The organism is Methylocucumis oryzae, from assembly GCF_000963695.1.
Taxonomy (GTDB): Bacteria; Pseudomonadota; Gammaproteobacteria; order Methylococcales; family Methylomonadaceae; genus Methylovulum; species Methylovulum oryzae.
The window spans coordinates 1-44242 of record NZ_LAJX01000026.1 but is presented as its reverse complement, the minus strand read 5'-3'; the positions used below and the strand labels follow the sequence as shown (position 1 = coordinate 44242).

Genomic DNA, 44242 nt, shown 5'->3' with positions numbered 1-44242 from the left:
ATGAACGTATTTCGGATTATTGCTGTGCTTGCTGTGTTAATAAGCAGCGCTTGCGTGAATCAACCTGCGATGCAACAAGCGTCATTGCAACCGCGTAAGTCTGTTGCTCATCACGCTAACTATGATGCTTCGCCGGTTTATTCGTCTGGAATAGGTGATTTAGTGTTACGCAAGCAGGTCTTTGATTCCGAATTGGTGATTACTGGCGAGCAACGCTTTGCCGGTTCGATTAGCTCGATACGGTTTCGCGGCAAAGAATATATCGACGTTGCAGATAACGGACGCCAGTTACAAAGCGCTGTGTCTTATGATGATTTGGGCGAGTGTGATAATCCAACAGAAGCCGGTACACGCGAGGATAGAGGGCGTAAAACGTCTAGTGTGTTAAAGTCCGGGGTTGTGCGTGGTAGTACATTAAGCACGGTTACGCAAATGGCGTATTGGGCGCCACCTAATACGCGCTATAGCAAACCGAAAGCGACGCGAACGCAAGGTAAAGATTACTGCGGTGCTAGACCTGATGCGTTATACACACGCAACAAGACAGTTTTGAGCCGTGATGTGTTAACAAAACAAGTGACGATAGGTGTCGCGGGTATGCCTAATGTCATTGATTATAAAGTTCAATTTCAAGTACCTGAAGCCCATAAAACCGCTGCCTTTGAGGCGTTATCTGCGCATTTGCCGCGCGAATTTAGCCGGGTTGATTTAGTCGATTTAGCGCGAGGGCGTTTAATGCCAGCGGTCGAGGGTGCGCCTAGAGATAAACCGGTGATTATCTCTACCCCTAATGGTCAACATGCGTTAGGTGTATATTCGCCTATGCTGCCAAAGCCTGGTTACACTTATGGCTGGTTTTTGCTGCCACAAGTGAGTAAGTGGAATTGTACGTTTCGTGAACGTGATATTCGGCCGGGAAATTATAATTATGAAGCAATGGTTGTGATTGGCACGCGCGACGAAGTGTTTGAGGCGATAGTTGCTTTGCCGGGGCGTTTAGGAAGATAGCTGATGTTCTTTGATAGGGTGGTGTTTATTATTTGCTGTTTAGTATGGATTTAAAAAATGATGAAGCAATTTGATGTGGTTATTGAAAAAGACTCCGAAGGTTATTTTGTAGCTTCTGTTCCTGCGCTAAAAGGTTGCCATACGCAAGCTAAGTCGCTGGATGTTCTTATGGAGCGTATTCGTGAAGCGATTGAGCTTTGTTTAGAAGTTCAGGGTTCGGTCTATGAGCCACTAGATTTTATTGGTGTGCAACGAGTTTCCGTTGTCGCATGACATCTTTTCCAAGTGTAACGGGTAAAGACTTATTACTTGCTTTGAAAAAAGCCGGTTTTTCGCTGGTGCGAGTAAAAGGCAGTCATCATTTTGTGCAACATGCTGATGGTCGTTCAACGATTGTCCCTGTTCATGCGGGTGAAACTATTGGGTCTGGGCTAATGAGCAAAATCCTTCGGATTGTGAATTAAGCCGTGAACAGTTACAAAAACTTTTATGAATATCCTAACGCTCTAATTTTCTAGCGCTAATTCGACTTCAGTATACTGGTTTGCCTGTAGCTTAAAGCCCCGCATCTCCAAAATGCCTTTGGTATTCAGTGAGATAATTAGATAAAGCGCATTAGGATAAGCATTCATGGTGATGTCGTCGGTGGAGGGTATAGCGGGAGCGGTAGGGTGAGAGTGGTAAATCGCAAATAATTCTTCACCTTTTTCCCGCATCGTTTTCATCGCGCTGAGCTGCTCTGCGGGGTCGAGTAGAAATTGGCGATGAGCGTGTTCGGCGACATTGCTAATCGGATAACAATGTCTAGGGTTGCCGTTTTCAGCGCCGATTAAGCCGCATACTTCTTGTTCTGGCGAGAGCTGTGCTAAGTGCAGTAGTTGTATCGTGAGAAGGCGGGGGATGTGGTAGTGTGGTGTGCTCATAGTTTTGGATGCTAAATGTTAAACGATTTTTTGGCCTAGAGTGACGCGTGGCTGGCCTGCTAAATCTGTGTAGGTGTGTACGGATTGGTAGTTATGGTTTTTCAATAGGGTTTGTACTGCAGGTGCCTGGTCATAGCCGTGTTCGAGTATTAAATAACCGTTGGTGCTTAAATAAGGCCAGCTATCAGCAATAATCGTGCGAAGGCTATTTAAGCCATCTATGCCGGATGCGAGTGCATTAATAGGCTCAAAGCGCAAATCACCTTGCTGTAAATGTGGGTCAGTTTCAGCGATATAAGGTGGATTGCTGACGATAATGTCAAACGTTCGTATTGGTATATTGGCAAACCAGTTGCTTTGATAAAACTGTATGTGTTGTTGGTGATGCTCAGCGTTGTGTTGGGCAATAGCTAGCGCGGCGGGGCTTATGTCGCAAGCATAAACCTGAGCATAGGGACGCTCTATTGCGATAGTAATCGCGATGATGCCAGAGCCTGTGCCTAAATCTAATACGCTTAGGGGCAAGTCCTTAGCGATACGCGCTAAGCTTGTTTCGCACAATAATTCGGTATCTGGACGCGGAATTAAGACATCGGGCGTAACAATAAAATCATGTGACCAAAATTCTCGGCGGCCTAAAATATAGGCCATGGGTTGGCCTTGTTGGCGTTGTCTTAATAGGTTGGTGAAAGCTTGATAGTCGGCATCGGGTATATCAGCGTTAGGCCACGCACGTAAGAAAGAGCGTGGCTTGACTAAACTGTGAGCAAGTAATAATTCAGCTTCTAATCGGGGCGAGTCGGTGCATGGGGTTAATAATGTTATCGCCTCTGTGAGTGCTGTTTGGACGGTGAGCATGAGTTTAGTCATCACCCAGTTGGGTGAGCAACTCCGCTTGATGTTCACTGATTAATGGCTGTATGACTGGCTCTAAGTCGCCTTCCATGATGTCTTCTAGTTTGTAAAGCGTTAGGTTAATCCTATGGTCAGTGAGGCGGCCTTGTGGATAATTGTATGTGCGGATACGTTCTGAGCGGTCGCCGCTACCGACTTGTAATTTTCGTGCTGCCGATTGCTCTGCTTGGTGCTTTTCTTGTTCTGCGGCTAATAAGCGTGATGCTAATAGCGACATGGCGCGTGCTCTATTTTTATGTTGTGAGCGCTCGTCTTGGCATTCGACCACAACACCCGTGGGGATATGAGTAATGCGTATCGCGGATTCGGTTTTGTTAACATGCTGACCACCAGCGCCGGAAGACCTAAAGGTATCCACTTTAAGATCGGCTGGATTTATGTCAATGGCATCGACTTCATCAACTTCGGGCATAATCGCAACCGTACATGCTGACGTGTGAACACGGCCTTGTGACTCGGTTTCTGGCACACGCTGTACACGGTGCGTACCTGATTCAAATTTTAATTGTGAGTAAACGTCACGACCTGACACGCGCATAATGACTTCTTTGTATCCGCCGTGTTCGCCAGGGTTTTCACTAATGATTTCCGTCTGCCAGCCTTTACGTTCGGCAAAGCGCTGATACATGCGCGATAAATCACCGGAGAATATTGCGGCTTCGTCGCCACCCGTACCAGCTCGGACTTCTAAGAAAATATTACGGGTGTCGTTGGGGTCTTTAGGTAGTAACAGCAGTTGCAGCTCATCGTCTAATTCGGTTATTGCGCTATTGGCATCGTTGATTTCTTCTTTGGCTAATTCTCTTAATTCAGCATCGCTGTCGTTAGCCATTTCTTTGGCCGATGCTAGCGCCGATAATGCGGTTTGATAGCGTTTGTAACACTCGACCAGTGGGCTGATTTGTGCATATTCTTGGCTTAGTGAACGGAATTGGTTTTGATTGCTTTGTACTGAGGGTTCTGCGAGTAAGCCCTCAATTTCGTCAAAGCGCTCGCATAAGCTTTCTAATTTGGCTTGTATGGATGGTTTCATTGGGTATTGCTTAGTTTGAAAATCTCACGCGCTGCAGCGATTAAGTCATGACGGTTATTTTCTGCAGCGTATTTAAGTTGGGTCGTTGGGATATGAATAATTTTGTTGGTTAGCGTATAAGCTAGCCGGTTTAGGGTTTCCTCAGGGTTGGCGCCATTTTTTAGCTGGCTTAAAGCTTTTTGTAAGACTTCATCGCGTAAGAGTTCGGCGCTCATTCGGTAGTCGCGTATGGTTGATTGCGCACCTTGGGCACGTAACCAAGCAAGAAAATATTCGACTTGAGTATCTATGATTTCTTCGGCTTGTTCGGCGGCTTGTCGACGCGAATTCATGTTTTGGTCGATGGTATGGCGTAAATCATCGACCGTGTACAAATAAACATCACGTAGTTGCTCAACTTCAGCTTCTATATCACGCGGAACTGCTAAATCTACCATAAACATGGGCTTGTACTTACGCTTTTTCAGTGCGCTTTCGACTCGACCTTTGCCTAAGATAGGTAACGGGCTGGCTGTTGATGAGATAACAATGTCAGCTTCTGCCAAGTGCATCGGTAATTCGCTTAAGTCAATCGCGTAGCCGTTAAACTGGGTGGCTAGCGTATGTGCTTTGTCATAGGTTCGATTGGCAATAATAATGCGGCCTATGCCTTGTTGGGCTAAGTGTCTAGCCGTTAATTCTATGGTTTCGCCCGCGCCAATTAATAACGCCGTTTGCTCGCTAAGCTTAGCAAATATTTGCTGGGCTAGTTGTACGGCGGCAAAAGCAACCGATACCGGGCTTGAGCCAATCGCTGTATCGGTACGGACTTTTTTGGCGGCGTTGAACGTATGTTGAAACAGCTTGCCCAATTGTTTGCCTATGGTTCCTGCATCACACGCGACATGGTAGGCGGTTTTCATTTGGCCTAAAATTTGCGGTTCGCCAAGTATCATAGAGTCTAAACCACACGCAACTCGGAACATGTGTCGAATGAGCTGGTTATCGACATGGGTGTATAAAAAAAGGGCTAAATTCAGTTGCGCTAATATTTTTATTTTGCGCCATCCAATCGATGAGGATTTGTTGGTCATCGGTGTTGGTCGTGCAATAAAGCTCGGTGCGATTACAGGTTGATAAAATCGCTGCTTCACTAATTTGCTCAACTAATGTTAGGTCTTTAAGTGACCTGGCTAACTCGTCGGCAGGGTAAGATAAGCGTTCGCGTATCGCAACCGGAGCGGTATTGTGATTAATCCCTACGGCAATAAGAGTCATAATGTTTGGGTGGCTTTAAACGTATGGTCTAGCTTAGCTTTTCTTTAAAATACCAGTATATTATGTCGCTGGAATGCAATAAATAGAATAGCTTTTGTTGAAATCGCATTGTTACGCATCCGAATTTAGCGGATTTCTGCTAATCTATCATCATATTTTAGCTATTACCTGCCAGGATTGTGAGTGTTCATTTATAGAGTTATAAGCATTATTGGTATTTTGGGCTTGAGTGCTTGCGCAACAGCGCCAGAGCAACCAGCTGATTCAGCCGTGCCCGCTATTGTACCTGAAGTTAAGTCGGCTCCGGTGAAGGATGAGACAAAGCCTAGTATTAAACAAGACGTTAAAACCGCTATTGACCCTGATGTTTTGTTTATGTTGTTAACTGCGGAGCTCGCTGGACAAAGAGGGCAGTATGAAATTGCTCTGGAAGGCTATTTAGAAGCTGCTAAGCGGGTGAAAGATCCACGCTTTGCCGAGCGCGCAGCGATGATTGCTATGTACATGAAAGATAGCAAAAAAATAAATGAAGCAGTTGCTTTATGGTTACATAGAGAGCCAGATAATCTGACCGCTAGAAAGCTGGCGGCATTATCAGCTTTTAGAGCTAGTGATAAAGCTGCCGCTTTTGCGCACACTGAAGCGTTGTTATTGGCTGATCCGGCCGGATTTGAAAAGACTATGTTGGAATTAATAGGCGTTTTACAAAAAGATGCCAAGACAAAGTTGCTTTATCAAATTATGGCTGAGCTCGCGCAAAAGCATTCTAAGCAGGCGACAGTATTTTTTGTGCAAGCGCTATTGGCTATGCAAATGAATAATAAAGACCTAGCTGAGCAGAGTATTGACAAAGCATTAACGCTTCAACCGGGATGGGATAAAGCATTAATGCTGAAATCGCAGCTAGCTATGGTGTCGGGCGATATGACGCAAGCTAAGAAAGTATTGCAAGAGGCTATATTGAAATATCCTAAGGATACTAAGCTAAAGAAGATGTTGGCCCAGGTTTTAATTAAAGCAAAAGCCTATGGCGAGGCCATGCAGGTGTATCAGCAGCTAGTCGATGCTGATTCCAAAGACAAAGAAAGTTTGTTTGCCCTAGCTTTGGTGTACATGCAATTGAATCAGGACGCACAGGCTGAGCAAATTCTTGAGCGCCTTTTGCTTGATTCGGAATGGCAGTCTCAAGCAGGTTTTTATCTTGGTAAATTGGCTGAAAAACAAGGCGATACTGCTAAAGCGTTGGCTTTATACGATAAAAGTGAAAACGGTTTTTATGCGTTTGACAGTGCAGTGTCGGCTGTGACCTTATTGGCAAGGCAAAAGCAGTTTGATGAAGCGCAGCAGCGCTTAACTGAGATGGTTAAAAAATTTCCTAAGCATGGTGGGCGTATTACGTTATTGCAAGCGAGGTGTTTAATCAGCAAAAGCACTATCAAAAAGCATTTGAGCTGTTAACGCAGGCGCTGTTGGCTCAGCCTGATGATAAGGATTTGTTATATATGCGCGCTTTGATGGCTGAGCGGATTGGTAATCCGTCGATGATGGAGGCGGATTTAAAGAAAATCTTAGAAAAAAATCCCGATAGTGCAGAAGCTTTAAACGCATTAGGGTACAGTTTAGCTGATAAAACAACGCGCTATGCTGATGCTGAAAAATATTTAAGACGTGCGTTAGCGTTACAGCCTGATGAAGCAGTAATTTTAGATAGTTATGGCTGGTTGCAATATAAGTTAGGTCGTCATCAGCAAGCATTGGACTATTTACAACGAGCTTATTCTAAACAGCAAGAAAATGAGATTGCTGCTCATATTGCGGAAGTGTTATGGGTTTTAGGGAAAAAGGAGCAAGCGTTAAAGATATTTGACGCAGCGATTAACAAAGCGCCTGATGACGAATATTTATTAGACTTTAAGCGCAGAATTTTAGATAACGCTAAATAACGGATTATTGAAGTGCGTCATTCATTATTTTTAGTGCTGATATTTATGCAGTTATCAGGCTGTTCCATGTTTATGGCTACGCCTCAGACGACAGGCTATTCGCGGCAAGAATTAATCTCTCATTATGACTTGCAGCGTTGGATGTTTGCTGGACGAATTGCTGTGACGAGCAGTAAGGATTCGTGGACGGCTAATATTGCTTGGCAGCATGTGGCGGAGCAGGAGCATTTAAAATTGTCTGGGCCTTGGGGGCAGAGTGCAACTACGATTGACTTGAATCAACATGAAGTTGTCATTAATCGGGGAACAGAGGGGCAAAAATCTTCCGTTGAACCAGAAATATTTATTCAGCAGCAATTAGGTATTGCGGTGCCTTTATTAGCCTTACGGTATTGGGTGCTGGGTTTGCCTGAGCCAGGGCAAAATTATCAAGATGTGGTGTCTGGGTTTTATCAGAATGGTTGGTTGGTTGAGTATCCTCTAATGCAAGTAGGCGAGTATTTATTGCCTAAGAAAGTAATTATTACTCACCCGAAAGTTAAATTAAAGCTAGTAATAGATCAATGGAATTTTAATGAATCTTGAATCGGATTTAGGTTGGGGGAAAAAATGGCCTGCACCAGCTAAAATTAATTTGATGTTACGAATTATTGGTAGACGTGCTGATGGTTATCACCTGCTACAAACAGTGTTTCAGTTTATTGAGTTATCGGATTGGCTAAGTTTTTATCCTGTCAGTGATTCTTCAGTCAAATTGCGTAAGCCGTTGCTGGGAGTTGCTGAAAATGATGATTTGACTGTGAGAGCAGCAAAGCTATTGCAGCGTGAGACGGGCTGTCGTTTAGGTGTAGAAATTGCCGTCGAAAAAAACCTGCCTATGGGTGGTGGTTTGGGAGGGGGGAGTTCTGATGCGGCAACAGTATTGTTGGTATTGAATCGATTATGGGGTTTAAACTTAAGTATTGAACAATTGATGGCATTGGGATTATCTTTAGGTGCTGATGTGCCTGTATTTGTTTTTGGTTATGCGGCTTGGGGTGAAGGTGTTGGTGAAAGTCTCACTAAAATTGACCTTAAAGAACAATGGGTTGTTATCATTAAGCCAGATTGTCATGTTAATACTAAACAAATTTTTTCATCTGATAATTTGACAAGAGATAGTAAATCTATCACAATAGACGACTTTATAGCTGGACAGCACAACAATGATTGCTTGCAGGTAGTATGTGAGGCATATCCGCAAGTTCATCAGGCGCTAGCAGATTTGTCGGTGTATGCGGAAGCTAGATTGACAGGTACGGGTGCTTGTGTTTATGCGTTGTTTGGTTCTGAGGAGCAAGCTCAGTTTGCGTGTCAGGCATTATCTGCTAATTGGCATACTTATGTGTCAAGATGCGTCAATGAATCGCCGTTGCTTTCGTGTATGAAAGTAGGTGCAAATTTATAAATGGGTCGTCGCCAAGCGGTAAGGCACGGGGTTTTGATCCCCGCATACCAAGGTTCGAATCCTTGCGACCCAGCCATTTATCATCTGAGTTAACTCTGTTAGGAGTCCTTGAATGAATGACGCCTCCATGATGGTGTTTTCTGGTAATGCTAATTTGGCTTTATCTGAGGGAATAGTAAAAAAGCTTAACATGCGCTTAGGGATGGCGGCTGTTGGTAGGTTTAGTGATGGTGAGATAGCGGTTGAAATTGAGGAAAATGTTCGAGGTAAGGATGTTTTTGTTATTCAATCGACCTGTCCGCCAACCAATGAAAACTTAATGGAGTTGTTGGTCATAATTGATGCTCTGAAGCGGGCGTCAGCGTCGCGTATTACAGCGGTTATGCCATATTATGGCTATTCGCGCCAAGATAGGCGTTCGCGCTCGGCTAGGGTGCCTATTAGTGCTAAGCTTGTTGCTAAGATGATTGAGCAGGCGGGTGCGAGTCGATTGTTGACTGTTGATTTGCATGCTGATCAAATTCAAGGTTTTTTTGACATTCCGGTTGATAATGTTTATGCGTCGCCGATTTTGCTTGGTGATATATGGCGTCAGCAATATAAAGATTTAATTGTTGTTTCGCCTGATGTGGGCGGGGTTGTTAGGGCAAGAGCCTTGGCTAAACGGCTTGGTGATGCTGATTTGGCAATTATTGATAAGAGGCGTCTAAAAGCTAATGTGTCAGAAGTGATGCATATCATAGGTGATGTTGAAGGGCGTGTCTGTATTTTGATTGATGATATAGTTGATACGGCCGGTACGCTATGCAAAGCAGCTGAAGCGCTTAAAAAACATGGAGCTATAAAAGTAGTTGCTTATTGTACGCATCCTGTGTTGTCGGGTGAGGCAATGGTGAATCTGCAAGGTTCGGTGCTTGATGAATTGGTGGTTACTGATACGATACCTTTGAGTCAGCAGGCTGTGGCATCTGGAAAGATTAGGCAGTTGACAGTTGCTGAGATGTTGGCTGAAACGATTAGGCGTATTGCTGTTGGTGAATCAGTTAGCTCATTGTATGTCGATTAGTTGTAGATATTGAAATAAGGTTTGGCCTGGATGGGCGGAGAGTTTGAAGATGTCTAATGTGTTTGAGTTTGTTGCGCAAAAGTCGTGCTGAAGCAGGTAAAAGCGTTGCTAGAAGAGTGCGTCGCCAAGGCGATGTGCCGGCTGTGATTTATGGTGCTCACAAAGACCCGCAAATGATTGTATTAAATCATAATGAAGTGATAAAGCATTTGGAGCATGAGGCGGTGTATTCTCATATTTTGGATGTGACAATTGATGGTAATACTGAAAAAGCGATTCTTAAAGCTGTTCAGCGCAATCCTTCCAGGTTTCAGGTTATGCACTTGGATTTTTTGCGTGTAGACATGTCTGAGGCTGTGAAAGTGCATGTGCCACTGCATTTTATTAACGAATCATCTTCAATTGGTGCAAAGAAGGGTGGGATTGCTACGCACTCAATGGTAGATGTAGAGGTGTCCTGCTTGCCTTCCGCATTGCCTGAATTTATTGAGGTTGATATGGCGAATCTTGATATCGGTGAGTCGTTGCATTTATCAGATTTAGTATTGCCGAATGGGGTTGAGGTTGTTGCTTTGGCTCAAGGTGCAGAGCATGATTTGCCAGTAGTTTCTATCATGTCGGCAAAAAGGCGGCAAAGAAGACGCGGCATAAATGATTAAATTATTGGTTGGTCTGGGGAATCCGGGTCGTCAATACGAAAAAACTCGTCACAATGTTGGTTTTCTGTTTTTAGATAAAGTTTTTGCGTCTTATGGTTCGGCGTGGAATGTTGAATCTAAATTTCAGGGTATTATGGCTGAGTGTTCTGTGGCTGATAATAAATTGTTGTTATTAAAGCCTCAAACATTTATGAATCGTAGTGGTTTGTCTGTTGGTCAAGTGCTGCGATATTTTAAGCTCTCAATTGATCAGGTTTTAGTGATTCATGATGAGCTTGATTTAAGTGTTGGTGTATCTCGCCTGAAAAAAGGCGGTGGTCATGCGGGACATAATGGATTAAGAGATATTATCCAGCACTTAGGTAGTAATGATTTTTATAGAATGCGTATAGGGATTGGTCGGCCTGCTTCTGGTATTTCGGTAGCTGATTATGTGTTATCGGCGCCGATGAAAGAAGATATGGATATGTTAAATGGAGTTTTAGATGAGGTGTTGAGTTATTTGCCTCAGATAGTCGCTGGAGATATTTCAGTGGTTATGAATAAATTAAATTAAGCTTCACGTTTGTTTGACAATTTATAAAAAATAGTCGATAATATTTGACTAACCCGATATGGAGGGGTTCCCGAGCGGTCAAAGGGGGCAGACTGTAAATCTGTTGGCTCCGCCTTCGGAGGTTCGAATCCTCCCCCTCCACCATAACTTAGATATGCGGGTGTAGTTCAATGGTAGAACTCCAGCCTTCCAAGCTGATCACGTGGGTTCGATTCCCATCACCCGCTCCATTCTGTTTGTGCTCATATAGCTCAGTAGGTAGAGCACTTCCTTGGTAAGGAAGAGGTCACCGGTTCAAATCCGGTTATGAGCTCCAGGTTGCTGATAATCGGTTTTGTTAATAGTGTTGTCAGTAAGTTAATTTAATATGGTGTTTGTTGTCTTGGTTCGCTGGTTTATTATTGCTTGAATCAGTTTGGCTAATACTGTATGATAATTAGCTCTTTAAGGTTTGTCTGAATAGGTCAGTAGTTCAATTGGTAGAATGGCGGTCTCCAAAACCGTTGGTTGGGGGTTCGAGACCCTCCTGGCCTGCCACTCAGGGTGATTCAAATCTAAGTCCTTCATTTCATAAGAATAATCATAAGAATAAAGCATGAGTAATCAATCGGAAGCTACAACATCAGTGCTTGATGTTGTTAAGCAGGTCTTTTCAGCTATTTTTTTAGTCGCTGGTATTGTCGCTTTTTATTATTTTTCTGAAGTGCAGTTATTGTACCGGGTGCTAGGTCTGATTGTTATTGTTGGCTTAGTCGCGGCTATGATGTTCACTACCGATTTGGGGCGTTCAGTTTGGGCTTTCTTTTTGGAGTCAAGGCAAGAAGTAAGGAAAATCGTTTGGCCCGGTAAAGACGAAACCATGCGTACAACTTTATTGGTGTTTGCGATGGTGTTTGTTGTGGGTATTATTTTGTGGGTGCTAGATATGGCTCTGTTTCAAGCAGTTCGATTGTTAACCGGACAAGGCGGGTAGTATGTCTTTACGTTGGTATGTTGTTCACGCCTATTCAAATTTTGAAAATAAGGTTAAGCAAGCGCTAGAAGAAAGAATAAAGCGTGAAGGTTTAGAGCAATACTTCGGTAAGATTTTGGTTCCTACTGAAGAAGTTGTTGAAATGCGTATGGGTCAGCAGCGTAAAAGTGATAGAAAATTTTTTCCAGGTTATGTGTTAGTCCAAATGGAATTGACAGACGAGACCTGGCATCTTGTTAAAGATGTGCCTAGAGTGTTAGGTTTTATCGGTGGTACATCAGATAGGCCTTCACCTATCTCTGAAAAAGAAGCAATTGTCGATTTTAAATCGTGTGGAAGAAGGTGTTAATAAGCCTAGGCCTAAAGTGTTGTTTGAAGTAGGTGAGGTGGTTCGTATTATCGATGGTCCGTTTAAGGATTTTAATGGTGTTGTCGAAGAAGTTATATACGAAAAAAGTAAATTAAAAATATCAGTTTTGATTTTTGGTCGCTCTACATCTGTGGAATTAAATTTTTCTCAAGTAGAAAAAAGCTAAAGTCGATTCATCACTATAATCCCTGTCTCTTATAAAGACGGGGATTTTTGTATCTAAGGGGAGCTGAAAAGCGCTAGTACCCATTCGGAGTTATAAATGGCAAAAAAAATAACCGCATATATTAAGCTGCAAGTTAAAGCAGGCGAGGCAAATCCTAGTCCGCCGGTTGGTCCAGCGTTGGGTCAGCGTGGTGTCAATATTATGGAATTTTGTAAAGCATTTAATGCAAAGACTCAGGATGTCGAGAAAGGCATGCCTTTGCCCGTTGTTATTACTGTATACAGTGATCGTAGTTTTACATTTATTACTAAAACGCCGCCTGCATCAATTTTGCTGAAAAAACTTGCTGGTATTAAAAGCGGTAGTAGTAATCCGAATACTAAAAAAGTTGGGACTGTCACGAGAGCGCAATTGGAAGAGATTGCTAAAATGAAAATGGAAGATTTGACAGCCGCTGACATGGATGCTGCAGTTAGAACAATTGCTGGTAGTGCTCGCAGCATGGGCTTAAATGTGGAGGGTGTGTAATGGCAAAGTTATCGAAAAAATCGAAATTGATTCGTCAAAAAGTGACGAGAACTAAGCAATATACATTAACTGAAGCAGTTGAGTTGTTAAAAGAATTTAAAACCAATAAATTCGAAGAATCTATTGATGTCAGCGTAAATTTAGGTGTTGATCCTCGTAAATCGGATCAAAACGTCAGGGGTGCAACAGTATTGCCTAATGGAACGGGTAAAACGGTAAGGGTCGCTGTATTTACTCAAGGCCCAAACGCTGATGCTGCTCGCGCTGCAGGTGCCGATATTGTTGGTATGGATGATTTAGGTGATTTAGTCAAGAAAGGCGAGATGAACTTTGATGTGGTCATTGCGTCGCCTGATGCTATGCGAGTCGTGGGTCAGTTAGGTCAAATTTTAGGCCCTAGGGGCTTAATGCCTAACCCTAAAGTCGGTACAGTGACTGCCGATGTGGCTACTGCTGTTAAAAATGCAAAATCCGGCCAAGTTCGTTATCGTACTGATAAATCAGGTATTATACATTGCACGCTAGGTAAGATTACGTTTGATACGTCAGCGATACAGGGCAATTTAGAGGCTTTGCTGGCAGATTTGAAAAAGGCCAAGCCTACTGCTGCTAAAGGTGTTTATATTAAAAAGATTACATTGTCGTCAACTATGGGTCCAGGCTTATGGTTAGATCCTAGTAGTTTAGGCGGTCAATAACAAGCTTTGGGTTGCCGTGTAAACGGTAACCGTCAAAGACCGCAGGTGTTGCAAAACTTAATTTTCCTGCGTAGACGGAAACTGGAACCCAACATAAATCTGGGGAAAAGAGCCGTAAGGAGCATCATTAGATGCATGGTATTCATTCTGAATAATCAGAACAAAGACGGAGGTAAACTGTGGCACTCAATTTAGATAGCAAAAAAGCTGTCGTAGAAGAAGTCGCTGCAATAGCCGCTAAAGCTCATTCTGCTATAGCCGCCGAATATCGTGGTATGTCCGTAACCGAGTTAACAGAGTTACGGAAAAATGCCAGAGCCTCGGGGGTGTATTTGCGTGTTGTGAAAAACACCTTGACACGCCGTGCTGTTACAGGAACTCAATTTGAGTGTATGCAAGATGGGCTCGTTGGTCCATTAATCATGGCATTTTCATTAGATGATCCAGGTGCAGCGGCGCGTTTGATTGGTGAGTTTTCAAAAGGTCACGATAAGTTGATTCCAAAGGTGATTGCGTTTGGTGGTCAGTTATTTGGACCATCTGAATTAAGCCGATTGGCAAGTATGCCTACTCGCGATCAGGCATTGGCGACATTAATGTCAGTCATGAAAGCGCCAGTGGAAAAATTTGTTCGTACGTTGGCAGAACCACACGCAAAATTGGCCCGCACTATTATGGCTATTAAAGAACAGAAAGAAGCGGCTTAAGCTTATATTTAACCAGTTAGAATTTAGAGGAATCACAAATGGCATTATCTAAAGAAGAAATTTTAGATGCTATCGCGAATATGACGGTAATGGAAGTTGTTGAATTAATTTCAGCAATGGAAGAAAAATTTGGTGTCTCGGCCGCTGCGGCTGTTGCAGTTGCAGCGCCTGCAGCAGCCGCTGCAGCGCCTGTGGTAGAAGAGCAAACTGAATTTGACGTTATCTTAACTGGCTTCGGTGAGAACAAAGTTGGTGTAATTAAAGCAGTGAGAGCGATTACAGGCTTAGGTTTGAAAGAAGCGAAAGATGCTGTTGAAGGCGTTCCAACCACTTTGAAAGAGGGTGTGCCTAAAGCAGAAGCAGACGATATTAAAAAGCAGCTTCTTGAAGCTGGCGCTACTGTCGATATTAAGTAATATCGATAGCGTTAAAGACAATATCACTTATTGTCCATGTAAGGCTGGTGGCCATGTCACCGGCCTTTTACTGTTTGTCATAAGTTGACAATAGATCCCACCACAACAAAAGGTTTGGAAGCAATATGTCCTACTCTTTTACCGAAAAAAAGCGTATCCGAAATAACTTTGGCAAAAGCGACGAAGTACTAGAAGTGCCGTATCTTTTAGCAATGCAAATCAATTCCTATGCCAGCTTTCTACAACTGGGCACAGCACCTGAGAAGCGCGATAACATGGGGTTGCATGCAGCTTTTTCTAGTGTATTCCCGATTGAAAGTCATTCCGGCTACGCTGTACTGGAATATGTTAAATACCGGCTTGGTGAGCCAGTATTTGATGTGAGAGAGTGTCAGCAGCGAGGCGCTACATTTGCAGCACCTCTGAGAGTATTAGTGCGTTTAGTTATCTACGATAAAGATGCGCCGGCCAGTGCAAAAGTCGTTAAAGATATTCGTGAGCAAGAAGTCTACATGGGTGAGTTACCTTTAATGACGGAAAATGGTACTTTTGTTATTAATGGTACTGAGCGCGTTGTGGTTTCGCAGTTACATCGCTCACCCGGTGTGTTTTTCGATCATGACAAAGGTAAAACGCATTCATCAGGTAAGTTATTATTTAATGCTCGCATCATTCCTTATCGTGGTTCCTGGTTAGATTTTGAATTTGACCACAAAGATTGCGTATACGTGCGTATAGACAGACGCAGAAAAATACCTGCGACGATATTGCTCAGAGCATTAGGCTACGACAACGAAGAAATGATTAAAATTTTCTTCGAAACGAATAAGTTTACGATTAGCGCAGACAAAATATTATTTCACCTTGTCCCTGAGCGTATGCGTGGTGAAATTGCGGCTTTTGATATTAAATGCAACGGGCAAGTACTGGTCGAGGAAGGCCGTAGAATCACGGCTAAGCATATTCGAGAAATGAACAAGGCGGGTCTGACACAGGTTGAAGCACCAAGAGAATACTTGGTCGGTAAAATTCTCGGCCATAACCTTATTTCTGAGGTAACTGGAGAATTAGTCGCGCATGTCAACGACGAAGTCACGGAAACTTTAATCGATCGTGCTGTTGAGGCTGGAATTACTGATGTTAATACGTTGTTTGTAAATGATCTCGATAGAGGCCCATATATTAGCAATGCGATGAAGCTAGATGTGACGACTAATGCTTTGGAGGCGTTAGTTGAGATTTATCGTATGATGCGTCCAGGTGAGCCGCCTACAAAAGAGTCAGCAGAGAATTTATTTCAAAATTTATTTTTTACTGACGAGCGCTACGATTTGTCATCAGTAGGGCGCATGAAATTCAATCGCAGATTAGGGCGCGAGCAAGCGACAGGCACAGGTACGCTAACCAAAGAAGATATTATTGACGTGTTAAAGGAGTTGATAAATATCCGTAATGGTAATGGCAGTGTTGACGATATTGATCATTTAGGTAATCGTCGTGTCCGCTCTGTGGGCGAGATGATAGAAAATCAATTTAGAGTTGGCCTAGTAAGAGTCGAGCGTGCTGTTAAAGAGCGCTTATCAATGGCGGACTCTGAAGGCTTAATGCCACAAGAAATCATCAATGCGAAACCCGTATCGGCAGCCGTTAAAGAGTTTTTTGGTTCTAGCCAGTTGTCGCAGTTTATGGATCAAAACAACCCGTTATCACAGGTAACGCATAAGCGCCGGGTGTCAGCATTAGGACCGGGTGGTTTAGCCAGGGAGCGTGCGGGATTTGAGGTACGCGACGTACATGCCACGCACTATGGTCGAGTTTGTCCAATTGAAACCCCAGAAGGCCCCAATATCGGTCTGATTAACTCTTTATCAGTATATGCTCGTACTAACGCATATGGTTTCTTAGAAACACCTTATCGTAAAGTGGTTAATGGTCATGTGACTAATCAAGTTGATTATTTGTCAGCCATTGAAGAAGGTGAGTTCGTTATTGCTCAGGCGAGTGTAGCGGTTGATGAAAATGGCAAGTTAGTCGATGGCCTAGTGTCATGCCGTCATAAAGATGAGTTTACGTTGGCAATGTCCGATACCGTACAGTATATGGATGTTTCATCTAAACAAATCGTATCGGTAGCGGCATCAATTATTCCATTCTTAGAACACGACGATGCCAACAGAGCGTTAATGGGCTCAAATATGCAGCGGCAAGCAGTACCTACGTTGAGAGCTGAAAAGCCATTAGTCGGTACAGGCATGGAAAGAACAGTTGCAAAAGACTCCGGCGTGACAGTTGTCGCTGAGCGTGGCGGTAAAATCGAAGCGGTTGATGCGGCTAGAATTGTAGTGCGCGTAAACGAAAATGAAACAAGGTCCGGTAGTCCAGGCGTCGATATTTACAATTTAATCAAATATACCCGCTCCAACCAAAATACTTGTATTAACCAAAAACCTTTAGTTAAGCCGGGTGATGTTGTTAGCGCTGGAGACATTATTGCCGATGGTCCATCGACTGATATGGGTGAATTGGCGTTAGGTCAAAATATGTTAGTCGCCTTTATGCCGTGGAATGGCTATAACTTCGAAGACTCAATCTTAGTGTCTGAGCGTGTGGTCAGGGAAGATCGCTTTACGACGATACATATTGAAGAAAAAACCTGTGTTGCGCGGGATACCAAGCACAGTCCTGAAGAAATCACCGCTGATATTCCAAATGTCAGCGAAGAGGCGTTAGCTAAACTTGATGAATCAGGTATTGTGTATGTCGGTGCCGAAGTTAAAGGTGGCGATATATTAGTTGGCAAAGTAACGCCTAAAGGCGAAACACAGTTAACTCCGGAAGAAAAACTACTAAGAGCTATTTTTGGTGAAAAAGCGGCTGATGTTAAAGACACTTCGCTAAGAGTACCTAGCAGCATCGAGGGTACGGTAATCGATGTGCAAGTTTTTACCCGAGATGGTGTAAAAAAAGACAAACGTGCAGTCGATATTGAGCAGCAAGAGATAAAACGTTTTAGAAAAGATTTGGACGATCAGCTAAAAATCTTAGAAGAAGACATTTATTTACGAATAGGCAAGATGTTATTGGGTAAATTGGCTTTGTCAGGTGTAGGTCAGTTATCTGGTAATTCTGAAGTTACGCAAGACTATTTAGATTCAATAAAGCGCTCAGACTGGTTGAAGATAAAGATGAAGGATGAAGATTTGAATCTTCAACTAGAGGTTGCTGCCGCTAAAATAGAGCAATTGCGTAAAGAATTCGATGAAAAATTCGAGGATAAACGTAAAAAAATTACCATGGGAGATGATTTGGCTCCGGGTGTTTTGAAAATGGTTAAAGTTTATTTAGCTGTTAAAAGACGCATACAGCCGGGCGACAAAATGGCAGGACGTCATGGTAATAAAGGGGTTATCTCAATGATTAGGCCTATCGAAGATATGCCGTATATGGAAGATGGTACGCCAATCGATATAGTGTTAAATCCTTTAGGCGTACCTTCGCGGATGAATGTGGGTCAAGTATTAGAGACACATTTAGGCTGGGCTGCAAAAGGCCTGGGTATCAAAATAGGTAAAATGCTCGAAGCTAAAGCTAAGATTCAGGAAATTCGCGAGTTTTTTGGAAAAAATATATAACAGTAGCGGGCATCAAGAAGATTTGAACTCACTAACGGACCAAGAAGTTTTAGAGATGGCTGCCAACTTGATACCTGGCGTTCCTATGGCGACTCCTGTGTTTGATGGTGCTAGCGAGGAAGATATTCGTATGATGTTGAAGCTCGCTGACATGCCTGAGCATGGTCAAATAAAACTGTATGATGGTTTAACAGGTGATCAGTTTGAACGTGAAATTACAGTTGGCTATATGTACATGCTGAAATTAAACCATTTGGTTGACGATAAGATGCATGCGCGCTCCACAGGGCCTTATAGTTTGGTGACTCAGCAACCGTTGGGTGGAAAAGCTCAATTCGGTGGTCAACGTTTTGGAGAAATGGAAGTCTGGGCGCTAGAAGCTTATGGGGCAGCATATACGTTGCAAGAGATGTTAACGGTTAAGTCAGATGATGTAACTGGTAGAACACGCATGTATAAAAACATTGTTGATGGCGACCATAAAATGGAAGCGGGTATGCCTGAATCATTTAATGTGTTGATTAAAGAAATACGCTCGTTAGCAGTCAATATTGAATTAGAGCGTGATTAATCAATTAACATCCAGTTGCCAGTAAAAGAACCAAATTGAGAGGATAAGGTCTTGAAAGATTTAATGAACTTCTTAAAGCGTCAGGGTCGAACAGATGATTTTGATGGCATTAGTATAGGATTGGCATCACCAGATATGATTCGTTCCTGGTCTTACGGCGAAGTAAAAAAACCAGAGACAATTAATTACCGTACGTTTAAACCAGAGCGTGACGGTTTGTTTTGCGCGAAAATATTTGGACCAGTAAGTGACTATGAATGCTTATGTGGCAAATATAAACGGTTAAAACATCGTGGTGTTATTTGCGAAAAATGCGGTGTTGAGGTGACCTTGTCCAAGGTTAGACGCGAGCGTATGGGGCATATCGACTTAGCGAGTCCTGTAGCGCACATTTGGTTTTTAAAATCTTTGCCATCGAGAATCGCATTACTGCTTGATATGACATTGCGTGAAATCGAGCGCGTATTGTATTTTGAGTCTTTTGTTGTGCTTGACCCAGGTATGACGCCGTTAGAAAAAGGTCAATTATTAACGGATGATGAGTACCTAGATGCGGTAGAGATTCATGGTGATGATTTTGTCGCAAAAATGGGTGCTGAGGCTATTTACGAGCTGTTAAAAGACATCGATTTAAAGCAACAAGTCGAACAGTTGAGAGAAGAAATTAACTCTACCAACTCGGAAACTAAAATAAAAAAATATGCTAAGCGCTTAAAAGTAATGGATTCTTTGCTGGCATCTAAGAACCGTCCGGAATGGATGATTTTGCAAGTGCTACCCGTTTTGCCACCGGAATTGCGTCCTTTAGTGCCATTAGACGGAGGTCGTTTTGCGACGTCTGATTTAAACGATTTGTATCGCCGAGTGATAAATCGTAATAACCGCTTGAATCGATTATTAGATTTGAATGCACCTGACATCATCGTGCGCAATGAAAAGCGTATGTTGCAAGAATCGGTTGATGCGTTATTGGATAACGGTCGACGCGGACGTGCAATAACAGGCACTAACAGAAGGCCATTAAAATCCTTAGCCGATATGATTAAGGGTAAACAAGGTCGCTTTAGACAAAATTTGTTGGGTAAACGTGTCGATTATTCCGGTCGTTCAGTAATCGTGGTAGGACCTACTTTGCGGTTGCATCAATGTGGTTTACCGAAAAAAATGGCGCTTGAATTATTTAAGCCTTTTATTTTTAGCAAGCTGCAATTGAGAGGTCTTGCAACAACTATTAAAGCAGCGAAAAAAATGGTTGAGCGCGAAGGCACAGAGGTATGGGATATTCTCGAAGAAGTGATTAGAGAGCATCCGATTTTATTAAATCGCGCACCGACATTACATCGCTTAGGCATACAAGCGTTTGAGCCAACGTTGATTGAAGGTAAGGCGATTCAATTGCATCCTTTAGTATGTAGCGCATTTAACGCTGACTTTGACGGCGACCAAATGGCTGTCCATATTCCATTATCAATAGAAGCGCAATTAGAGGCGCGTACATTAATGATGGCGACTAATAATATTTTATCGCCTGCCAATGGCGAGCCGGTTATTAACCCATCACAAGATGTGGTATTAGGTTTGTATTACATTAGTCGTGAAAAAGTGAATGCTAAAGGCGAAGCGTCTATTTTTGGCTCAGTTGGCGAAGTTCAACAGGCATTAGCCGCGAAGACCGTTGAATTACAGACCAAGATACAATTGCGTATTACTGAAAAAGTAGAAACTGAACCCGGTGTTTATGTCAACAAAACCCATAGAGTTAAAACAACAGTGGGTAGGGCTTTAATTTGGGAAGTTGTACCCGACAGAATGCCTTTCGATTTGGTTAATTGCGATATGACAAAAAAGAACATTTCGCGCTTAATAAATTATAGCTACCGCTTCTTAGGTAATAAAGATACGGTGGTGCTAGCTGACCAAATCATGTATTTAGGGTTTAGGTATGCAACGATAGCAGGTGTGTCTTTCGGTATTGAAGATATGGCTATTCCGGCTAAAAAAGCAGAAATCATCAAATCAGCCGAAGCCGAAGTTAATGAAATTCAAGCGCAATATGCATCAGGTCTAGTTACAGACGGCGAGCGTTACAACAAGGTTGTTGATATTTGGTCTCATGCCAATGATCAAGTTGCAAAAGTTATGATGGATGGTTTAGGAGAAGAAGCCGTTCTCGATAAAGATGGCAATTCAGTTAAGCAAAAATCCTTTAACTCGATATTTATGATGGCGGAGTCTGGCGCTAGAGGTTCAGCGGCCCAGATTCGTCAGTTAGCCGGTATGCGAGGCTTAATGGCAAAACCAGATGGCTCGATTATTGAGACTCCGATTACTGCGAATTTCCGTGAAGGTTTGGACGTATTGCAGTACTTTATTTCTACGCACGGCGCTCGTAAAGGTTTGGCTGATACAGCGTTAAAAACTGCGAACTCAGGTTATTTGACGCGACGACTAGTTGATGTTGCGCAGGATTTAGTCGTCACTACTCAAGATTGTGGCACCGTGAATGGCTTAGTGATGATGCCTATTATTGAAGGCGGTGATGTCGTTGAGCCATTATCTGAGCGAGTTTTAGGGCGTGTTGTTGCGCAAGATGTGTTTGATCCTACGCGTGAAAAAAGTTGTAGTGCCTGCAGGGACGCTGTTAAGCGAAAATTGGGTCTCTGTATTAGATGAGCATAGCGTAGATCAAGTGGTGGTTAGGTCTGTTATTACCTGTGAAAATCGCCATGGTGTTTGTGCTTACTGTTATGGTCGTGATTTAGGTAGAGGACATCTTGTTAATATCGGTGAAGCAATTGGCGTTATAGCGGCTCAATCAATAGGTGAGCCAGGCACGCAATTGACTATGAGAACCTTCCATATCGGCGGTGCAGCGTCACGTTCCGCAGCGATTAGTAATGTTCAGGTAAAATCTGCGGGTACGGTAAGATTAAGTAATTTAAAATCAGTTACTAACCGAGAAGGTCATTTAGTCGCCGTGTCTCGTTCAGGCGAGGTCGGTGTTGTTGATGATTATGGGCGTGAAAGAGAGCGTTACAAAATTCCGTATGGTGCTGTCTTGTCGGTGCAAGAAGGTGCGAAGATTAATGCGGGCGATATTATCGTAACCTGGGATCCTTTTACCCATCCGGTTATTACTGAGGTAGATGGTGTTGTAGAATTGGTTCATTTCGTTGATGGTGTCACCGTACAAAAGCAGTCAGACGAAGTCACCGGCTTAAGCTCATTAGTGGTTATCGATCCTAAACAGCGCGGAAGTGCAGGTAAGGAGCTAAGACCAATGGTGAAATTACTTGATAAGGAAGGTAATCCAATTTTCTTACCGGGTACTGAGATTCCAGCTCAATATTTCTTACCGGCTGGGGCAATTGCCGGCATCAAAGATGGCGGGGAAGTTAAGGTTGGTGATGTATTAGCAAAAATACCACAAGAGTCTAGTAAAAACGCGCGACATTACCGGTGGTTTACCGCGTGTTGCTGATTTATTTGAAGCGCGTAAAACTAAAGATCCTGCGATTCTTGCCGAAATTAGCGGTACGATTTCTTTTGGCAAAGAGACGAAAGGTAAGCAGCGTGTCATTATCACTGATTCGCATGGCGAGCAAGTTGAGACATTGATTCCTAAATGGCGTCATATCACAGTGTTTGAAGGTGAATATGTCGAAAAAGGCGAAACAATTGCTGAAGGTGAATTAACGCCACATGATATTTTGAGACTGAGAGGCGTTGAAGAGCTGGCTAACTATTTAGTTAAAGAAATTCAAGATGTATATCGCTTGCAAGGTGTGAAAATCAACGATAAGCATATAGAGGCAATCATCCGGCAAATGTTGCGAAAAGTTGAAATTACCGCAGCGGGTGATACGGCCTTCCTAAAAGGCGATCAAGTTGAACGTGCTCAGTTGCGTGCTGAAAATGACAAAATGGAAACTGAAGGAAGAATTCCTGCGAGCTATGAGCCTGTTCTGTTGGGTATTACTAAAGCCTCATTGGCAACTGAATCCTTTATTTCTGCAGCGTCTTTCCAAGAAACAACTAGAGTATTAACTGATGCTGCCGTTCGTGGTTTAAGTGATGGTTTACAAGGGCTTAAAGAGAATGTCATTGTTGGGCGTTTGATACCAGCAGGCACAGGATTGGCTTATCATGAAAATAGAAAAAATCGTTCTTTAAGTCACAGCCAAGCCGCAGAAAGTGATGCCGCATCGGTTATGGATACTGAAGAGGCATTAAAACAGGCTTTAAATATTCAATAACTGAAAAAATGTTTGACGAAGAATGTAAAGCCAAGTAGAATTACCTGCTAACGTCAGCTAAGCCGATAGGTCTAGCCCATAAATAACCGCCGATATGTAGGCGGTTAGTTTTTTATTGTCGGCAGTTATAAAGTAATCGGAGTATACAAATTTATGGCCACGATTAACCAGTTGGTTCGTAAGCCGCGCGCTAAAAAAGTAGAAAAAAGCAATGTGCCTGCGTTGGAAGCTTGTCCTCAACGCAGAGGTGTTTGTACCAGAGTGTATACAACAACGCCTAAAAAACCAAATTCTGCATTAAGAAAAGTTGCAAGGGTTAGGCTTACGAATGGCTCAGAAGTGAGTAGTTACATCGGTGGAGAAGGGCATAATTTACAAGAGCACTCTGTTGTATTGATACGGGGTGGTAGGGTAAAAGATTTGCCGGGTGTTCGTTATCACGTGGTTCGCGGTAGCTTGGATGCCTCAGGTGTTAATAATCGTAAGTGTGGTCGTTCAAAATACGGCACTAAGCGTCCAAAAAAATAATTAGGAATTGATGACTTATGTCTAGAAGAAGAGTAGCTACTAAAAGGGAAATAATTCCAGATCCAAGATTCAATAGTGTCATGTTGACCAAATTTATGAATATGGTGATGGAGAGTGGCAAGAAATCGATAGCAGAAGGTATTGTTTATGGCGCTTTGGATGTGATTGAGCGGAAAGGTCATGCTGTGCCTTTAGATGTGTTGTCAAAAGCACTGGATAACGTTCAGCCTAAAGTTGAGGTTAAGTCAAGGCGGGTTGGTGGTGCGACTTACCAAGTGCCTGTTGAAGTGCGGCCGTCAAGACGTATGGCATTGGCGATGCGTTGGTTGATTGAAGCTGCTAGAAAGAGAAGTGAGCGCACTATGTCGGCGAAATTGGCCGGTGAGTTAATGGATGCTTTTGAGAATAAAGGTTCTGCGGCTAAGAAGCGTGAAGATACGCATAGAATGGCAGAGGCTAATAGAGCATTTTCTCATTATAGGTTTTAGTTTTTTATAGGCGCTTTTGTGGCAAGAAAGACACCTATAAGTCGGTATCGCAATATAGGAATTATGGCGCATATCGATGCAGGTAAGACGACAACAACTGAGCGCATACTATATTATACCGGTGTTTCGCATAAGATAGGTGAGGTACATGATGGTGCTGCAACCATGGATTGGATGGAGCAAGAGCAAGAGCGAGGGATTACCATAACTTCTGCGGCCACTACGTGTTTTTGGAGTGGGATGTCTGCTCAGTATGAGCAGCATAGAATTAATATCATCGATACTCCTGGGCATGTTGATTTTACGATAGAAGTAGAAAGGTCGTTAAGAGTATTAGATGGTGCTTGTGCTTTGTTCTGTGCGGTTGGTGGTGTAGAGCCTCAATCAGAAACAGTTTGGAGGCAAGCTGATAAATACCATGTTCCAAGATTGGTATTTGTTAATAAAATGGATAGGTCGGGAGCAGATTTTTTTCGCGTTATTCAGCAGATTAAAGCAAGGTTAAAAGCCGTCGCGGTACCAGTTCAGTTGCCTATTGGTTCAGAGGAAAGCTTTTGCGGTGTGGTTGATTTGATTTCAATGAAAGCTATTTATTGGGATGATTCCAATATGGGAAGGACTTTTGTTGAAAAAGAAATACCAGAAAACATGGTCGAAACCGCTAATAAATGGCGTGAAACGTTGTTAGAGGTAGCGGCAGAAGCTAGCGAAGAATTAATGGAATGTTACTTAGAAAGCGGCGAGCTGACTAATAGGCAAATTAAAGAAGGGGTGCGCAAGCAAGTAATAGCGAACCAGGTTATGCCGGTATTTTGTGGTTCTGCTTTTAAAAATAAAGGCGTGCAAGCGTTACTAGATGGTGTAATAGATTATTTGCCAGCGCCTACAGATATTCCGGCTATTACAGGTGTTTTAGAAGACGGTAAAGAGGCTGGTAGATCAGCGGATGATGGGCAGCCTTTTGCGGCATTGGCATTTAAAATAGCTTCAGACCCGTTTGTCGGTACATTAGCGTTTTTTCGTGTGTACTCAGGTGTGTTAAGGGCTGGTGATGTAGTCTATAACTCGATTAAAAAGAAACGCGAAAGGATTGGGCGTTTGGTGCAAATGCATGCGAATAGTCGAGAAGATATAGAAGATGTATATGCAGGAGATATAGCCGCTGCTATAGGTTTAAAAGAGGTTACGACTGGAGACACGTTGTCTGATCTTAAGTCGATTATAACCCTTGAGAAAATGGACTTTCCAGAACCCGTTATTTCGTTTGCAGTCGAGGCCAAAACTAAAGCTGATCAAGATAAGATGATAATGGCTTTAGCTAAACTTACACAAGAAGATCCATCATTTCGTGTGCACACCGATGATGAAACAGGGCAGATTGTCATATCGGGAATGGGAGAGCTGCATTTAGAAATCATTGTTGATCGCATGAAAAGGGAGTTTGGTGTAGATGCAAATGTAGGAAATCGTCAAGTTGCTTATAGAGAGACGGTTAGAAAAGTAGTTGAGCAGGAAGCAAAGTTTATCAGACAAACTGGTGGTCGCGGTCAATACGGTCATGTATGGTTAAGAGTCGAGCCAAAAGAAAGAGGTTCTGGTTACGAATTTATCAATGAGGTAGTAGGCGGTGTAGTGCCTAGGGAGTATATACCTGCAGTAGATAAAGGTGTGCAAGAGCAATTGAAAAGTGGTGTGCTGGCTGGTTTTCCCGTGATCGATGTAAAAGTTACTCTGTTTGACGGTTCTTATCATGATGTAGATTCGAATGAGCTAGCATTTAAAATTGCTGGGTCAATATGTTTTAGAGATGCTGAGAAAAATGCCGATCCAGTTTTGCTTGAACCCATAATGAAAGTAGAAGTTGTAACACCTGAAGAGTATATGGGTGATGTTATGGGGGATATTAATAGACGCCGAGGCTTAATCCAGGCAATGGATGAGACCGGGTCAGGAAAAACAATCAGCTGTGAAGTGCCGTTAGCTGAAATGTTTGGTTATGCAACCGATTTGCGTTCGGTAACGCAAGGCAGAGCTACATACTCTATGCAGTTCGAAAAATACAGTGAGACACCTGCGCATATTGCCGGGGCAATTATTAATAAATCTTCATAAACAATGGAATATTAAAGGTATTAACTCATGGCTAAAGAAAAATTTTCCCGTACCAAGCCACACGTCAACGTAGGCACAATAGGTCACGTTTGACCATGGTAAAACCACATTAACGGCAGCGCTTACTTCAGTTATGGCAAAACTGCAAGGTGGTGAAGCGAAAGCCTTTGATCAAATTGATAATGCACCGGAAGAAAGAGCGCGTGGTATTACTATTGCAACTTCGCACGTAGAGTATGAATCACCAAAACGCCATTATGCGCACGTTGATTGCCCTGGGCACGCAGATTATGTGAAAAACATGATTACGGGTGCGGCACAAATGGACGGTGCTATCTTAGTTTGTTCCGCTGCAGACGGTCCAATGCCGCAAACAAGAGAGCATATCTTGTTGGCAAGACAAGTGGGTGTGCCATATATCGTCGTATTCTTGAACAAAGTAGACATGATTGACGATGAAGAATTAATCGAATTGGTTGAAATGGAGTTAAGAGAGTTATTAGACTTGTATGAGTTCCCTGGCGACGATACACCAATTGTAAGAGGCTCCGCATTATTAGCCTTAAATGGCGATCAAAGCGAAATTGGTGAGGCTTCAGTAATCAAGTTGGTCGAAGCGTTAGATACTTATATCCCTGAGCCAGTAAGAGCTGTCGATGGTTCTTTCTTAATGCCAATAGAAGATGTATTCTCTATTTCTGGTCGCGGTACTGTTGTAACGGGTCGTGTTGAGCGTGGCATTATTAAAGTTGGTCAAGAAGTTGAAATTGTTGGAATTCGCCCAACTGTAACAACAACTGTTACTGGCGTTGAAATGTTCCGTAAATTATTAGATCAAGGTGAAGCAGGCGATAACGTTGGCTTGTTATTGCGCGGTACTAAAAGAGATGATGTTGAGCGTGGTCAAGTATTAGCTCATAAAAATACAATTAAACCACACGCTCACTTTAATGCAGAGATTTACGTATTATCGAAAGAGGAAGGTGGACGTCATACGCCATTTTTTGATGGTTACCGCCCACAATTTTATTTCAGAACAACTGATGTGACAGGTGCTGTTAAATTGCCTGAAGGCGTAGAAATGGTAATGCCAGGTGACAACATCTCAGTGACAGTAAAGTTAATTTCACCGATTGCGATGGAAGAAGGTTTGCGCTTCGCTATTCGTGAAGGTGGTCGTACCGTAGGTGCGGGTGTTGTAGCATCAATTATTGAGTAATTTATTATGTCCAATCAGACTATCAGAATCCGTTTGAAATCTTTCGATCATAAATTGATAGATCAATCGGCTGGTGAGATAGTAGAAACAGCGAGAAGAACCGGCGCACAAGTAAAAGGCCCGATTCCATTGCCTACTAAAAAAGAGCGGTTTACAGTTCTTATCTCTCCGCATGTTAATAAAGATGCGCGAGACCAATATGAGTTGAGAACCTATAAAAGATTGTTGGATATTGTCGAACCAACGGATAAAACCGTAGACGCATTGATGAAGTTAGATCTTGCTGCGGGTGTCGACGTTCAGATAAAGTTGAATTAAGTAAATAGAGGAATTGGCAGATGTCAATAGGTCTAATTGGTCGTAAATGTGGAATGACCAGAGTTTTTTGTCAGGATGGCTCTTCTGTGCCAGTAACGGTATTGCAGATTGATTCGAACAGAGTTGTTCAAGTAAAAACCATAGAAACTGATGGTTATCGGTCTATACAAGTTACCGCTGGTGATAAAAAGCCATCGAGAGTAAATAAAGCAATGGCGGGTCATTTCGCTGCGGCTAATGTAACCGCTGGTCGTGGTCTTTGGGAGTTTAGGCTTGAAGAAGGCGAAGGAGTTGACTTATCTGCCGGTTCTGAATTATCGGTAAGTATTTTTTCTGAAGGTCAAGTCATTGATGTTCAAGGAAGAAGTATTGGTAAAGGCTTTGCCGGTGCAATAAAAAGACACAACTTTCACATGCAAGATGCAACCCATGGTAACTCTCGCTCTCACAGGGTGTTAGGGTCTGTAGGTATGAACCAAACCCCCGGACGAGTATTTAAAGGCAAAAAAATGGAAGGTCATTTGGGGGATGAAAAAACCACCATACAAAACTTGACAATCCAAGCTATAGATGCTGAGAGAAACTTAATCTTAGTTAGAGGTAGCGTGCCAGGTGCTAAAGGTGGCGACGTGATTATTACTCCAGCAATGAAGAAAAGGAATAAAGGGTAAATTATGGGCGTGCAAATTCCTGCGCTAAATGAATCAGACTCTGCAGTTTCAGTAGAAGCCGCTGAATCTATATTTGGTGAATCTTATAATGAAACTTTAGTGCATCAATTAGTTGTTAAGTACATGGCAGCTGCAAGAGCGGGTACTAAAGGTCAGAAAACGCGATCAGAAGTTAGTGGTGGTGGTCAAAAACCTTGGCGTCAAAAAGGAACTGGTAGAGCGCGCTCAGGTACAACAAGAGGACCATTGTGGCGAACGGGTGGTGTAACTTTTGCTGCAAAACCAAGATCGTACGAGCAAAAATTAAATAAAAAAATGTATAGAAAAGGAATTCGTTCGATTCTGTCAGAATTGTTAAGACAAGGTCGTTTGGTTGTAAGCACGAGTATTTTGCCGTCTACACCGAAAACAAAAGAGTTAAATGAGAAAATCAAAACAATAGTCGCTAAGAGAATATTGATTGTTGTTGATGCAATAGAGAGCAATTTGGAATTAGCATCACGTAATATCCCTTATCTTCAAGTTGTAGAAGCGGCTCATTTAAGTCCTGTTTTATTAGTTAGCGCAGATAAAGTGATTGTGACGCCATCGGCACTTAAGATTATTGAAGAGCGTTTAGCATGAATTTAAAAAACTATTATTTAGCAGAGCTAATAGATGCTCCAATTATTTCAGAGAAAAGCACTAACTCAGCTGAAAATAACAAACAATTTGTATTCAAAGTAAAAAGAGAAGCAACAAAGCCTGAAATAAAAGCTGCAGTAGAGATGATGTTTGGCGTAGAAGTGGCATCTGTTAACACATTGAATGTAAAAGGCAAAGAAAAACGTTTTGGTCGTATGTTAGGTAGACGCTCTGATTGGAAAAAAGCTTATGTAAAGCTAAAGCCTGGCTCTGACATAGAATTTTCCGTTGCTTAATTAAAGTGAATATCTATTATAGGAAACGGTAATAATCATGGCTATTGTAAAGTCAAAGCCGACATCGGCAGGTTCTCGATTTGTTGTTAGAATCAAGAGCGAAGAATTACATAAAGGTAAACCTTACGCTCCGTTGCTAGAAAAAAATAGCAAAAGAGGCGGACGCAATAATATGGGGCGTATTACTACTCGTCACATTGGCGGTGGACATAAGCAACATTATAGAATTATTGATTTTAAAAGAAATAAATTCGATATTCCCGCTAAAGTTGAAAGAATCGAATACGACCCAAATAGAACAGCAAATATCGCATTGATTTTATTCAAAGATGGCGAAAGAAGATACATTATTGCGCCAAAAGGAATTGAAATTGGTCAAGAAATTTATTCATCAGTAGCGGCGCCTGTTAAGCCAGGCAATTGTATGCCGTTAAGAAACGTTCCATTAGGAACGACAGTTCACTGTGTAGAATTAAAGCCTGGCAAAGGCGCTCAAATCGCAAGAAGTGCAGGCACATCAGTGCAACTTATTGCAAGAGAAGGTGCTCATGCAACGATTCGGATGCGTTCAGGTGAAATAAGAAAAGTTCTAGCAGATTGCCGGGCAGTTATTGGTGAAGTATCTAATGCGGAACATAATCTGGCATCATTGGGCAAAGCCGGTGCTTCTAGGTGGCGCGGTGTTAGACCTACTGTAAGAGGTGTTGTTATGAATCCGGTTGACCATCCGCATGGTGGTGGTGAAGGCCGTACATCAGGTGGTAGACATCCTGTGTCACCTTGGGGTATGCCGACAAAAGGTTACAAGACCAGAAAAAATAAACGCACTGACAATATGATAGTCAGAAGACGCAAGCAGAAATAGTGAGGGGAAAACGTGCCGCGCTCAATTAAAAAAAGGTCCTTTTATTGATCATCATCTATTAAAAAAAATAAATGATGCCGCTAAAACAAATAATAGGAAACCAATTAAAACTTGGTCCAGAAGATCGATGATTATTCCCGATATGATCGGATTGACGATAGCCGTTCATAATGGGCGGTTGCACATTCCTGTGCTTGTTTCCGAAAATATGATTGGACACAAGTTGGGCGAATTTGCACCGACTCGTACCTATAAAGGCCATGTAGCCGATAAGAAATCGAAATAAAAGGCAACTTATGGAAATCTCAGCAAAATTAAGAAATGCTCCGCTTTCTGCGCAAAAAGCAAGATTGGTAGGTGATCAAATTAGAGGCTTACCAGTTGAAAATGCGTTAAATATCTTGAAGTTTAGTTCAAAAAAGGCTGCCAAAATTATTAAAAAGGTTTTAGAGTCTGCGATAGCCAATGCCGAGCATAATGAAGATGCCGATATAGATGAGTTAAAAGTTTCTACTGTTTTCGTCAATGAAGGCGCGACAATGAAAAGATTCAAGGCAAGAGCTAAAGGACGGGCGAATCATATTTTGAAAAGAACTTGCCATATAACGATTAAAGTCGCAGAGAGCGAGTAGAGGCTGAAATGGGTCAGAAAGTACATCCTATTGGGATACGTTTAGGAATTATTAAGGACTGGAACTCACGTTGGTATGCAAACAGTCAAGATTATCCTGTTTTTTTGCATCAAGACATAACAGTTAGAGAATATATTAAGAAAAAATTAGCCCATGCTTCGGTTAGTCGTATACAAATTAATCGCCCGGCTAATAATGCTCATATTACTATCCATACAGCGCGTCCAGGCATTGTTATTGGAAAAAAAGGTGAAGACATCGATGTATTGAGACAAGATATATCGAAGATGATTGGTGTTCCGGTTCAGTTAAACGTAGAAGAAATCAGAAAGCCAGAGTTAGATTCAAAATTAGTTGCCGAAGGAATTGCTCAGCAATTAGAAAAACGGATTATGTATCGTAGAGCGATGAAGCGAGCGGTAACTAATACGATGCGATTGGGTGCTGAGGGGATAAAAATAACCATCGGTGGGCGCTTAAATGGTGCTGAAATCGCAAGAACAGAATGGTATAGAGAAGGGCGGGTTCCATTACATACACTAAGAGCCGATATAGACTACGCAACTGCCGAAGCTAAAACAACTTATGGCATTATCGGCATAAAAGTATGGATATTTAAAGGTGAGGTGTTTGATATGGATAGCCATATCGCATCGGTTAATTCAGACTCAAAAAAATAGTTAAAAGAATATAGCTATGCTTCAGCCTAAAAGAACAAAATTTCGAAAACAGCACAAAGGAAGAAATACAGGTGTGGCTGTTCGTGGATCATCAGTCAGTTTTGGCGAGTATGGTCTTAAATCGGTAAGTCGTGGTCGTTTAACAGCGCGTCAAATTGAGGCGGCTAGAAGAACAATTACCCGACATGTAAAAAGAGGTGGGAAAATCTGGATAAGAATTTTCCCTGATAAACCTATAACGAAAAAGCCTTTAGAAGTTCGTATGGGTAAAGGTAAAGGTTCTGTCGAATATTGGGTAGCCCAAATTAGACCGGGTATGATGTTATATGAAATCCAAGGTGTTTCAGAAGAACTTGCTAGAGAGGCTTTTGCATTAGCCGCTGCTAAATTGCCTTTAAAAACATTATTTACTGTTCGGACGATAATGTAATGAAAATCACAGAATTAAGACAAAAAACAAAAGACGAGTTAGGCAATATTTTATTAGATTTAGCTCGTGAACGTTTTAACTTAAGAATGCAAAAAGGCACGGGGCAGCTAACTAAATCCGATCAAATAAAGAAAGTTAGACGCACTATAGCCCGTGTAAAAACAGTTCTTAAAGAAAAAGCGAGCGCATAAGATGACAGAAAATGTAGCTAAAGTACGGACTATTTCCGGTCGGGTTATCAGTAACAAAATGGATAAAACGATAACGGTGTTAGTTGAACGGTTTGTTAAGCACCCTGTTTACGGTAAATATGTAAAAAGGTCGACAAAGATGATGGCACATGATGAAAGCAATCAATGCCAAGAAGGGGATATTGTTTCTATAGCATCGTGCAGACCCTTATCGAAAAATAAAGCGTTTAAGCTTGTTGAAATTTTAGAAAGCGCTAATAAATAAACGCTTTTAATATGAATTAGGAATGAAATTATGATTCAGATGCAAACTAACCTTGAAGTTGCTGATAACAGCGGCGCAAAAAAGGTCATGTGTATCAAAGTATTAGGTGGTTCGCATAGACGTTATGCGGCTATAGGCGACATTATAAAAGTCAGTATTAAAGATGCAATTCCAAGAGGCCGCGTGAAAAAAGGCGAGGTCTATAACGCATTAGTAGTAAGGACTAAAAAAAGGTGTTCGTCGTGCAGATGGTTCAGTAATACGTTTTGATGGTAATGCTGCAGTTATACTAAATAATAATTTACAACCATTAGGTACGCGTATCTTCGGGCCGGTAACACGTGAATTAAGAGGAGATAAGTTTATGAAAATTATCTCACTAGCTCCTGAAGTATTATAGGGTTAATGCCATGCAGAAAATTAAAAAAGGCGATGACGTTGTTATCCGTACTGGTAAAGATAAAGGAAAAAGCGGCAGAGTTGTTAAGGTTTTAAAAGAAGACTCCAAAGTTATTGTCGAAGGCATTAACAGAGTGAAAAAAACTCAAAAACCTAACCCAAATTTAGGTATTGAAGGCGGTATTATTTCAAAAGATATGCCAATCGATATTTCGAATGTCGGTTTGTATAATCCAAAAACGAAAAAACCAGACAGAGTAGGATTTAGACTACTTGAAGATGGTAAAAAAGGTTCGTTATTTCAAATCTACAAATGAACTGGTTGATGGTTAAGGGTAAATCATGGCGAGATTAGAACAAGTTTATAAAGAGACCGTGTTACCGGCATTAATGCAGCAGTTCGGCTATAAATCAGTAATGCAAGCTCCTAAAATAACAAAAATAACTCTGAATATGGGAGTAGGTGAAGCGGTAGCTGACAAAAAGATTTTACAATCTGCTGTCGGCGATATGGAAAAAATTTCGGGCCAAAAACCCATTATTACGTTAGCTAGAAAGTCCATAGCCGGTTTTAAGATTCGTGACGATATGCCAATAGGCTGCAAAGTTACTTTGCGTAGTGCGAGAATGTATGAGTTTTTGGATCGTTTAATTAGCATTTCAATTCCTCGCATTAGAGATTTCAGAGGCTTAAGTCCAAAAAAGTTTCGATGGTCGTGGTAATTACTCGATGGGAGTGAAAGAGCAAATTATCTTCCCTGAGATAGATTATGACAAAATCGATGCCTTAAGAGGCATGGATATTACCATTACGACAACAGCTAAAACCGATGAAGAAGGTTTAGCGTTGTTAAAGCTTTTTAACTTTCCATTTAAAAACTAATAGGCGTTTTATATGGCTAAGAAATCAATGATCGCGCGTGAAGTAAAGCGTAAAAAACTAGTTAAAAAATATGAAGCAAAGCGTAAAGCGCTAAAAGAAGCTATAAGAAATCCTAATACGTCTTTGGATGATAAGGAATCCGCTATTATTAGCTTGCAGAAGATGCCAAGGAATTCAAGCAGTTCTAGGTTCGTAATCGGTGTAATTTAACGGGAAGGCCGCATGGTTTCTATCGGAAATTTGGTCTTAGCCGAAATAAATTAAGAGAAGCTACCATGAGAGGCGATGTGCCTGGATTGGTTAAGGCAAGCTGGTAAGAATCGGAGATTAGAATATGAGCATGACTGATCCTGTCGCAGATATGCTGACCCGTATTAGAAACGGGCAAGCCGCTGGAAAAAAAAGCATAAAACAACCTTCTTCAAAGCTTAAAGTAGCAATTGCCAACGTATTAAAAGCAGAAGGTTATATTTTAGATTACGGCCTTGAAACTAATGGAAGCCACACTGAGATGACGATAGAATTAAAATACTATCGTGGTGAGCCTGTTATTGAAAGTATAAAGCGCGTTAGTAGGCCTGGTTTAAGAATTTATAAATCAAAAGACGAATTGCCAAAAGTATTAGGAGGTTTAGGTATAGCAATTATATCAACTTCTAAAGGCGTGATGACCGATAGAGCTGCTAGAGAAATCGGTCATGGTGGTGAAGTCATTTGTACTGTTTGTTAAGTTAAGGCTAATTATGTCAAGAATAGCTAAGTCGCCAGTGACAATACCCGCTGGAGTAGATGTTAAAATAGAAGGCAACAGTTTATCAGTAAAGGGAAGTAAAGCGCTGTTGACTTATGATTTGAATCCACTGGTTAATGTGGAAATTACTGACAAAACCCTATGCATGCAATGGAATAAAGATGATAAAAATGCAACAGCGCAAGCGGGGACTGCGCGTGCATTAATTCAAAATATGATGATAGGTGCGTCGGCTGGTTTTGAGAAAAAAATGACTCTTATTGGTGTTGGCTACAGAGCACAGGCTAAAGATAAAGTTCTTAATTTAGCCTTAGGATTTTCTCATCCAGTTGATTTTGAAATCCCTGCAGGTATTACCATAGAAACACCTTCTCAAACTGAAGTCATTATTAAAGGTAGTGATAAGCAGTTAGTCGGTGAAGTTGCGGCAAAAATTAGAGCATATCGCCCACCTGAGCCTTATAAAGGTAAAGGTATTAGATATGCAGATGAATTTGTGCCGAAAAAAGAAGCTAAGAAGAAATAGGGTATCGTGATGGACAAAAAGCAAGCTAGATTGAAACGGGCGTTAAAGTTACGTTGTAAATTAAGAAGTTTGAATGCCACTCGGTTATCGGTACATAAAACTTCTCAGCATATTTACGCGCAAATTATATCAGGTGATGGTACTAAAACATTGGTCAGTGCTTCTACTAACCAGGCTGATTTAAAAGCAAATCTCAAGAATACTAGTAATATCGAAGCAGCCGTTGAAGTTGGTAAATTTGATAGCCCAAAAAGCATTAGCGGCTGGAATTAAGCAAGTGGCTTTTGATAGATCAGGTTTCAAATATCATGGCCGTGTTAAAGCTTTAGCCGATGCTGCGCGTGAAGCTGGATTACAATTTTAGGAGAGAGAAATGGCGACAGCACCTGCTGCAGGTAGTACTGACGGATTACAAGAAAAATTAGTAAATGTTCGACGTGTTGCAAAAGTTGTAAAAGGTGGTCGAGTATTTGGTTTTACAGCGTTAACAGTCGTTGGTGACGGCGAAGGTCGTGTTGGTTACGGCGTAAGTAAAGCTAGAGAAGTGCCAATAGCAATTCAAAAATCGCTAGAACAAGCTAGAAAAAATATGCGTAAGGTCGCTTTGAAAGGCGATACGTTACAATACCCTATCATGAGTGAAACTGGCGCTGCAAAAGTATATATGCAACCTGCTTCAGAAGGTACAGGGATTATTGCTGGTGGTGCGATGCGTGCGGTGTTTGAAGTTGTCGGCATTCACAATGTGTTAGCTAAATGTATTGGGACTAATAATCCTATTAATGTAGTGAGAGCTACCATTAACGGTCTTACAGGTATGCGTAACGCTAATCAAATAGCAGCTAAGCGCGGTTTAACAGTCGAACAAATTACTAACTAATTATGGCTACAAAATTACGTGTAACTATGACAAAGAGCAAATATGGTCGATTACCCAATCACCAAGCTTGTTTGCATGGATTAGGTCTGAGAAAAATAAATCAACAAGTTGAGTTGATTGATACTCCCGAAAACAGAGGTATGATTAATAAAGTATCGTACATGTTAAAAGTCGAGGTAGTGTAATGTATTTAAATACAATTAAGTCGGCAGATGGTGCTAAAAAAAGTGCAAAAAGAGTCGGTCGTGGTATTGGTTGCACTTTAGGTAAAACCTGTGGTCGAGGCCATAAAGGGCAAAAAGCAAGAGCAGGTGGCTTTCATAAAGTCGGTTTCGAGGGTGGTCAAATGCCTTTACAACGACGCTTGCCTAAGATTGGTTTTAAATCAAAATCAGCTAAGTTTAGTGCAGAAGTTAGATTGCATGAATTAAACCATATTGTTTCTGACGTGATTAATTTAAAATTGTTAATTGCTGAAAACATTGTGCCAATTTTTTACCAAATCAGTAAAAATTATTAAATCAGGCGAAGTTAATAAGCCTTTCACGATTCAAGGCATTAAAGTGACTCAAGGCGCTAAACAAGCTATAGAAGCCATAGGTGGCAAAGTAGAGGCATAAGTGAATATTGCAAAGGCTAGCTTAGCGAAAAAAAGTTGATCCCTACGCTGAATTAAAAGCCAGATTACTTTTTCTCTTAGGCGCTTTTGTCGTCTATAGAGTAGGTGCTCATATCCCAGTGCCAGGTATAGATCCTAAAGCACTCGCAATTATGTTTGAGCAATCAGGTTCTATACTGAATATGTTTAACATGTTCTCGGGTGGCGCGCTTATGCGGCTAAGCCTTTTTGCTCTAGGTATTATGCCCTATATTTCTGCTTCGATTATCATGCAGCTAATGACCGTGGTAATCCCATCTATGGAGCAATTAAAAAAAGAAGGCGAGTCAGGACGTAGAAAAATATCCCAATATACACGTTACGGGACTGTAGTATTAGCCACTTTCCAAGCGATAGGTATTTCCGTTGCTTTACAAAATCAAACAGCCGGCGGATTGTCTGTAGTTATTAATCCCGGTGTTGGTTTTATATTAGTTACGACCATTACCTTAGTAACAGGCACTGTTTTTCTGATGTGGTTAGGAGAGCAAGTTACCGAAAGAGGTATTGGTAATGGTATTTCCATGCTGATTTTTGCCGGTATTGTTTCTGGCTTGCCTAAAGCGATAGGTGGTACGCTTGAGTTAGCGAGAACAGGTGAAATGAATGGCGGCTTTATTATTATTCTGTTCTTGTTGTCTATCGGAGTGACAGCTTTAGTAATATTTGTTGAGCGTGGTCAGAGACGAATCACGATTAATTATCCGAAGCGTCAACAAGGCAAAAAAATGTATGCAGCACAAACAAGCTTTTTGCCGTTAAAATTAAATATGGCTGGTGTAATCCCGCCGATTTTTGCTTCAAGTATTATTTTATTTCCTGCGACAATCGCTGGCTGGTTTGGTAATGCCGAAGGGTTTGCTTGGTTACAAGATATTGCCACATTATTGTCGCCAGGTCAGCCTGTTTATGTAATGCTGTATGCCACTGCAATTATTTTCTTCTGTTTCTTTTATACCGCTTTAGTGTTTAATTCAAAAGAAACGGCTGAAAATTTGAAAAAATCAGGTGCGGTACTTCCTGGTATACGTCCAGGTTTGCAAACTAGCGCTTATATAGACAAGGTAATGACAAGGTTAACCCTAATTGGGGCATTCTATATTACCTTAGTCTGTTTGTTACCTGAGTTTTTGATAGTGTATTGGAATGTACCGTTTTATTTTGGTGGTACCTCACTATTAATTATTGTGGTTGTCGTCATGGATTTTATTTCACAGATGCAAACTCACATTATGTCTCAGCAATATGATGGCTTAATGAAAAAAGCCAATTTAAAAAAATAGGTTAAAAGTCAAAGGAGTATGCAATGAAAGTTCGTGCATCGGTTAAAACAAATTTGCAGAAATTGCAAAAATTATAAAAAGAAATGGTGTTGTTAGAGTGATATGCTCTGACGGCAGGCACAAACAACGTCAAGGTTGATTTTGTTGTGCTCCAATTCATGCAATGTTAAAATTTCAAGCTTAACTTTATTCTAAAGCTCAGGGGAGTATTTGAATGGCGCGTATTGCCGGGATAAATGTACCAGATCATAAGCATGCGGTAATCGCATTAACGTCTATCTATGGGATAGGCCGCAAAACCGCAAGTAATATCTGTTCGGAAGTTAATATCTTACCATCAACTAAAATTAAGGAATTAACTGAAGAGCAATTAGATGCTATCAGAAACGTTATCTCTAAGATGACTGTTGAAGGTGATCTTCGTCGTGAAGTATCTATGAGTATTAAGCGTTTAATGGATTTGGGTTGTTACCGTGGTATTCGTCATAGAAGAGGTTTGCCTGTGCGCGGTCAACGTACAAGAACTAACGCTCGTACTCGTAAGGGTCCAAGAAAACCAATTAAGAAATAAGCTGAATTAAAGAGATAAATTATGGCTAGTCCAAATCGTTCTAGGAAACGAATAAAAAAAGAAGTGGCAGATGGAATTGTCCATGTTCATGCCTCGTTTAATAATACCATTATAACTATCACCGATAGAAAAGGTAATACGCTTTCATGGGCAACATCAGGTGGTTCAGGCTTCCGTGGTTCAAGAAAAAGTACACCATTCGCCGCTCAGGTTGCTGCTGAAAAAGCTGGGTTGGTAGCTCAAGAGTTCGGCATGAAAAATTTGGATGTTATGATTAAAGGCCCGGGTCCAGGTCGTGAATCAGCGGTACGTTCATTAAATAATTTGGGATTTAAAATTACCAATATTATTGATGTTACCCCGATACCTCATAATGGTTGTCGTCCACCTAAAAAGCGCCGAGTTTAAGAGAGGAAGATTTTATGGCAAGATATATTGGTCCTACTTGTAAACTAAGCCGAAGAGAAGGGACAGATTTATTTTTAAAGAGCAGAGGAAAATCTTTAGAAAGTAAGTGTAAACTAGATCAACGTCCTGGTCAGCATGGTACTAAACGTAATAGAAATTCTGATTACGCCATGCAGTTACGTGCTAAGCAGCGTTTACGTAGAATTTATGGCATATTAGAAAAGCAGTTTAGAAATTACTATAAAACTGCAGATATGAAAAAAAGGCGCTACAGGTGAAAATTTATTAAACTTGTTAGAGTCAAGATTAGATAACGTGGTTTACCGTATGGGTTTCGCTTCTACCAGAGCAGAAGCGCGTCAGTTGGTAAGTCATAAGTCAATCTTAGTTAACGAAGCAGTAATCAATATTCCATCTTACCAGGTTAATCCGGGTGATGTTTTGTCAATTAGAGAAAAGTCTAAAAAGCAACAACGGATTATTGATGCTTTAGCTGTAACAGAGCAATATGGCTTCCCTTCATGGGTTGATGTAAACGTAAAAAATATGTCAGGCATTTTTACTGCATTACCTGATCGAGTTGATTTAGGAAGTGACATCAATGAACAATTAGTTGTTGAGCTTTACTCTAAATAATTAATATATCTGAGGTGCGCAAATGCAGAATGCCATTTCTGGCTTATTGAAACCTCGGTTAGTTGAGGTTGTTAGCAAATCTCCGAATCATTCCAGAATAGTCATAGAGCCATTAGAACGTGGCTTTGGTCATTCGTTAGGTAATGCATTAAGACGAGTGTTATTGTCAACTATTCCAGGTTGTGCAGTAACTGATGTTGAGATTGAGGGTGTATTACATGAATACACGACTATTGAAGGTGTTCAGGAAGATGTTATTGACATCTTATTGAACCTAAAAAAATTAGCGGTTGTTCTTCATTCAAAAGACGAAGTAGAGCTTACGTTGTCCAAAATTGGACCGGGCAGTGTGACAGCCGCAGATATTTCTGTGCCCCATGATGTCACAATAGTTAATCCCGAATTAACCATTGCCCATTTAACGCAAGCGGGTGCGTTGAATATGAAAATACGTGTGCGTAGAGGTCGTGGGTATGAACCTGTTAGTATGCGTAAATCTTCAACAGAATATAGTTCGGTTATGGGCGCGTTGCAATTAGATGCGGCTTATAGTCCTGTTATTAAAGTTGCTTATCACGTTGAAAGCACGCGTGTTGAGCAGCGTACTAATTTAGATAAATTGATTATCGAATTAGAAACCAATGGTACAGTGGATCCAGAAGAAACTATAAAGCTTGCTGCTACTATTCTTCATGATCAATTATCCGTTTTTGTTGACTTTGAAAAAGTTAATGAACAAGTTGAAGAAGAGAAAACTGAAATAGAAGATGCTTTTGAGCCTATATTGCTTAGACCTGTTGATGATTTAGAGCTAACAGTACGTTCAGCAAATTGTTTGAAAGCCGAAAATATCTTCTATATCGGTGATTTAATTCAACGTACGGAAGTAGAATTGCTAAAAACTCCAAATTTAGGTAAGAAATCTTTAACAGAAATTAAAGACATTCTTGCGTTGAAAGGTTTGTCGTTAGGCATGAGATTAGAGAATTGGCCACCTGAGAATTTAGCCGATCAATCTCATTCAGTTAATTCATAGGTTATATCAATGAGACATCGTAAAACAGGTAGAAAATTTAATATTAACAGCAGCCATCGTAAGGCTTTGTTTAGTAACATGGCTAACTCTTTATTTAAGCATGAATTAATTAAGACGACCTTGCCTAAAGCTAAAGAATTAAGAATGTTTGCTGAGCCACTGATTACCTTATCAAAAGATGACAGTGTTGCTAAGCGTCGTTTTAGCGTTTGCTAGATTGCGTGACCGTGAAGTGGTGACTAAGTTGTTTAATGAATTAGGTCCACGCTATAAAGAGCGTAACGGTGGTTATCTCAGAATCATGAAATGCGGGTTTAGACCAGGTGACGATGCGCCTATGGCTTATGTCGAATTAGTTGACAGACCTGAATAGAATATTGCTTTATAAAAATCCAAAAACCCCACATATTGAACAATATGTGGGGTTTTTGTTTTTTGGTTACCAACTTAATACGGGACAGGTCATTCAGAACGCAGGACGCCGTATATACGTCCCTGTAGGCTTGGCGGCAGCATCCCTGCTGCCGACACCTGCGTTCTAAACGCACTGCCCATCATAAGTGTGTAGCCGTTTTTATTAGTCTAAGTATTCAAAAAGCGCGATGATTTTATTAATATTGGGCACATGTCTAACAACGTTAATAACAACTTGTCCTTCATTTCTATGAAGCTGTCCCATTAAATACGCTGTTGACTGCACAGTAACGACTTTAACCATTTGTGGTTCAAAATCAGGTAGCGTTTGTATTTGATTTAAGGCCGATAAAATTGCATTGTTAATTTGTTCATCGTTATAGAGTGTTTCAGGTTGCGGCAATTGCTCAAGAGCTATGTGATCATGAACCAACTTAACGTCATTAATATTGCGTATGGTCGTGATAATATCGTTTTTGACTTTTTGATTTAGCGCTACGCCTGCTACCAATACGGTTTTATTATAAGCCTTAATTCTAATCATTGATGCAGCCGTTAACTCGGCTTGCTCTTGTAATTCCTCATAACTATCTTGTTCAATTGTTTTATCTGTTTCGATTATTTCAATAGGTCGTCTATCATGTAACGCTAAGTGATTGAGCTCACTTGGCGCATCTTGCACATGATGAGTACATGAACTCGTAGTTAAGATTATGATAGTCAATAAAATAATTCTAATCATACGCTAGCCAAAAAGTTGATGATCAATTAAGTCGCATAAGCAATGAGTAATCAATACTTGTGATTCAAGAGCGTAAGCGCTATGGCTTGTAGGTATATGTAGCTCAATATCGGTTTCATCTAATAAAGTGGAGAGCATGGTTTCGTTGCTGTTGGTGAAAGCAATGACCGAAATCTCCTTATCATGTGCAACATTAATGGCTTTAGCTAGATTACTCATTTGTTGTCCGTCAGAATAAGTGACTAAAATGTCGCCTGCTTGCCCTAACGTTCTAATTTGTTTTGAAAATATATCATCAAAGTGATAATCCCCTGCTATTGCTGTCATGGTAACAGAATCATTGTATAAAGCGATAATAGGCAAGGCGGGTCGCTCTCTGTCGTATTGATTGAGTAATGCGCTGACTAATAGCTGAGCGCAAGCAATAGCTCGGCCGTGCGCGCATACTAGTATTTTTTTGTCGTTAAGCAGTGTTGACACAAGTCGTTGTGAAGCAAATTCAATAATTTCGGTTAAGCTGCTTAAACTGTCTTGCTGAATTTGTTGGCTATCGGAAAAATGACTAATAATTCTATCTTGTAAACTCATTGCTCTAAAAGGCGTTTTTAATCCAATTAATGTGGTTATCACCAGAAATGGCTACGACATCAAAGCGTATCGCTTTATGATGGGGTTTTAGCGATAGATAATAATGTGTAGCGGCTATTATACGCGATTGCTTGGTTGCTGTGACGCTTTCGGCCGCACTGCCAAAACGATCCGATTTGCGATATCTGACTTCCGTGATGACTAGCGCGTCTTTTTCCCGCATGATTAAATCAATTTCTCCAACTTTGCAGCGAAAGTTTTTTTCGACTAAGACTAAGCCTGCATTGAGCAAAAACTGTAATGCTTGATTTTCAGCAAATTCCCCGCGAAGTAAATGAGCATTTTTCTTTATAGGCATAAGCAACCGAGCTTTCATTGAGGATATGTTATGACGACTGAACCAGGTAAGTTGTATGTGGTGGCAACACCTATTGGTAATTTGGCGGATATAAGTTTTAGAGCTATTGAGACATTGAAACAGGTCGATTTAATAGCCGCTGAAGATACTCGCCATATCAAAATGTTATTACACACCCACCAAATTAACAATAAAGTCATTTCACTACACGAGCATAATGAAGAAAAAGCAGCCTTAGTTGTGCTTGAGAAATTAGCCCAGGGGGAGTGTATCGCTTTAGTCTCTGATGCCGGAACGCCGTTAGTAAGTGACCCTGGTATGCCATTAGTCAAACAAGCGAAGGAAAAAAGGTTTTGCAGTGGTGCCGATTCCAGGGCCATGTGCGTTAATAGCTGCGTTATCGGTATCAGGTATGGCCATGTCGCGTTTTAGCTTTGAGGGTTTTTCGCCACGTACATCCTCAGCGCGTAAAACTTTTTTTGCTGAAAGAGCAGGGTTAGCTTACACCTGGGTATTTTATGAGTCTAGTCATAGAATTTTAGCATCGTTATATGACTTAGCTGAAATCGTATCGCCTAGTCGCGAAATTGTAATTGCACGCGAAATGACAAAAATTCATGAAACTATCATGAAGACAACGGTAGGACAAGCGATAGCACGAGTAGAAAGCGACCCAGATATGTCCAAAGGCGAATTTGTTGTGATTGTGGCAGGGATAGAGCGTAACGATAAAGACTTGGGACTTACTGAAGAGCAGAATAAGGTGTTAGCGATTTTGCTAAGAGAGTGCTCTATTAAAACAGCAGTAGCTATGGCGGCTGAGATTACCGGAGCGAGAAAGAAACTGCTTTATCAACAGGCATTGTTATTGCAGAAAAATGCTGTTTAAAATTAACTATGCAAATAACGTACAAAAACCGCTAAGAAATTTTTAAATATGTTAAAATTTACGAAGAAAGAGTTGGCTGAGCAGTCGCTGTTTTTATCGTTAAGATAAAATGGAGGAAAGTCCGGGCTCCATTGGGCAGAGTGCCAGGTAACGCCTGGGAGGTGTGAGCCTACGGAAAGTGCCGCAGAAAATAAACCGCCTATCAGAAATGATGGGTAAGGGTGAAAAGGTGCGGTAAGAGCGCACCGCGCAACTGGTAACAGGGGTGGCATGGTAAACCCCACTCGGAGCAAGATCAAATAGAGGAACATACGCGTGGCCCGCGCGGTTCCTGGGTAGATTGCTTGAGCTATAAGGTGACTTTTAGCCTAGATGAATGGCTGTTCTCGACAGAACCCGGCTTACAGGCCGACTCTTTCTGCTTTTTTCCATATCCCGCTAGTAATTTCGGTAAAATCCGCTTTTATCCTACACAATAAAGAATGTTGCGCTTGTTGTATCCTCAAGGCAGCATTAGTCCCTTCTATTATCCTCACATAGCGCTAAAATACGCGTTGGTTTTGCCTTGACTGTTTGCTAATAATGAAAGAATTTCTAAATACTCGTCGTTTATTATGTCCGTTACCGGTTATCCGCACCCAAGATAAAGTTAAACAGTTGCAACCAGGTACGGTGTTAGAAGTTGTCGGTACCGACCCTGGTTTGCTGCAAGATATTCCGGCGTGGTGCCGGATTAACGGTCATAACGTATTAGAGACTAAGGCAGAGCATCATGAA

At 41.5% G+C, this 44242-nt stretch carries 47 protein-coding genes, 5 tRNA genes, 1 other RNA gene and 16 pseudogenes; 61 read left to right on the top strand and 8 right to left on the bottom strand.

Annotated features, from left to right (window positions below):
* The 3 genes from VZ94_RS03580 to VZ94_RS03570 all read left to right on the top strand — a co-directional run.
* A partial coding sequence (locus VZ94_RS03580; RefSeq protein WP_052700187.1) for a hypothetical protein occupies positions 1–1008 on the top strand: 1008 nt, incomplete at its 5' end.
* Positions 1009–1065: 57 nt separating this feature from the next.
* A complete protein-coding gene (locus VZ94_RS03575; RefSeq protein WP_045778189.1) occupies positions 1066–1281 on the top strand; it encodes a type II toxin-antitoxin system HicB family antitoxin in 216 nt (71 codons plus the stop codon).
* The gene (locus VZ94_RS03570; protein ID WP_052700186.1) at positions 1278–1472 is read left to right on the top strand and encodes a type II toxin-antitoxin system HicA family toxin; all 195 of its coding nucleotides are present in this window, start codon (positions 1278–1280) and stop codon (positions 1470–1472) included. The genes VZ94_RS03575 and VZ94_RS03570 overlap by 4 nt, the downstream gene beginning before the upstream one ends.
* Before the next feature lie 42 nt (positions 1473–1514).
* On the opposite strand, the gene VZ94_RS03565 is transcribed toward VZ94_RS03570, so the two are convergent.
* Genes VZ94_RS03565 through VZ94_RS33445 form a run of 5 tightly spaced genes read right to left on the bottom strand, consistent with a single transcriptional unit; the run spans position 1515 to position 5136 of the window.
* Positions 1515–1931: a M67 family metallopeptidase gene (locus VZ94_RS03565; RefSeq protein ID WP_045778188.1), complete on the bottom strand. Its 417-nt coding sequence runs from the start codon at positions 1929–1931 to the stop codon at positions 1515–1517.
* 18 nt (positions 1932–1949) lie between these two features.
* Positions 1950–2789, bottom strand: coding sequence for a peptide chain release factor N(5)-glutamine methyltransferase (gene prmC / locus VZ94_RS03560; RefSeq protein WP_045778196.1), 840 nt, complete (start codon positions 2787–2789; stop codon positions 1950–1952).
* Between the two features lie 4 nt (positions 2790–2793).
* Positions 2794–3879 carry a peptide chain release factor 1 gene (prfA, locus tag VZ94_RS03555; protein ID WP_045778187.1) on the bottom strand — a complete coding sequence of 362 codons (1086 nt, stop codon included), beginning with the start codon at positions 3877–3879 and terminating at the stop codon, positions 2794–2796.
* The gene (hemA, locus tag VZ94_RS03550) at positions 3876–4952 is read right to left on the bottom strand and encodes a glutamyl-tRNA reductase (protein ID WP_275575118.1); all 1077 of its coding nucleotides are present in this window, start codon (positions 4950–4952) and stop codon (positions 3876–3878) included. Before hemA ends, prfA begins: the two co-directional genes overlap by 4 nt.
* Positions 4861–5136, bottom strand: a complete 276-nt coding sequence (locus VZ94_RS33445; protein WP_275575117.1) for a glutamyl-tRNA reductase — start codon at positions 5134–5136, stop codon at positions 4861–4863. The genes hemA and VZ94_RS33445 overlap by 92 nt, the downstream gene beginning before the upstream one ends.
* A gap of 183 nt (positions 5137–5319) precedes the next feature.
* Between VZ94_RS33445 and VZ94_RS03545 the strand changes: the two genes are divergently transcribed.
* From VZ94_RS03545 to rplQ, 54 genes and pseudogenes are all read left to right on the top strand, one after another.
* Positions 5320–6594, top strand: coding sequence for a tetratricopeptide repeat protein (locus VZ94_RS03545; RefSeq protein WP_239649598.1), 1275 nt, complete (start codon positions 5320–5322; stop codon positions 6592–6594).
* Positions 6549–7079, top strand: a complete 531-nt coding sequence (locus tag VZ94_RS27860; RefSeq protein WP_239649597.1) for a tetratricopeptide repeat protein — start codon at positions 6549–6551, stop codon at positions 7077–7079. The genes VZ94_RS03545 and VZ94_RS27860 overlap by 46 nt, the downstream gene beginning before the upstream one ends.
* Before the next feature lie 12 nt (positions 7080–7091).
* On the top strand, positions 7092–7664 hold the full coding sequence (gene lolB, locus VZ94_RS03540) for a lipoprotein insertase outer membrane protein LolB (RefSeq protein WP_082081355.1): 573 nt from the start codon (positions 7092–7094) through the stop codon (positions 7662–7664).
* Entirely contained in the window at positions 7654–8526 is an 873-nt protein-coding gene (ispE, locus tag VZ94_RS03535; protein ID WP_045778186.1) for a 4-(cytidine 5'-diphospho)-2-C-methyl-D-erythritol kinase, read from the top strand. The genes lolB and ispE overlap by 11 nt, the downstream gene beginning before the upstream one ends.
* Position 8527: 1 nt before the next feature.
* A tRNA-Gln gene (locus tag VZ94_RS03530) sits at positions 8528–8602 on the top strand.
* Between the two features lie 36 nt (positions 8603–8638).
* Complete coding sequence (locus VZ94_RS03525) at positions 8639–9592, top strand: ribose-phosphate diphosphokinase (RefSeq protein ID WP_045778185.1); 954 nt, start codon at positions 8639–8641, stop codon at positions 9590–9592.
* 49 nt (positions 9593–9641) lie between these two features.
* A pseudogene (locus VZ94_RS03520) lies at positions 9642–10251 on the top strand (50S ribosomal protein L25/general stress protein Ctc).
* On the top strand, positions 10244–10807 hold the full coding sequence (pth, locus tag VZ94_RS03515) for an aminoacyl-tRNA hydrolase (protein ID WP_045778183.1): 564 nt from the start codon (positions 10244–10246) through the stop codon (positions 10805–10807). The pseudogene VZ94_RS03520 and the gene pth overlap by 8 nt, the downstream one beginning before the upstream one ends.
* 60 nt (positions 10808–10867) lie before the next feature.
* Positions 10868–10951, top strand: a tRNA-Tyr gene (locus VZ94_RS03510).
* A 12-nt stretch (positions 10952–10963) separates the two neighbouring features.
* Positions 10964–11037: transfer RNA gene (locus tag VZ94_RS03505), tRNA-Gly, on the top strand.
* A 10-nt stretch (positions 11038–11047) separates the two neighbouring features.
* Positions 11048–11123: transfer RNA gene (locus VZ94_RS03500), tRNA-Thr, on the top strand.
* A gap of 145 nt (positions 11124–11268) precedes the next feature.
* Positions 11269–11344, top strand: a tRNA-Trp gene (locus VZ94_RS03495).
* 58 nt (positions 11345–11402) lie between these two features.
* Positions 11403–11780 carry a preprotein translocase subunit SecE gene (secE, locus tag VZ94_RS03490; protein ID WP_045778182.1) on the top strand — a complete coding sequence of 126 codons (378 nt, stop codon included), beginning with the start codon at positions 11403–11405 and terminating at the stop codon, positions 11778–11780.
* Between the two features lies 1 nt (position 11781).
* Positions 11782–12316: pseudogene (nusG, locus tag VZ94_RS03485) on the top strand (transcription termination/antitermination protein NusG).
* A gap of 96 nt (positions 12317–12412) precedes the next feature.
* Positions 12413–12844, top strand: a complete 432-nt coding sequence (rplK, locus tag VZ94_RS03480; protein WP_045778181.1) for a 50S ribosomal protein L11 — start codon at positions 12413–12415, stop codon at positions 12842–12844.
* On the top strand, positions 12844–13542 hold the full coding sequence (rplA, locus tag VZ94_RS03475) for a 50S ribosomal protein L1 (RefSeq protein WP_045778180.1): 699 nt from the start codon (positions 12844–12846) through the stop codon (positions 13540–13542). Before rplK ends, rplA begins: the two co-directional genes overlap by 1 nt.
* A 179-nt stretch (positions 13543–13721) precedes the next feature.
* Positions 13722–14249 carry a 50S ribosomal protein L10 gene (rplJ, locus tag VZ94_RS03470; RefSeq protein WP_045778179.1) on the top strand — a complete coding sequence of 176 codons (528 nt, stop codon included), beginning with the start codon at positions 13722–13724 and terminating at the stop codon, positions 14247–14249.
* Positions 14250–14287: 38 nt separating this feature from the next.
* Positions 14288–14665, top strand: coding sequence for a 50S ribosomal protein L7/L12 (gene rplL / locus VZ94_RS03465; RefSeq protein ID WP_045778178.1), 378 nt, complete (start codon positions 14288–14290; stop codon positions 14663–14665).
* Between the two features lie 125 nt (positions 14666–14790).
* Positions 14791–18868, top strand: a pseudogene (gene rpoB, locus VZ94_RS03460) (DNA-directed RNA polymerase subunit beta).
* 51 nt (positions 18869–18919) lie between these two features.
* Positions 18920–21541 (top strand): DNA-directed RNA polymerase subunit beta', encoded by a 2622-nt coding sequence (rpoC, locus tag VZ94_RS33440; RefSeq protein WP_500684248.1) that lies wholly within the window; start codon positions 18920–18922, stop codon positions 21539–21541.
* Positions 21477–22349 (top strand): hypothetical protein, encoded by an 873-nt coding sequence (locus VZ94_RS33435; RefSeq protein WP_500684247.1) that lies wholly within the window; start codon positions 21477–21479, stop codon positions 22347–22349. Before rpoC ends, VZ94_RS33435 begins: the two co-directional genes overlap by 65 nt.
* Before the next feature lie 133 nt (positions 22350–22482).
* Positions 22483–23124 (top strand): hypothetical protein, encoded by a 642-nt coding sequence (locus VZ94_RS33430; protein ID WP_500684246.1) that lies wholly within the window; start codon positions 22483–22485, stop codon positions 23122–23124.
* A gap of 153 nt (positions 23125–23277) precedes the next feature.
* On the top strand, positions 23278–23652 hold the full coding sequence (gene rpsL, locus VZ94_RS03450; RefSeq protein WP_045778177.1) for a 30S ribosomal protein S12: 375 nt from the start codon (positions 23278–23280) through the stop codon (positions 23650–23652).
* Positions 23653–23669: 17 nt separating this feature from the next.
* Entirely contained in the window at positions 23670–24140 is a 471-nt protein-coding gene (gene rpsG, locus VZ94_RS03445) for a 30S ribosomal protein S7 (RefSeq protein ID WP_045778176.1), read from the top strand.
* An 18-nt stretch (positions 24141–24158) separates the two neighbouring features.
* Entirely contained in the window at positions 24159–26252 is a 2094-nt protein-coding gene (fusA, locus tag VZ94_RS03440) for an elongation factor G (protein WP_045778175.1), read from the top strand.
* A gap of 27 nt (positions 26253–26279) precedes the next feature.
* A pseudogene (tuf, locus tag VZ94_RS03435) lies at positions 26280–27471 on the top strand (elongation factor Tu).
* 6 nt (positions 27472–27477) lie between these two features.
* Positions 27478–27789 carry a 30S ribosomal protein S10 gene (gene rpsJ / locus VZ94_RS03430; protein ID WP_045778174.1) on the top strand — a complete coding sequence of 104 codons (312 nt, stop codon included), beginning with the start codon at positions 27478–27480 and terminating at the stop codon, positions 27787–27789.
* A 20-nt stretch (positions 27790–27809) separates the two neighbouring features.
* Entirely contained in the window at positions 27810–28460 is a 651-nt protein-coding gene (rplC, locus tag VZ94_RS03425) for a 50S ribosomal protein L3 (RefSeq protein WP_045778173.1), read from the top strand.
* A gap of 3 nt (positions 28461–28463) precedes the next feature.
* Positions 28464–29084, top strand: a complete 621-nt coding sequence (rplD, locus tag VZ94_RS03420) for a 50S ribosomal protein L4 (protein ID WP_045778172.1) — start codon at positions 28464–28466, stop codon at positions 29082–29084.
* Positions 29081–29380 carry a 50S ribosomal protein L23 gene (rplW, locus tag VZ94_RS03415; RefSeq protein WP_045778171.1) on the top strand — a complete coding sequence of 100 codons (300 nt, stop codon included), beginning with the start codon at positions 29081–29083 and terminating at the stop codon, positions 29378–29380. Before rplD ends, rplW begins: the two co-directional genes overlap by 4 nt.
* A 37-nt stretch (positions 29381–29417) precedes the next feature.
* Positions 29418–30245: a 50S ribosomal protein L2 gene (gene rplB, locus VZ94_RS03410; protein ID WP_045778170.1), complete on the top strand. Its 828-nt coding sequence runs from the start codon at positions 29418–29420 to the stop codon at positions 30243–30245.
* Positions 30246–30270: 25 nt separating this feature from the next.
* Positions 30271–30531, top strand: a pseudogene (rpsS, locus tag VZ94_RS03405) (30S ribosomal protein S19); the annotation flags it as partial.
* 10 nt (positions 30532–30541) lie between these two features.
* On the top strand, positions 30542–30877 hold the full coding sequence (gene rplV / locus VZ94_RS03400; RefSeq protein WP_045778168.1) for a 50S ribosomal protein L22: 336 nt from the start codon (positions 30542–30544) through the stop codon (positions 30875–30877).
* Between the two features lie 8 nt (positions 30878–30885).
* Positions 30886–31557, top strand: coding sequence for a 30S ribosomal protein S3 (gene rpsC, locus VZ94_RS03395; protein WP_045778167.1), 672 nt, complete (start codon positions 30886–30888; stop codon positions 31555–31557).
* Positions 31558–31573: 16 nt separating this feature from the next.
* On the top strand, positions 31574–31987 hold the full coding sequence (rplP, locus tag VZ94_RS03390) for a 50S ribosomal protein L16 (protein WP_045778166.1): 414 nt from the start codon (positions 31574–31576) through the stop codon (positions 31985–31987).
* On the top strand, positions 31987–32178 hold the full coding sequence (rpmC, locus tag VZ94_RS03385) for a 50S ribosomal protein L29 (RefSeq protein WP_045778165.1): 192 nt from the start codon (positions 31987–31989) through the stop codon (positions 32176–32178). The genes rplP and rpmC overlap by 1 nt, the downstream gene beginning before the upstream one ends.
* Before the next feature lies 1 nt (position 32179).
* Complete coding sequence (gene rpsQ, locus VZ94_RS03380) at positions 32180–32443, top strand: 30S ribosomal protein S17 (protein ID WP_045778164.1); 264 nt, start codon at positions 32180–32182, stop codon at positions 32441–32443.
* Positions 32444–32473: 30 nt separating this feature from the next.
* A pseudogene (gene rplN, locus VZ94_RS03375) lies at positions 32474–32843 on the top strand (50S ribosomal protein L14).
* Positions 32844–32853: 10 nt separating this feature from the next.
* Positions 32854–33175 (top strand): annotated as a pseudogene (gene rplX, locus VZ94_RS03370) (50S ribosomal protein L24).
* 9 nt (positions 33176–33184) lie between these two features.
* Positions 33185–33725: pseudogene (rplE, locus tag VZ94_RS03365) on the top strand (50S ribosomal protein L5).
* Between the two features lie 12 nt (positions 33726–33737).
* Positions 33738–34042, top strand: a pseudogene (gene rpsN / locus VZ94_RS03360) (30S ribosomal protein S14).
* A 17-nt stretch (positions 34043–34059) separates the two neighbouring features.
* Complete coding sequence (rpsH, locus tag VZ94_RS03355; RefSeq protein ID WP_045778161.1) at positions 34060–34455, top strand: 30S ribosomal protein S8; 396 nt, start codon at positions 34060–34062, stop codon at positions 34453–34455.
* A 13-nt stretch (positions 34456–34468) separates the two neighbouring features.
* On the top strand, positions 34469–35002 hold the full coding sequence (gene rplF, locus VZ94_RS03350) for a 50S ribosomal protein L6 (RefSeq protein WP_045778194.1): 534 nt from the start codon (positions 34469–34471) through the stop codon (positions 35000–35002).
* Positions 35003–35011: 9 nt separating this feature from the next.
* Positions 35012–35366: pseudogene (gene rplR / locus VZ94_RS03345) on the top strand (50S ribosomal protein L18).
* A gap of 9 nt (positions 35367–35375) precedes the next feature.
* Positions 35376–35882: a 30S ribosomal protein S5 gene (gene rpsE / locus VZ94_RS03340; RefSeq protein ID WP_045778159.1), complete on the top strand. Its 507-nt coding sequence runs from the start codon at positions 35376–35378 to the stop codon at positions 35880–35882.
* Positions 35883–35908: 26 nt separating this feature from the next.
* Complete coding sequence (gene rpmD, locus VZ94_RS03335; protein WP_439097689.1) at positions 35909–36067, top strand: 50S ribosomal protein L30; 159 nt, start codon at positions 35909–35911, stop codon at positions 36065–36067.
* Positions 36067–36502, top strand: a pseudogene (gene rplO / locus VZ94_RS22145) (50S ribosomal protein L15). Before rpmD ends, rplO begins: the two are co-directional and overlap by 1 nt.
* 43 nt (positions 36503–36545) lie before the next feature.
* A pseudogene (gene secY / locus VZ94_RS03325) lies at positions 36546–37823 on the top strand (preprotein translocase subunit SecY); the annotation flags it as partial.
* A gap of 23 nt (positions 37824–37846) precedes the next feature.
* A pseudogene (gene rpmJ / locus VZ94_RS24160) lies at positions 37847–37962 on the top strand (50S ribosomal protein L36).
* 75 nt (positions 37963–38037) lie between these two features.
* Entirely contained in the window at positions 38038–38394 is a 357-nt protein-coding gene (rpsM, locus tag VZ94_RS03320; protein WP_045778157.1) for a 30S ribosomal protein S13, read from the top strand.
* A gap of 21 nt (positions 38395–38415) precedes the next feature.
* Positions 38416–38802, top strand: a complete 387-nt coding sequence (rpsK, locus tag VZ94_RS03315) for a 30S ribosomal protein S11 (RefSeq protein ID WP_045778156.1) — start codon at positions 38416–38418, stop codon at positions 38800–38802.
* A gap of 14 nt (positions 38803–38816) precedes the next feature.
* A pseudogene (rpsD, locus tag VZ94_RS03310) lies at positions 38817–39438 on the top strand (30S ribosomal protein S4).
* A 22-nt stretch (positions 39439–39460) separates the two neighbouring features.
* Complete coding sequence (locus tag VZ94_RS03305; RefSeq protein ID WP_045778154.1) at positions 39461–40474, top strand: DNA-directed RNA polymerase subunit alpha; 1014 nt, start codon at positions 39461–39463, stop codon at positions 40472–40474.
* A 9-nt stretch (positions 40475–40483) separates the two neighbouring features.
* A pseudogene (rplQ, locus tag VZ94_RS03300) lies at positions 40484–40847 on the top strand (50S ribosomal protein L17).
* Between the two features lie 204 nt (positions 40848–41051).
* On the opposite strand, the gene VZ94_RS03295 reads toward rplQ, so the two are convergent.
* From VZ94_RS03295 to VZ94_RS03285, 3 genes are read right to left on the bottom strand one after another with little or no spacing between them, the layout of a single operon-like run.
* Entirely contained in the window at positions 41052–41630 is a 579-nt protein-coding gene (locus VZ94_RS03295; protein WP_045778153.1) for a BON domain-containing protein, read from the bottom strand.
* Between the two features lie 3 nt (positions 41631–41633).
* Positions 41634–42218 (bottom strand): SIS domain-containing protein, encoded by a 585-nt coding sequence (locus VZ94_RS03290; protein WP_045778152.1) that lies wholly within the window; start codon positions 42216–42218, stop codon positions 41634–41636.
* Positions 42219–42222: 4 nt separating this feature from the next.
* Positions 42223–42594: a YraN family protein gene (locus tag VZ94_RS03285; RefSeq protein WP_192828594.1), complete on the bottom strand. Its 372-nt coding sequence runs from the start codon at positions 42592–42594 to the stop codon at positions 42223–42225.
* Between the two features lie 12 nt (positions 42595–42606).
* Here VZ94_RS03285 and rsmI point away from each other — a divergent pair.
* The 4 genes and pseudogenes from rsmI to VZ94_RS03275 form a co-directional block, all read left to right on the top strand.
* A pseudogene (gene rsmI, locus VZ94_RS32635) lies at positions 42607–43168 on the top strand (16S rRNA (cytidine(1402)-2'-O)-methyltransferase); the annotation flags it as partial.
* A 12-nt stretch (positions 43169–43180) separates the two neighbouring features.
* Positions 43181–43465: a hypothetical protein gene (locus tag VZ94_RS33035; protein ID WP_439097688.1), complete on the top strand. Its 285-nt coding sequence runs from the start codon at positions 43181–43183 to the stop codon at positions 43463–43465.
* A gap of 68 nt (positions 43466–43533) precedes the next feature.
* An RNA gene (gene rnpB, locus VZ94_RS22150) (RNase P RNA component class A) lies at positions 43534–43885 on the top strand.
* A 159-nt stretch (positions 43886–44044) separates the two neighbouring features.
* The coding region (locus VZ94_RS03275) for a sulfurtransferase TusA family protein (protein WP_045778190.1) at positions 44045–44242 on the top strand (198 nt) is incomplete at its 3' end.

What these genes read in the sequence shown, in the direction of transcription:
- VZ94_RS03575 (WP_045778189.1), top strand. Translation starts at nt 1,066, where the DNA reads ATGATGAAGCAATTTGATGTGGTTATTGAAAAAGACTCCGAAGGTTAT.
- VZ94_RS03570 (WP_052700186.1), top strand. Translation starts at nt 1,278, where the DNA reads ATGACATCTTTTCCAAGTGTAACGGGTAAAGACTTATTACTTGCTTTG.
- VZ94_RS03565 (WP_045778188.1), bottom strand. Translation starts at nt 1,931, where the DNA reads ATGAGCACACCACACTACCACATCCCCCGCCTTCTCACGATACAACTA.
- prmC (WP_045778196.1), bottom strand. Translation starts at nt 2,789, where the DNA reads ATGCTCACCGTCCAAACAGCACTCACAGAGGCGATAACATTATTAACC.
- prfA (WP_045778187.1), bottom strand. Translation starts at nt 3,879, where the DNA reads ATGAAACCATCCATACAAGCCAAATTAGAAAGCTTATGCGAGCGCTTT.
- hemA (WP_275575118.1), bottom strand. Translation starts at nt 4,952, where the DNA reads ATGACCAACAAATCCTCATCGATTGGATGGCGCAAAATAAAAATATTA.
- VZ94_RS33445 (WP_275575117.1), bottom strand. Translation starts at nt 5,136, where the DNA reads ATGACTCTTATTGCCGTAGGGATTAATCACAATACCGCTCCGGTTGCG.
- ispE (WP_045778186.1), top strand. Translation starts at nt 7,654, where the DNA reads ATGAATCTTGAATCGGATTTAGGTTGGGGGAAAAAATGGCCTGCACCA.
- VZ94_RS03525 (WP_045778185.1), top strand. Translation starts at nt 8,639, where the DNA reads ATGAATGACGCCTCCATGATGGTGTTTTCTGGTAATGCTAATTTGGCT.
- pth (WP_045778183.1), top strand. Translation starts at nt 10,244, where the DNA reads ATGATTAAATTATTGGTTGGTCTGGGGAATCCGGGTCGTCAATACGAA.
- secE (WP_045778182.1), top strand. Translation starts at nt 11,403, where the DNA reads ATGAGTAATCAATCGGAAGCTACAACATCAGTGCTTGATGTTGTTAAG.
- rplK (WP_045778181.1), top strand. Translation starts at nt 12,413, where the DNA reads ATGGCAAAAAAAATAACCGCATATATTAAGCTGCAAGTTAAAGCAGGC.
- rplA (WP_045778180.1), top strand. Translation starts at nt 12,844, where the DNA reads ATGGCAAAGTTATCGAAAAAATCGAAATTGATTCGTCAAAAAGTGACG.
- rplL (WP_045778178.1), top strand. Translation starts at nt 14,288, where the DNA reads ATGGCATTATCTAAAGAAGAAATTTTAGATGCTATCGCGAATATGACG.
- rpsL (WP_045778177.1), top strand. Translation starts at nt 23,278, where the DNA reads ATGGCCACGATTAACCAGTTGGTTCGTAAGCCGCGCGCTAAAAAAGTA.
- rpsG (WP_045778176.1), top strand. Translation starts at nt 23,670, where the DNA reads ATGTCTAGAAGAAGAGTAGCTACTAAAAGGGAAATAATTCCAGATCCA.
- rpsJ (WP_045778174.1), top strand. Translation starts at nt 27,478, where the DNA reads ATGTCCAATCAGACTATCAGAATCCGTTTGAAATCTTTCGATCATAAA.
- rplC (WP_045778173.1), top strand. Translation starts at nt 27,810, where the DNA reads ATGTCAATAGGTCTAATTGGTCGTAAATGTGGAATGACCAGAGTTTTT.
- rplD (WP_045778172.1), top strand. Translation starts at nt 28,464, where the DNA reads ATGGGCGTGCAAATTCCTGCGCTAAATGAATCAGACTCTGCAGTTTCA.
- rplW (WP_045778171.1), top strand. Translation starts at nt 29,081, where the DNA reads ATGAATTTAAAAAACTATTATTTAGCAGAGCTAATAGATGCTCCAATT.
- rplB (WP_045778170.1), top strand. Translation starts at nt 29,418, where the DNA reads ATGGCTATTGTAAAGTCAAAGCCGACATCGGCAGGTTCTCGATTTGTT.
- rplV (WP_045778168.1), top strand. Translation starts at nt 30,542, where the DNA reads ATGGAAATCTCAGCAAAATTAAGAAATGCTCCGCTTTCTGCGCAAAAA.
- rpsC (WP_045778167.1), top strand. Translation starts at nt 30,886, where the DNA reads ATGGGTCAGAAAGTACATCCTATTGGGATACGTTTAGGAATTATTAAG.
- rplP (WP_045778166.1), top strand. Translation starts at nt 31,574, where the DNA reads ATGCTTCAGCCTAAAAGAACAAAATTTCGAAAACAGCACAAAGGAAGA.
- rpmC (WP_045778165.1), top strand. Translation starts at nt 31,987, where the DNA reads ATGAAAATCACAGAATTAAGACAAAAAACAAAAGACGAGTTAGGCAAT.
- rpsQ (WP_045778164.1), top strand. Translation starts at nt 32,180, where the DNA reads ATGACAGAAAATGTAGCTAAAGTACGGACTATTTCCGGTCGGGTTATC.
- rpsH (WP_045778161.1), top strand. Translation starts at nt 34,060, where the DNA reads ATGAGCATGACTGATCCTGTCGCAGATATGCTGACCCGTATTAGAAAC.
- rplF (WP_045778194.1), top strand. Translation starts at nt 34,469, where the DNA reads ATGTCAAGAATAGCTAAGTCGCCAGTGACAATACCCGCTGGAGTAGAT.
- rpsE (WP_045778159.1), top strand. Translation starts at nt 35,376, where the DNA reads ATGGCGACAGCACCTGCTGCAGGTAGTACTGACGGATTACAAGAAAAA.
- rpmD (WP_439097689.1), top strand. Translation starts at nt 35,909, where the DNA reads ATGACAAAGAGCAAATATGGTCGATTACCCAATCACCAAGCTTGTTTG.
- rpsM (WP_045778157.1), top strand. Translation starts at nt 38,038, where the DNA reads ATGGCGCGTATTGCCGGGATAAATGTACCAGATCATAAGCATGCGGTA.
- rpsK (WP_045778156.1), top strand. Translation starts at nt 38,416, where the DNA reads ATGGCTAGTCCAAATCGTTCTAGGAAACGAATAAAAAAAGAAGTGGCA.
- VZ94_RS03305 (WP_045778154.1), top strand. Translation starts at nt 39,461, where the DNA reads ATGCAGAATGCCATTTCTGGCTTATTGAAACCTCGGTTAGTTGAGGTT.
- VZ94_RS03295 (WP_045778153.1), bottom strand. Translation starts at nt 41,630, where the DNA reads ATGATTAGAATTATTTTATTGACTATCATAATCTTAACTACGAGTTCA.
- VZ94_RS03290 (WP_045778152.1), bottom strand. Translation starts at nt 42,218, where the DNA reads ATGAGTTTACAAGATAGAATTATTAGTCATTTTTCCGATAGCCAACAA.
- VZ94_RS03285 (WP_192828594.1), bottom strand. Translation starts at nt 42,594, where the DNA reads ATGAAAGCTCGGTTGCTTATGCCTATAAAGAAAAATGCTCATTTACTT.
- VZ94_RS33035 (WP_439097688.1), top strand. Translation starts at nt 43,181, where the DNA reads ATGACAAAAATTCATGAAACTATCATGAAGACAACGGTAGGACAAGCG.